Source organism: Microbacterium sp. 22195, assembly GCF_052056515.1.
Classification (GTDB): domain Bacteria; phylum Actinomycetota; class Actinomycetes; order Actinomycetales; family Microbacteriaceae; genus Microbacterium.
This window is the reverse complement of record NZ_JBQEPE010000001.1, coordinates 593,357-640,350: the sequence shown is the minus strand read 5'-3', so window position 1 is coordinate 640,350 and position 46,994 is coordinate 593,357. Positions and strand designations below refer to the sequence as shown.

General features: G+C 66.9%; 55 protein-coding genes (1 of these 55 cut by a window edge). 30 read left to right on the top strand and 25 right to left on the bottom strand.

The window, feature by feature from the left end; translation table 11 throughout:
* Positions 1-42: 42 nt before the first annotated feature.
* Together glpK and ACTJJ4_RS03180 are read right to left on the bottom strand one after the other, a co-directional pair.
* Positions 43-1,557, bottom strand: a complete 1,515-nt coding sequence (glpK, locus tag ACTJJ4_RS03185) for a glycerol kinase GlpK (RefSeq protein WP_440941981.1) — start codon at positions 1,555-1,557, stop codon at positions 43-45.
* Between the two features lie 50 nt (positions 1,558-1,607).
* A complete protein-coding gene (locus ACTJJ4_RS03180; protein WP_440941980.1) occupies positions 1,608-3,320 on the bottom strand; it encodes an FAD-dependent oxidoreductase in 1,713 nt (570 codons plus the stop codon).
* Between the two features lie 96 nt (positions 3,321-3,416).
* Here ACTJJ4_RS03180 and ACTJJ4_RS03175 point away from each other — a divergent pair, with 96 nt between their 5' ends.
* A complete protein-coding gene (locus ACTJJ4_RS03175) occupies positions 3,417-4,388 on the top strand; it encodes a sugar-binding transcriptional regulator (protein WP_440941979.1) in 972 nt (323 codons plus the stop codon).
* 20 nt (positions 4,389-4,408) lie between these two features.
* Here ACTJJ4_RS03175 and ACTJJ4_RS03170 read toward each other — a convergent pair whose 3' ends face one another.
* Positions 4,409-5,557, bottom strand: a complete 1,149-nt coding sequence (locus ACTJJ4_RS03170) for a glutamate--cysteine ligase (RefSeq protein ID WP_440941978.1) — start codon at positions 5,555-5,557, stop codon at positions 4,409-4,411.
* A gap of 207 nt (positions 5,558-5,764) precedes the next feature.
* On the opposite strand from ACTJJ4_RS03170, the gene rpsP reads away from it, so the two are divergent.
* The 5 genes from rpsP to ACTJJ4_RS03145 are packed head-to-tail and all read left to right on the top strand — an operon-like array spanning position 5,765 to position 8,468.
* Entirely contained in the window at positions 5,765-6,190 is a 426-nt protein-coding gene (gene rpsP / locus ACTJJ4_RS03165; RefSeq protein WP_440941977.1) for a 30S ribosomal protein S16, read from the top strand.
* Positions 6,191-6,196: 6 nt separating this feature from the next.
* Positions 6,197-6,427, top strand: a complete 231-nt coding sequence (locus tag ACTJJ4_RS03160; protein WP_071644715.1) for an RNA-binding protein — start codon at positions 6,197-6,199, stop codon at positions 6,425-6,427.
* Between the two features lies 1 nt (position 6,428).
* Positions 6,429-7,013, top strand: coding sequence for a ribosome maturation factor RimM (gene rimM, locus ACTJJ4_RS03155; RefSeq protein WP_292703430.1), 585 nt, complete (start codon positions 6,429-6,431; stop codon positions 7,011-7,013).
* Between the two features lie 7 nt (positions 7,014-7,020).
* Entirely contained in the window at positions 7,021-7,707 is a 687-nt protein-coding gene (trmD, locus tag ACTJJ4_RS03150) for a tRNA (guanosine(37)-N1)-methyltransferase TrmD (RefSeq protein WP_440941976.1), read from the top strand.
* A 23-nt stretch (positions 7,708-7,730) separates the two neighbouring features.
* Positions 7,731-8,468, top strand: a complete 738-nt coding sequence (locus tag ACTJJ4_RS03145) for a class I SAM-dependent methyltransferase (protein ID WP_440941975.1) — start codon at positions 7,731-7,733, stop codon at positions 8,466-8,468.
* A gap of 3 nt (positions 8,469-8,471) precedes the next feature.
* On the opposite strand, the gene map is transcribed toward ACTJJ4_RS03145, so the two are convergent.
* Entirely contained in the window at positions 8,472-9,254 is a 783-nt protein-coding gene (gene map / locus ACTJJ4_RS03140) for a type I methionyl aminopeptidase (protein WP_440941974.1), read from the bottom strand.
* Between the two features lie 104 nt (positions 9,255-9,358).
* Between map and ACTJJ4_RS03135 the strand changes: the two genes are divergently transcribed.
* The 8 genes from ACTJJ4_RS03135 (at position 9,359) to ACTJJ4_RS03100 (ending at position 14,967) form a co-directional block, all read left to right on the top strand.
* Entirely contained in the window at positions 9,359-9,847 is a 489-nt protein-coding gene (locus ACTJJ4_RS03135) for an MFS transporter permease (protein WP_440941973.1), read from the top strand.
* 170 nt (positions 9,848-10,017) lie between these two features.
* A complete protein-coding gene (gene rplS, locus ACTJJ4_RS03130) occupies positions 10,018-10,365 on the top strand; it encodes a 50S ribosomal protein L19 (protein ID WP_285632587.1) in 348 nt (115 codons plus the stop codon).
* 120 nt (positions 10,366-10,485) lie between these two features.
* The gene (lepB, locus tag ACTJJ4_RS03125) at positions 10,486-11,220 is read left to right on the top strand and encodes a signal peptidase I (protein WP_440941972.1); all 735 of its coding nucleotides are present in this window, start codon (positions 10,486-10,488) and stop codon (positions 11,218-11,220) included.
* Positions 11,217-11,882: a ribonuclease HII gene (locus tag ACTJJ4_RS03120; RefSeq protein ID WP_440941971.1), complete on the top strand. Its 666-nt coding sequence runs from the start codon at positions 11,217-11,219 to the stop codon at positions 11,880-11,882. Before lepB ends, ACTJJ4_RS03120 begins: the two co-directional genes overlap by 4 nt.
* 29 nt (positions 11,883-11,911) lie before the next feature.
* Entirely contained in the window at positions 11,912-12,238 is a 327-nt protein-coding gene (locus ACTJJ4_RS03115; RefSeq protein ID WP_285632578.1) for a DUF2469 family protein, read from the top strand.
* Between the two features lie 97 nt (positions 12,239-12,335).
* Complete coding sequence (locus ACTJJ4_RS03110) at positions 12,336-12,698, top strand: YraN family protein (RefSeq protein WP_440941970.1); 363 nt, start codon at positions 12,336-12,338, stop codon at positions 12,696-12,698.
* Positions 12,695-14,224: a YifB family Mg chelatase-like AAA ATPase gene (locus ACTJJ4_RS03105; RefSeq protein ID WP_440941969.1), complete on the top strand. Its 1,530-nt coding sequence runs from the start codon at positions 12,695-12,697 to the stop codon at positions 14,222-14,224. Before ACTJJ4_RS03110 ends, ACTJJ4_RS03105 begins: the two co-directional genes overlap by 4 nt.
* Complete coding sequence (locus ACTJJ4_RS03100) at positions 14,221-14,967, top strand: DNA-processing protein DprA (RefSeq protein ID WP_440941968.1); 747 nt, start codon at positions 14,221-14,223, stop codon at positions 14,965-14,967. The genes ACTJJ4_RS03105 and ACTJJ4_RS03100 overlap by 4 nt, the downstream gene beginning before the upstream one ends.
* Before the next feature lie 15 nt (positions 14,968-14,982).
* Here ACTJJ4_RS03100 and ACTJJ4_RS03095 read toward each other — a convergent pair whose 3' ends face one another.
* From ACTJJ4_RS03095 to ACTJJ4_RS03020, 16 genes are all read right to left on the bottom strand, one after another.
* Positions 14,983-15,243: a hypothetical protein gene (locus ACTJJ4_RS03095; protein WP_440941967.1), complete on the bottom strand. Its 261-nt coding sequence runs from the start codon at positions 15,241-15,243 to the stop codon at positions 14,983-14,985.
* Positions 15,240-16,007, bottom strand: coding sequence for a fibronectin type III domain-containing protein (locus tag ACTJJ4_RS03090; RefSeq protein ID WP_440941966.1), 768 nt, complete (start codon positions 16,005-16,007; stop codon positions 15,240-15,242). Before ACTJJ4_RS03090 ends, ACTJJ4_RS03095 begins: the two co-directional genes overlap by 4 nt.
* Positions 16,004-16,192, bottom strand: a complete 189-nt coding sequence (locus ACTJJ4_RS03085) for a hypothetical protein (RefSeq protein ID WP_440941965.1) — start codon at positions 16,190-16,192, stop codon at positions 16,004-16,006. The genes ACTJJ4_RS03090 and ACTJJ4_RS03085 overlap by 4 nt, the downstream gene beginning before the upstream one ends.
* 12 nt (positions 16,193-16,204) lie before the next feature.
* Positions 16,205-18,589, bottom strand: a complete 2,385-nt coding sequence (locus ACTJJ4_RS03080) for a hypothetical protein (protein WP_440941964.1) — start codon at positions 18,587-18,589, stop codon at positions 16,205-16,207.
* Positions 18,586-18,951 (bottom strand): hypothetical protein, encoded by a 366-nt coding sequence (locus ACTJJ4_RS03075; protein ID WP_440941963.1) that lies wholly within the window; start codon positions 18,949-18,951, stop codon positions 18,586-18,588. The genes ACTJJ4_RS03080 and ACTJJ4_RS03075 overlap by 4 nt, the downstream gene beginning before the upstream one ends.
* Positions 18,951-20,129 carry a hypothetical protein gene (locus ACTJJ4_RS03070; protein ID WP_440941962.1) on the bottom strand — a complete coding sequence of 393 codons (1,179 nt, stop codon included), beginning with the start codon at positions 20,127-20,129 and terminating at the stop codon, positions 18,951-18,953. Before ACTJJ4_RS03070 ends, ACTJJ4_RS03075 begins: the two co-directional genes overlap by 1 nt.
* On the bottom strand, positions 20,129-20,635 hold the full coding sequence (locus tag ACTJJ4_RS03065) for a hypothetical protein (protein WP_440941961.1): 507 nt from the start codon (positions 20,633-20,635) through the stop codon (positions 20,129-20,131). The genes ACTJJ4_RS03070 and ACTJJ4_RS03065 overlap by 1 nt, the downstream gene beginning before the upstream one ends.
* A 9-nt stretch (positions 20,636-20,644) precedes the next feature.
* Positions 20,645-21,058 carry a hypothetical protein gene (locus ACTJJ4_RS03060; RefSeq protein WP_440941960.1) on the bottom strand — a complete coding sequence of 138 codons (414 nt, stop codon included), beginning with the start codon at positions 21,056-21,058 and terminating at the stop codon, positions 20,645-20,647.
* Between the two features lie 2 nt (positions 21,059-21,060).
* Entirely contained in the window at positions 21,061-21,453 is a 393-nt protein-coding gene (locus ACTJJ4_RS03055) for a hypothetical protein (RefSeq protein ID WP_440941959.1), read from the bottom strand.
* Positions 21,450-22,061 (bottom strand): hypothetical protein, encoded by a 612-nt coding sequence (locus tag ACTJJ4_RS03050; protein WP_440941958.1) that lies wholly within the window; start codon positions 22,059-22,061, stop codon positions 21,450-21,452. Before ACTJJ4_RS03050 ends, ACTJJ4_RS03055 begins: the two co-directional genes overlap by 4 nt.
* An 18-nt stretch (positions 22,062-22,079) precedes the next feature.
* A complete protein-coding gene (locus ACTJJ4_RS03045) occupies positions 22,080-23,624 on the bottom strand; it encodes a phage major capsid protein (protein ID WP_440941957.1) in 1,545 nt (514 codons plus the stop codon).
* A gap of 3 nt (positions 23,625-23,627) precedes the next feature.
* On the bottom strand, positions 23,628-24,743 hold the full coding sequence (locus ACTJJ4_RS03040) for a hypothetical protein (protein WP_440941956.1): 1,116 nt from the start codon (positions 24,741-24,743) through the stop codon (positions 23,628-23,630).
* Positions 24,744-24,807: 64 nt separating this feature from the next.
* Positions 24,808-26,409: a terminase large subunit domain-containing protein gene (locus ACTJJ4_RS03035; protein ID WP_440941955.1), complete on the bottom strand. Its 1,602-nt coding sequence runs from the start codon at positions 26,407-26,409 to the stop codon at positions 24,808-24,810.
* 148 nt (positions 26,410-26,557) lie between these two features.
* Positions 26,558-26,887 (bottom strand): hypothetical protein, encoded by a 330-nt coding sequence (locus tag ACTJJ4_RS03030; RefSeq protein ID WP_440941954.1) that lies wholly within the window; start codon positions 26,885-26,887, stop codon positions 26,558-26,560.
* A 270-nt stretch (positions 26,888-27,157) separates the two neighbouring features.
* Entirely contained in the window at positions 27,158-27,346 is a 189-nt protein-coding gene (locus ACTJJ4_RS03025) for a hypothetical protein (protein ID WP_440941953.1), read from the bottom strand.
* A complete protein-coding gene (locus tag ACTJJ4_RS03020; RefSeq protein ID WP_440941952.1) occupies positions 27,343-27,516 on the bottom strand; it encodes a hypothetical protein in 174 nt (57 codons plus the stop codon). Before ACTJJ4_RS03020 ends, ACTJJ4_RS03025 begins: the two co-directional genes overlap by 4 nt.
* A 598-nt stretch (positions 27,517-28,114) precedes the next feature.
* On the opposite strand from ACTJJ4_RS03020, the gene ACTJJ4_RS03015 reads away from it, so the two are divergent.
* The 3 genes from ACTJJ4_RS03015 to ACTJJ4_RS03005 all read left to right on the top strand — a co-directional run bounded on the left by ACTJJ4_RS03015 (position 28,115) and on the right by ACTJJ4_RS03005 (position 29,775).
* Complete coding sequence (locus tag ACTJJ4_RS03015; RefSeq protein WP_440941951.1) at positions 28,115-28,297, top strand: hypothetical protein; 183 nt, start codon at positions 28,115-28,117, stop codon at positions 28,295-28,297.
* Positions 28,294-29,439: an AAA family ATPase gene (locus ACTJJ4_RS03010; RefSeq protein ID WP_440941950.1), complete on the top strand. Its 1,146-nt coding sequence runs from the start codon at positions 28,294-28,296 to the stop codon at positions 29,437-29,439. The genes ACTJJ4_RS03015 and ACTJJ4_RS03010 overlap by 4 nt, the downstream gene beginning before the upstream one ends.
* A 108-nt stretch (positions 29,440-29,547) precedes the next feature.
* Positions 29,548-29,775 carry a hypothetical protein gene (locus ACTJJ4_RS03005; protein ID WP_440941949.1) on the top strand — a complete coding sequence of 76 codons (228 nt, stop codon included), beginning with the start codon at positions 29,548-29,550 and terminating at the stop codon, positions 29,773-29,775.
* A gap of 50 nt (positions 29,776-29,825) precedes the next feature.
* On the opposite strand, the gene ACTJJ4_RS03000 is transcribed toward ACTJJ4_RS03005, so the two are convergent.
* Positions 29,826-31,184: a recombinase family protein gene (locus tag ACTJJ4_RS03000; protein WP_440941948.1), complete on the bottom strand. Its 1,359-nt coding sequence runs from the start codon at positions 31,182-31,184 to the stop codon at positions 29,826-29,828.
* Positions 31,185-31,202: 18 nt separating this feature from the next.
* Here ACTJJ4_RS03000 and ACTJJ4_RS02995 point away from each other — a divergent pair, with 18 nt between their 5' ends.
* Positions 31,203-31,643, top strand: a complete 441-nt coding sequence (locus ACTJJ4_RS02995) for a DNA-processing protein DprA (protein WP_440941947.1) — start codon at positions 31,203-31,205, stop codon at positions 31,641-31,643.
* Positions 31,644-31,701: 58 nt separating this feature from the next.
* Positions 31,702-32,604: a tyrosine recombinase XerC gene (locus ACTJJ4_RS02990; RefSeq protein WP_440941946.1), complete on the top strand. Its 903-nt coding sequence runs from the start codon at positions 31,702-31,704 to the stop codon at positions 32,602-32,604.
* A gap of 28 nt (positions 32,605-32,632) precedes the next feature.
* Here the strand turns inward: ACTJJ4_RS02990 and ACTJJ4_RS02985 are convergent, their stop codons facing one another.
* Positions 32,633-33,301, bottom strand: a complete 669-nt coding sequence (locus ACTJJ4_RS02985; RefSeq protein WP_440941945.1) for a murein hydrolase activator EnvC family protein — start codon at positions 33,299-33,301, stop codon at positions 32,633-32,635.
* A 316-nt stretch (positions 33,302-33,617) separates the two neighbouring features.
* Between ACTJJ4_RS02985 and rpsB the strand changes: the two genes are divergently transcribed.
* From rpsB to ACTJJ4_RS02940, 9 genes are all read left to right on the top strand, one after another.
* Complete coding sequence (gene rpsB / locus ACTJJ4_RS02980) at positions 33,618-34,466, top strand: 30S ribosomal protein S2 (protein ID WP_285632475.1); 849 nt, start codon at positions 33,618-33,620, stop codon at positions 34,464-34,466.
* 46 nt (positions 34,467-34,512) lie between these two features.
* Positions 34,513-35,340 (top strand): translation elongation factor Ts, encoded by an 828-nt coding sequence (gene tsf / locus ACTJJ4_RS02975; protein WP_285632471.1) that lies wholly within the window; start codon positions 34,513-34,515, stop codon positions 35,338-35,340.
* Between the two features lie 91 nt (positions 35,341-35,431).
* The gene (gene pyrH / locus ACTJJ4_RS02970; protein ID WP_285632468.1) at positions 35,432-36,148 is read left to right on the top strand and encodes a UMP kinase; all 717 of its coding nucleotides are present in this window, start codon (positions 35,432-35,434) and stop codon (positions 36,146-36,148) included.
* A gap of 72 nt (positions 36,149-36,220) precedes the next feature.
* Entirely contained in the window at positions 36,221-36,775 is a 555-nt protein-coding gene (gene frr, locus ACTJJ4_RS02965; RefSeq protein WP_292703391.1) for a ribosome recycling factor, read from the top strand.
* A 5-nt stretch (positions 36,776-36,780) separates the two neighbouring features.
* Complete coding sequence (locus ACTJJ4_RS02960; RefSeq protein WP_440941944.1) at positions 36,781-38,034, top strand: phosphatidate cytidylyltransferase; 1,254 nt, start codon at positions 36,781-36,783, stop codon at positions 38,032-38,034.
* A complete protein-coding gene (locus ACTJJ4_RS02955; RefSeq protein WP_440941943.1) occupies positions 38,034-38,621 on the top strand; it encodes a DivIVA domain-containing protein in 588 nt (195 codons plus the stop codon). Before ACTJJ4_RS02960 ends, ACTJJ4_RS02955 begins: the two co-directional genes overlap by 1 nt.
* A gap of 64 nt (positions 38,622-38,685) precedes the next feature.
* Positions 38,686-39,348, top strand: coding sequence for a transglycosylase SLT domain-containing protein (locus ACTJJ4_RS02950; protein WP_440941942.1), 663 nt, complete (start codon positions 38,686-38,688; stop codon positions 39,346-39,348).
* 9 nt (positions 39,349-39,357) lie between these two features.
* On the top strand, positions 39,358-39,645 hold the full coding sequence (locus tag ACTJJ4_RS02945) for a hypothetical protein (protein ID WP_440941941.1): 288 nt from the start codon (positions 39,358-39,360) through the stop codon (positions 39,643-39,645).
* Positions 39,642-40,358 carry an alpha/beta hydrolase gene (locus tag ACTJJ4_RS02940; RefSeq protein ID WP_440941940.1) on the top strand — a complete coding sequence of 239 codons (717 nt, stop codon included), beginning with the start codon at positions 39,642-39,644 and terminating at the stop codon, positions 40,356-40,358. Before ACTJJ4_RS02945 ends, ACTJJ4_RS02940 begins: the two co-directional genes overlap by 4 nt.
* A gap of 3 nt (positions 40,359-40,361) precedes the next feature.
* Here ACTJJ4_RS02940 and ACTJJ4_RS02935 read toward each other — a convergent pair whose 3' ends face one another.
* Positions 40,362-41,441, bottom strand: a complete 1,080-nt coding sequence (locus ACTJJ4_RS02935) for an AI-2E family transporter (protein WP_285632447.1) — start codon at positions 41,439-41,441, stop codon at positions 40,362-40,364.
* Between the two features lie 161 nt (positions 41,442-41,602).
* Here ACTJJ4_RS02935 and ACTJJ4_RS02930 point away from each other — a divergent pair, with 161 nt between their 5' ends.
* Positions 41,603-43,405, top strand: a complete 1,803-nt coding sequence (locus tag ACTJJ4_RS02930; RefSeq protein ID WP_440941939.1) for a glycosyl transferase — start codon at positions 41,603-41,605, stop codon at positions 43,403-43,405.
* The gene (locus ACTJJ4_RS02925; RefSeq protein WP_440941938.1) at positions 43,402-44,331 is read left to right on the top strand and encodes a tetratricopeptide repeat protein; all 930 of its coding nucleotides are present in this window, start codon (positions 43,402-43,404) and stop codon (positions 44,329-44,331) included. The genes ACTJJ4_RS02930 and ACTJJ4_RS02925 overlap by 4 nt, the downstream gene beginning before the upstream one ends.
* A 21-nt stretch (positions 44,332-44,352) precedes the next feature.
* Here ACTJJ4_RS02925 and glgB read toward each other — a convergent pair whose 3' ends face one another.
* Together glgB and ACTJJ4_RS02915 are read right to left on the bottom strand one after the other, a co-directional pair.
* Positions 44,353-46,560: a 1,4-alpha-glucan branching protein GlgB gene (glgB, locus tag ACTJJ4_RS02920; RefSeq protein ID WP_440941937.1), complete on the bottom strand. Its 2,208-nt coding sequence runs from the start codon at positions 46,558-46,560 to the stop codon at positions 44,353-44,355.
* Positions 46,557-46,994, bottom strand: partial view of a maltotransferase domain-containing protein gene (locus ACTJJ4_RS02915; RefSeq protein WP_440941936.1) — the final stretch only. It continues 1,635 nt past the right edge of the window; 438 of the gene's 2,073 nt are visible here — the last part of the coding sequence; its start codon lies off the right edge, out of view — the gene reads right to left on this strand; it ends in the stop codon at positions 46,557-46,559. Before ACTJJ4_RS02915 ends, glgB begins: the two co-directional genes overlap by 4 nt.

Genomic DNA, 46,994 nt, shown 5'->3' with positions numbered 1-46,994 from the left:
TTCTTCTTGGTCGTTTCCCGGGGAGCACCTCCCCCCCGACGCTCAGCGCACGTCGTCGTCCACCCAGTCCATGGACTTGGTCACGGCCTTGCGCCACAGCCGCAGCTGACGGTCCCGCTCCGCGGCATCCATCGCAGGCTCCCAGCGCCGGTCCTTCTGCCAGTTCGCGGCCAGCTCGTCGAGGTCCTTCCAGAACCCGACGGCGAGGCCCGCCGCGTACGCGGCGCCGAGCGCCGTGGTCTCGGCCACGACGGGTCGGACCACCGGCACGCCCAGCACGTCGGCCTGGAACTGCATCAGGGCGTTGTTGGCCACCATGCCGCCGTCCACCTTCAGCTCGCTCAGCGCGACACCGGCGTCGGCGTTGACGGCGTCGAGCACGTCACGCGTCTGGAATGCGACGGCCTCGAGCGCCGCCCGCGCGATGTGACTCCGGTTCGCGAAGCGGGTGAGACCCACGATGGCGCCGCGGGCATCCGGGCGCCAGTACGGCGTGAAGAGGCCGGAGAACGCCGGCACGATGTACACGCCCCCGTTGTCCTTCACCTGCGCGGCGAGCTTCTCCACCTCGGGCGCGGACGAGATCAGCCCCAGCTGATCCCGCAGCCATTGGATCAGCGAGCCGGCGACCGCGATCGACCCTTCCAGCGCGTAGTGCGCCGGCGCGTCGCCGAGCTTGTAGCCGACGGTGGTCAGCAGGCCGTTCTTCGAGTGCACGATCTTCTCGCCCGTGTTGAAGATCAGGAAGCAGCCGGTCCCGTAGGTGTTCTTGCTCTCGCCGGCCTGGAACGCGGCCTGACCGAACGTGGCGGCCTGCTGGTCGCCGAGGATGCCGGCGATGGGCGCCTCGCGCAGCAGCGATCGGCTCTCCGCGCGTCCGTACACCTCGGACGAGGACCGGATCTCCGGCATCATCGATCGGGGAACGCCGAACGCCTCCAGGATGTCGTCGCGCCACTCCAGGGTGGTCAGATCCATGAAGAGCGTCCGTGAGGCGTTCGTGACGTCCGTGGCGTGGACGCCGCCGTCCGTCCCTCCGGTGAGGTTCCACAGCACCCAGCAGTCGGTGGTGCCGAACAGCAGGTCGCCGGCCTCCGCCCGCTCGCGGGCGCCGTCGACGTTCTCCAGGATCCAGGCGATCTTGGTGCCGGAGAAGTATGTCGCCAGGGGCAGCCCCACGACGGGTTTGAACCTGTCGATGCCCTCGTCGGCCGCGAGCCGGTCGACGATCTCCTGCGTGCGGGTGTCCTGCCACACGATCGCGTTGTACACGGGCTCACCCGTGTGCCGGTCCCACACGACGGCGGTCTCGCGCTGATTCGTGATGCCGACCGCGGCGATGTCGTGCCTGGTGAGGTGCGCCCGGGTGAGGGCGAGGCCGATGACCTCCTGCACGTTCCGCCAGATCTCGGCAGGATCGTGCTCGACCCAGCCCGCGCGAGGCAGGATCTGCTCGTGCTCCTTCTGGCCGGATGCCACGACCCGGCCGGCGCGGTCGAAGACGATCGCCCTGCTCGAGGTGGTGCCCTGATCGATCGACAGAACGTACTCGGCCATGCGGCCCTCCTTCAGCGGATCTCCGGCGATCCGCGTCCTCACCAGTGTGGTCAGTTGCGCGCCGGGACGGCGATCGACAGTCCGTGCGCGTCGTTCAGCAGCTGCACGGTCGCCTCGACCTCGGCATCCCTGCGGCCCTGGTCCCAGCCCATCAGCGGCGCCAGCGCGTCGGCCAGTTCGACGAGCAGGTCACCCGTGACGTCGCCGACGAAGGCGATGTTCGAGCGGCGCAGCACGACGTCGGCGAGCCGGACGACCAGCTCGTGCTCGACCATCCACTCCAGCTCGCGTACGGACAGCGCGCCACCGGCCAGGGGGCGGTCGTCCTCCTGCTCGATGTGCGACCAGACCTCGGCCGCGCGGGTGCCGTAGCGCGTCAGCAGCGCATCGCCGCGTGCGGCGTCGGCTCCGGGCAGATTCGCCTGCTTCCACGCCGCACGAGCCCTCGTGGTGCGAGGGAAGCCGTGCCCGCCGCCGATCGGCAGGCCGGCGGTCGACACCGAGCGGGGCCGTCCCAGCAGTTCGAGCACGCGGTTCGAGAGGTGCTCGCCGAGCGCGCGGAACGTCGTCCACTTGCCGCCGACCAGGCTGAGCATCGGCGTCGGGCCGCTCTCGTCGAGCTCGATCCGGTAGTCGCGTGAGACGAAGCCGGGAGCGGTGTCCTCGTGACGGGGGAGCGGGCGGATGCCGGCGAACCGGTAGACGATCTGCTCGCGATCCACCTCGATCGCGGGGAAGACATGGTGGATGAGGTCGAAGAAGTAGTCGATCTCCTCCTCGGTGCAGCGCGCAGGCTCCCTCGGATCGGCGTCGATGTCGGTGGTGCCGACCATCACGCGATCCTTGAGCGGGTAGATCAGCACGATGCGGCCGTCGGAGTGCTCGAAGAAGATCTCACGACCCTGCGTGGCGGCGAGCAGCTCGGGGTGATCCAGCACGATGTGCGAGCCCTTGGTGCCGCCCATGAACCGGGTCGCGTCGCCGAGGGCGTCGTTGGTCAGGTCGGTCCACGGGCCGGATGCGTTCACGATCACGTCCGCCCGGACGGTGAACTCCTCGGCGCTCTCACGATCCCGCAGCACCACGCCGTCGCCGTCACGGCCGACGGCCTCGACGTAGTTCAGGGCGTGCGAGCGCGGGTTCGCCGACCGGCCGTCCTGGAGCACGTCGAGCGCCAGGCGCTCGGGATCGTGCATGGAGGCGTCGTAATAGGTGGCGGTGTACTTGATCCGCGGATCCAGGTGGGGGAGTTCCGCCAGTGACGACGTGCGGCCGAGGAAGCGGTGCCGCGGCACGGAACCGCCGTCGCGGGAGAACGTGTCGTAGATGGTCAGGCCGAGCTTGATCAGCACGGCGCCGCGCTCCTGGGGCTTGCCGCTGCGGTGAGTGAGGAAGCGGAGCGGCGCCGACAGGATGCCGGAGAAGGTGGAGTAGATCGGGATCGTGGTCTCCAGCGGCTTCACGTAGTGCGGTGCGATGCGCAGCAGGCCGTTGCGCTCCTGCACGGATTCGCGGACCAGCCGGAACTCGCCGTTCTCCAGATAGCGGATGCCGCCATGGATCATGTGGCTGGATGCCGACGATGCGCCGCCGGCGAAGTCGCCCCGATCCACGATGACTGCGTCGACGCCCTGCAGCGCGAGATCGCGGAACAGCGAGATGCCGTTGATGCCGGCGCCGATGATCAGGACGGTGGTCCGTCCGGCCTCGCGCACGGATGCCAGCTCCGCCGCCCGTCGTGTGCTTCGCGTCTTGTCGACCATGGTGTCCCCTTCGTCCAGCCTCCAGCATCCGACCTCTGGCAGGATCATGCAAACGTTCTGCACGAATGTGCAAAGCTGACTGCGGAGGTGGTTCGGATGGCTGCGGATCAGGGGCGACAGGATGCCAAGGTGACCGCCGCGCTCACCGCGGCGAAGCTCTACTACCTGCAGGACATGACGATGGACGCGATCGCGTCGGAGCTGGGCACCTCGCGCTCCTCCGTGTCGAGGCTCCTGGCGCATGCACGGGACACCGGACTCGTCGACATCCGCATCAACTCGCCCTTCGAGCGCGTCGGACAGCTCGAGGAGCAGCTGCGCCGGCGGTTCCGGATCGCGGCGCACATCGTCCCGATGTCGGGGATCGTCAACGAGGTGGAGCGACTGGAGCGCGTGGCGCTGACGGCCGGGCGCCTGCTCTCGCAGTTCATCGACTCGAACATGGTGGTGGGCATCGCCTGGGGGTCGACGATCTCCATGGTCAGCCGCGCGCTCGTGCAGAAGGAGACCCACGGCACGACCATCGTGCAGCTGAACGGCGCGGGCAACATCCAGACCAGCGGGCTGGAGTACTCCAGCGACATCCTGCAGCGATTCGGCCACGCCTTCGGCGCGCAGGTCGAGCAGTTCCCCGTGCCGGCGTTCTTCGACGACCCCGACACCAGGGCCGCGATGTGGCGGGAGCGCAGCACGCGCCGCGTGCTGGCGTTCCAGGCCAAGACCGACATCGCCGTGTTCGGGCTCGGCTCGCCGCAGTCCGAGGTGCCCAGCAGGGTGTACGTCGGCGGCTACCTCAACCGCGACGACTACCGCAGTCTGCGGGAGGACGAGGCGATCGGCGACGTGGCGACGGTGTTCTTCCGGGCGGACGGCAGCTGGAAGGACATCCGCCTGAACGCCCGGTCCACAGGATTGGGGCTGGACCGGCTGCGACGCGTGCCCCGCCGGGTGTGCGTGGTCTCGGGAGCGGCGAAGGTCGGCACGCTCCGCGCGGCGATCGCCGCAGGGATCGTCACCGACGTGGTGCTGGACGAGACCCTGGCGCGGCTGCTGGTCGAGGACGACTGACGTCGGGCCCGGCGGCCTGCTCAGTCCGCCGCGGAGTGCTCGGGACCCGCACGGAACTCCCGGATGAGGTGGTGCACGACCTCGTGCAGATCACCTCCCGCGGCATCCGCCGCCTCGAGCTGGCGAGCGTAGCTGGCACCGTTCTGCAGGATCGTCCGCACGCCATCGAGCTCGCGGGCGCAGGACAGATCGTCCGCGATCGGTCGAAGATCGTCGAGCACCGCCGAGAGGTGCTCGCGGACGGGCACCTGGGAGCCCGCGGAGTCCACGATGACCCGCGCGTCCAGGCCGTAGCGCGCGGTGCGCCACTTGTTCTCGCGGTGGAACCACGGCTGCAGGGTCGGCAGCTCCCTGCCCTCGTCGAGCTCCCGCGAGAAGAACTCGACCAGGGTCTGGGTGAGCGCGGCGACCGAGGCGAGCTCGGTGAGGGTCGACATCCCGTCGCAGGCGCGCACCTCGATCGTCCCCCAGCGGGGCGCCGGGCGGATGTCCCAGCGCACCTCGGACACATCGCGCATCACTCCGGTGCGGATCATGTCGTCGAGGTAGCCCTCGAAATCCTGCCAGGTCCGGACCGGCCACGGCAGGCCCGCCGTCGGGAGCTGCTGGAACACCAGCGAGCGGTTCGAGGCGTAGCCGGTGCGCTCGCCCGCCCAGAAGGGGCTCGACGCCGACAGCGCCTGCAGGTGGGGGAGGAACGCGGAGAGCGCGCCGACGATGGGCAGCACCTTGCTGCGGTCCTCCACGCCGACGTGCACGTGGATGCCCCAGATCATCATGTTCCGGCCCCACCACTGCGTGCGCTCGATGAGCTGGTGGTAGCGGGTCTTCTCGGTGACGCGCTGATTGAACCACTGCGCGAACGGGTGACTGCCCGCCGAGAGCAGCTCGATGCCCGCCGGATCGGTCGCGCCCCGCACCGCACTGATCGCGGCGGCGATGTCGGCCACGGCATCCCTGACGGTCGCCCCGACGCCGCTGGTGACCTCGATGGTGTTGGTGAGGAGCTCGCCGGTGACGGTATGCCGCTCCGTCGCGCTCTGCGCCTCAAGCTGGGCCAGCAGTTCCGGCGCGCGCCCGACCAGGTCCCCGGTGGCGGGATCGGCGAGCATGATCTCCCATTCCAGACCGACCGTGGAGCGGGCTGAGGGCGCGAATTCGATCGGCACGCGCACAGTCTGACACGCGGCCCGGTCCCACCGCACACGCCGTGTCGCCCGGTTTCGCGGTCCGCGGGAGGATCTGGCAGAATAGAGGGTCGGACGGCTGCTCGACCCTCTATCCAGCATCCGTTCCCCCATCAGAGCCTCCGCCGGGTTGTGCACCCCACTCTCCAGGCGTCGTTCATCTTCCTTTCCACACCATTCAGGAGAATCGTGGCTGTCAAGATCCGTCTCAAGCGCTTCGGTAAGATCCGCGCCCCCTACTACCGCATCGTCGTCGCCGACTCGCGCACCAAGCGCGACGGTCGCGTGATCGAGGAGATCGGCAAGTACCACCCCACCGAGCAGCCCTCGTTCATCGAGGTCGACTCCGAGCGTGCGCAGTACTGGCTGTCCGTCGGCGCGCAGCCGACCGAGCAGGTCACCGCGCTGCTGAAGCTCACCGGCGACTGGGGCAAGTTCAAGGGCGACAAGAACGCCAAGTCCACCGTCCAGGTCGCCGAGGCCAAGGGCGCCTTCGAGGCCGACTCGTCGAAGAAGTCGGTCATCAAGCCCAAGGCCGAGAAGAAGGCCGAGCCCGCCGAGGCTCCCGCCGCTGACGCGGAGGCCGCTGAGGCTCCCGCCGCCGACGCAGAGTAATCCGCTGTGCTCGCCGCCGCGCTCGAACACGTCGTCAAGGGGATCGTCGATCACCCGGACGATGTCCGCATCACCGCATCCGCGTCGCCCCGGGGCGACCTCCTCGAGGTGCACGTGCACCCGGATGACCGTGGTCGCGTGATCGGGCGCGGCGGCCGCACCGCCAAGGCGCTGCGCACGCTCATCTCCGCCCTCGCCGACGGACGTCGCGTCCGCGTCGACGTCGCGGACGACTGACGTGGCGGGCGACAAGAACCAGCTCCGCGTCGGCCGCCTGCTCAAGGCACACGGTCTCAAGGGCGCGTTGAAGCTCGAGCTCTACACCGACAACCCGGAGCGCCGCTTCGTCCCGGGCGCCGAGTTCACGCTGCAGGTGCCGGAGGCATCCGCGTGGCACGGCAAGACGGTCACGATCCGCGACTACCGCGTCATGAACGGCAGTTCCGTGGTCTTCCTCGAGGGCGTCGAGGACCGCACTGCTGCGGAATCCCTCGTCAAGGCCATCCTCTGGATGGATGAGGACGACGAGGTCGAGGACGACGCCTGGTACGCGCATCAGCTCGCCGGTCTCGACGTGGTCCGCGACGATCAGGTCATCGGCCGCGTGCTGCGGGTCGAGCACCTGCCCGCGCAGGACCTGCTGATCGTGAAGACCGACTCCGCCGAGGTCATGGTCCCGTTCGTCTCTGCGATCGTGCCGACCGTCGACATCGCGGCCGGTCGAGTGATCGTCACCCCGCCTGCCGGGCTCTTCGAGGAGCTGCCGTCGGCCGCGGACGCCGCCGATGAAGCGGATGCTGCGGACCAGACCGCATCGGAGTGACGGCGCCATGCGCATCGACGTCGTCTCGATCTTCCCGTCGTACTTCGACGGACTGACGCTGTCCCTGCTCGGGAAGGCGCAGGACTCGGGCATCCTCGACCTGAACGTGCACGATCTGCGCGAGTGGACGCACGACCGGCACCGCACGGTCGACGACACCCCCTACGGCGGCGGCGCCGGCATGGTCATGAAGCCCGAGCCGTGGGGCGAGGCGCTGGATGCCTTGGCACCCGACGCGGGCAGGCCGACCATCATCTTCCCCTCGCCCGCCGGCGAGGTCTTCACGCAGGCGACGGCGCGGGAGCTCGCGAGCCGTGAGCACCTGATCTTCGGCTGCGGCCGCTACGAGGGCATCGACGAGCGCGTCTTCGAGTACGCCGCCGAGCTGGGCGAAGTGCGCCTGATCAGCCTGGGCGACTACGTGCTCAACGGGGGAGAGGTCGCCGTGATGGCGATGGTCGAGGCCATCGGCCGGCTCATCCCCGGCGTGGTCGGCAACCCGGAGAGCCTCGTCGAGGAGTCGCACGAGGACGGTCTGCTCGAGTACGCCTCGTACACGAAGCCGTCGGTGTGGCGCGACAGGGAGGTGCCGCCGATCCTGCTCAGCGGCAACCACGGCGCCATCGCGGCCTGGCGCCGCGAGCAGCAGGTCGAGCGCACCCGGGCTCGCCGCCCCGACCTTCTCGGGGACTGAGCGCCGGCCGCTAGCGTTGAGGCATGGCCGATCAGACGCTGGCGAAGTCCTTCCTGAACGCGGGGGAGGACTACGACCGTTTCCGCCCCGGTTTCCCCGAGGCGGCGGCGGACGCCGTCCTTCCTGCGCGCGTGAGAACAGCGCTGGACCTGGGAGCGGGCACCGGCAAGTTCACGATGCTGCTCGTGCCGCGGGCCGACCGCGTCATCGCCGTGGAGCCGTCCGAGCAGATGCTGGCGGTGCTGCGCGCCAAGCTGCCTGATGTCGAAGCGCACATCGGAGCCGCGGAATCGATCCCCGCATCCGATTCGTCGGTCGACGTCGTCACCGTCGCGCAGGCGTTCCACTGGTTCGATCGGGAGCCGGCGTGCGCCGAGATCCGTCGCGTGCTCGTCCCGGGCGGCACCCTGGGACTGCTGTGGAACCACTCGGACCCGGCGTGCGCCTGGGACCGCGCCTGCACGCGCGTGGCGCATCCCGGCCTGTCCGAGGGACTGAAGGCCGACGACTCGGTCACCGCGACGCTGCCCGGCTTCGAGGAGCCGCGGTTCGTGCAGGTGCCGTGGCAGGAGCGGATCACCCGGGCCGACTACATCTCCCGGTGGCTGACCGTCAGCTCGTTCCTGGCGGCGTCCGATGACGACCGCGCGAGCATGGTCGCCGCGATCGAGCGCATCCTCGACGAGGATCCTGAGACCGCCGGGCGCGATGCGTTCGACCTGCCGCAGATCACCGACGTGTACGTCTACCGCGCGAGCTGAGCGTCAGTCGACGCCCAGGAACGACCGGTCGGTGAGGACGATCGGGCCGTCCTTGGTCACCGCGACGGTGTGCTCGGAATGCGAGCCGCGCGAGCCGTCTGCGCTGCGCAGGGTCCAGCCGTCGGCATCCGTCCGCAGTTCATCGGTGGTGGCGAGAAGCCACGGCTCCAGCGCGAAGACCAGGCCCTCGCGGAGCGGGAAGCCACGGCCCGCGCGCCCGTCGTTCGGAACGTGCGGATCGCCGTGCATGATGCGGCCGACGCCGTGGCCGCCGAACTCCGTGCTGATCGAATAGCCCTCGCCGCGCGAGACCTCGGCGATCGCGGCCGAGATGTCGCCGATCCGGTTGCCGACCACGGCCGCGGCGATCGCCGCATCCAGTGCGCGCTCGGTGGTGTCGATCAGGCGCAGATCCTCGTCGCGCGGCGTCCCCACCACGAACGACACGGCGGAGTCCGCCACCCAGCCGTCGACGGACACGGCGAAGTCCAGGGACACGAGGTCCCCGTCGCGCAGCGTGTAGTCGTGGGGGAGACCGTGCAGCACGGCGTCGTTGATGGACGTGCAGATGACCTTGCCGAACGGGCCGTTGCCGAACGAGGGGGCGTAGTCGATGTAGCAGGACTCGGCTCCGGCCTTGCGGATCAGATCGTGGGCGTGACGGTCGATGGCCAGCAGGTTGGTGCCCACCTTCGTCTCCGCGCGCAGCGTCGCCAGGGTCTCCGCGACGAAGCGGCCGGCGGCGCGCATCTCGTCGATCTCGGCAGGTGTGCGCAGTTCGATCATGGGAAGGATCCTCTCGTCAGCTTCCATTCTCCCCGATCCGCGGACGCAGCAAGCTCACAGCGAACACCCGCCGCGGGATGCGGGCGGGTGCGTACGATCGGAGCATGTGGTTGCGTGAGGCGTTCTTCCGCTGGCTCGTGCCGGCGGCCTTCCTCCTGCCGCTGTGGCTGTTCGTGGGCTGGGCGATCTTCGGCCAGAACGCGTGGAGCCTGCTGTGGGTGCTGCTGATGGCGATGCCGACGGTCTTCGTCGGGCAGCTGATCCTCACCCTGCTCACCCGTTCGCGTCCCTCGGTGCGAGCCGAGCGGGCGGTGTCATGGTGGGACGTCGCCGGCTTCACGGTCTGGCACGGACTCACCATCGCCGTCGGGCTCTTCGTTGACGGCGGCTTCGGGTGGCTCCTGACCGGGGCGATCCTCGCCGCGATCGCGCTCTTCTGGCTGCAGCTCTGGCAGCTGTGGAATGAGGCGAGAGGCACGGGCATCCGCATCCGCGAGACCGTCAGCTGGAGCACGGCGCCGCGCGTCGACGACTCGGCATCGCAGGCCGCCCACGACGTGATCGTGATCGAGGAGAGCCGCACGAAGGACTGAGTCGGCCGGTTTTGAGCGGGCTCGGGTTCATGGCAGAATAGATGTTTGTGCCGTGAACCGGTTCTGCCTCAGGGGAACCCGCGGACGCCTCGCGCGCCGCTCGGCACACACCCGTTCTTATTCCTTTGAATCATGCATCCGACCTGTGGCGAGTGCAGAGAGAGACGATCATGCAGATCCTCGACGCCGTCGACGCGGCTTCGCTCCGTTCCGACATCCCTGTCTTCCACCCCGGTGACACCGTCAAGGTGCACGTGAACATCACCGAGGGTTCGCGTTCGCGTATCCAGGTCTTCCAGGGCGTCGTCATCGGCCGCCAGGGCGATGGTGTGCGCGAGACGTTCACCGTTCGCAAGATCAGCTTCCAGGTGGGCGTGGAGCGCACCTTCCCGGTGCACTCGCCGGTGATCGACCACATCGAGGTCGTCACCCGCGGTGACGTGCGCCGCGCCAAGCTGTACTACCTGCGCAACCTGCGCGGCAAGAAGGCGAAGATCAAGGAGAAGCGCGACAACTGACGCGCAGCTCTTCCGCAGAACCCCGAGACACTCCCGTCTCGGGGTTCTGTCGTCTGCACGTCCGTGTGCGAACCTTGTAGATGCCGCCGTCGCGCGGCGAATCAGACGAAGAGAGTCCATATGACATCCGACGCCGCCGAATCCGCGGAGAAGCCGACGCGGCGGCGAGGACCCTGGGTCTTCCTTCGCGACGTGCTCGTGATCATCATCATCGCGGCGCTGGTGTCGTTCGTCGTCAAGACCTTCGTGGTGCGCTCGTTCTACATCCCCTCCGGGTCGATGGAGCGCACCCTGCTGATCAACGACCGGATCCTCGTCGACGAGCTGACCCCGCGCTGGAGCGGATACGACCACGGCGACGTGGTGGTGTTCAAGGACCCGGGCGGATGGCTCCCGCCGGCCCCGCAGACACCGGCGCGCCCCTTCCTCGTCGAGGCGGCGGACTGGGTGCTCACCTTCGTGGGCCTGTCGACCACCGATGCGCAGGACCACCTCGTCAAGCGCGTCATCGGCCTCCCCGGCGACCACGTGGTGTGCTGCAACGCCCTCGGCCAGATCACCATCAACGGCTCGCCGATCGATGAGCTCTCCTACCTGAACCTCCCCGGTGGTGACACCGCAGCATCCGACGTCGACTTCGACGTGACCGTGCCGGCGAACTCGCTGTGGGTGATGGGCGACAACCGCGACCGCTCGCAGGACTCGCGCGCGCACCAGGACCTTCCCGGTGGCGGGTTCGTGCCGCTCGGCGACGTCGTGGGCCGTGCGTTCCTGACGACGTGGCCGCTGGACCGCTTCGGCCTCATCGACACCCACGATGAGGTGTTCCGCTCGATCCCGGGGCCGAAGAAGTGACCGTCGTCGCGCCCACGCTCCGTCTGGAGCGCCGGCTGCTGCGCGATGAGGAGTTCGACCTGATCATCGCGCTCGACGAGGTCGGGCGCGGAGCGCTGGCGGGTCCCGTCGCGGTCGGAGCGGCGGTGATGGATGCCGCCGGATCCCGCCGGCGCGTTCCCGAGGGCCTGCGCGACTCCAAGCTGATCACCGAGAGGCGGCGACCCGGTATGGCATCGCGCGCCGCCGAGTGGGTGCAGGCCTCCGCCGTCGGGTGGGCGAGCGCCTCCGAGATCGACGAGGTCGGGATCATGCGCGCCCTGGGGCTGGCCGCATCGCGCGCGGTGCAGGGCGTCGTCGATCAGGGCGCTGCGCTGGAGCGGGCCCTGGTGATCCTGGACGGGAACCACGACTACGTCTCCCGGGTGCACCCGGCGCGGCTGACCGTGCGCACCATCGTGAAGGGCGATCGCGACTGCGCGTCCGTCTCGGCGGCATCCGTGATCGCGAAGGTCGCCCGGGACGCGCTGATGACGGATCTGCACCCGGAGCATCCCGCCTACCAGTGGGACCGCAACAAGGGCTACGCGAGCCCCGAGCACCGCGCGGCGATCCGGGATCAGGGTCTGTCACCGCTGCACAGGTCGTCGTGGGCGATCGCCGACGCCCCGACGCTCTTCTAGCGCGCACTCTCTCCTAGGATGGAAGCATCATGGATGAGGATGCCTTCGACGACTACGACCGCGAGCTCGAGCTCGCGCTGTTCCGCGAGTACCGTGACGTCGTCGCGCAGTTCCAGTACGTCGTCGAGACCGAGCGGCGCTTCTACCTCGCCAACGAGGTGAACGTCGTGCGTCGGGACACCGAGAACGACTTCTACTTCGAGATCTCGATGACCGACGTGTGGGTGTGGGACATCTACCGCGCCGACCGCTTCGTGAAGGCCGTGCGGGTGCTGACGTTCAAGGACGTCAACGTCGAGGAGCTGCAGCGCCGCGAGTTCGAGCTGCCCGACGAGCTCTCGCTCGACGGCAAGTGAGCCCACTGGTTTCCACATTCCGCTGAAGCGGACGGGCTCTTCACAGACGCCGTGATCCGGCGGGTTCGTCGTCGGCGCGCCCCGTCAGGCTGTCGTCATGGGAGCGAAAGACGAACTCGGGCGCGCGGGCGAAGAGCGCGCGACGCAGCATCTCCGTTCGCGCGGATACGCCATCCTCGACCGCAACTGGCGGTGCGAGCAGGGTGAGATCGACATCGTCGCGTTCCGCGACGATCGGCTGTGCATCGTCGAGGTGAAGACTCGCCGATCCGAGCTCTACGGGCATCCGTTCGACGCGATCGACGAGCGCAAGCGGCGACGGCTGTGGCGGCTGGCGTTCGCCTGGGCCGCAGCGCATCCGGATGCCGCACGACGTCGTGAGATCCGCCTGGAGGCCATCGGCCTGGTCGGAGCGGATGCCTCGACCGCCCGGCTCGAGCACCTCGTGGACATCCTGTGAGCACGGCGCGAACCTGGGCGGTCGCCCTGACGGGCGTGGACGGGCACATGGTCGAGGTCGAGGCCGACTTCACCGCGCAGACGCCCGAGTTCCGGATCATCGGGCTGCCGGACAAGGCGCTCGGTGAGGCGGTGCAGCGGGTTCGCAATGCCTCGAGCAATGCCGGACTCGACGTGCCGCGACGCCGGCTCACCGTGAACCTGTCACCCGCCAGCCTGCCGAAGCACGGTTCGGGCTTCGACCTCAGCATCGCGGTCGCCACCGCGGCCGCCGGCGGTGCGCTTCCCGCCGAGGCGATCCGCTCCACCGTGCACATCGGCGAGCTGGGCCTGGACGGCAGGCTGCGCCCGGTGCCCGGAGTGCTGCCCTCGGTGTACGCCGCGGCGCGCGCGGGCTTCGGTCGCGTCGTCGTGCCGCATGCGAACGCCGCCGAGGCGGCACTCGTCCCGGACATCGAGGTGCGGGCGGCGGCATCCCTGGCCGAGGTGGCGGCGATGCACGGAGCCGAGGTCGAGGTGCCGGAGGTCGACGCGGTCGAGATGCCGGTGTCCGCGCCGGCCCATGCGGATCGTCTGGACCTCGCCGACGTGATCGGGCAGGACGAGGCGGTCGACGCGCTCGTCACCGCCGCCGCCGGCGGGCATCACCTCATGCTCAGCGGGCCTCCGGGCGCGGGAAAGACCATGCTCGCCCGGCGGCTGCCCGGCATCCTGCCTCTGCTGCGGGAGGAGGAGGCGCTGGAGGTCGCGGCGATCCGTTCGCTGGCGGGGGAGCCGATCACGCACCTCGATCCCGTCGTCCCGTTCGTGGCGCCGCACCACAGCGCGTCCCCAGCGGCGCTCGTGGGCGGGGGCACGCGCGTCGCACGGCCCGGCGCCATCGTCCGCGCTCACCGCGGCGTGCTGTTCCTGGACGAGACGCCCGAGTTCCAGCGGGTCGCCCTGGACGCGCTGCGACAGCCGCTGGAGTCCGGCCGCATCGAGGTGCACCGCGCCGGCTTCACCGCGAGCTATCCCGCGCGGTTCCAGCTGGTGCTGGCGATGAACCCCTGCCCGTGCGGCAACTACGGGGTCCGCGGCGCGGAGTGCACCTGCCCGCCCATGGCGATCCGGCGCTATGCGGGGAGGCTCTCCGGGCCGCTCCGCGATCGCATCGACATTGATCTTCAGGTGGCGCGCGTCGCCGCCTCGCGGGCGACTTCCGGAGAGGCGTCGGAGCTCACCTCGGCTCTGGCGCGCGCCAGGGTGGTGGCCGCGAGGGACGCTGCCGTCGAACGGCTTCGCGGCACTCCCTGGCGCGTGAACGGCGAGGTGCCGGGGGAGCGGCTGCGGGTCGGGGCGCTGCGCCTGCCCGCGAAGGTGCGCGCACCACTGGATCGTGCACTGGAGCGCGGAACGGTCACGCTCCGCGCGTACGACCGGGTGCTCCGCGTCGCGTGGACCATCGCGGACCTCGCCGGTGCGACGACGCCGGGCATCGACGAACTGGGACGGGCTCTGTTCCTGAAGAAGGGTTTGCTGGCATGAGGACGATGACGAATCGGATGCTGGACGATGCGAGGCTGCTGCCCGCCGCCGAGCGGCTGCGGCCGGATGCGGATCCTCACGAGGTCCTCGCGCGCGCGGCGTGGTCGGTTCTCGTCGAGCCGGGCGACGGAGCGGCCGGTGCACTGGTGGCGGCGCATGGGGCATCGGATGCGCTCGATCGCGCGTTGAGTCAGGACCGGATGCTGACACCGGGCGTGCTGGAATCGCGGGAGTTCGCGGAGGCGCAGGCGCGGTGGCGCCCGCGAGCTCGTTCTCAGGCGGTCCTGGACGCGCTCACCTCCTGCGCCGAGGTCGGCGGTCGCCTCCTCCTTCCCGGAGATGCCGAATGGCCCAGCGGACTCGACGATCTGGGACCGCACGCGCCGCTGCTGCTGTGGGTGCGCGGAGACATCGGCGCGCTGACGGCGCAGCCCGCCGTGGCGATGGTGGGGGCCCGGGCGGCGACGCCCTACGGAGAGGCGGTGGCCGGTGAGCTGGCGGGGGATCTGGCGGGTTCCGGCGTCGAGGTCGTCTCGGGTGGGGCGTACGGCATCGACGGCGCGTCGCATCGCGCGGCACTGGGCGTCGGCGGCACCACGATCGCGTTCCTCGCCGGAGGAGTCGACCGGGCCTATCCCATCGGCCATCAGCAGCTCTTCGATCGCATCCGGCGCGGCGGAGCGGTCGTCAGCGAGGTTCCCTGCGGCGGCGCACCCACCAAGTGGAGGTTCCTGCACAACTAGCGCAAGTCGGATTGGTTAGGGTGCGACCGCGGCAACCTTCGCGAGAAGTTGGAGCATGAGGAAGCCGTTTAGGCCGATGACCAGGATGCCGCCGATGCCTGCGACGATCGTGTACCAGGGTGCCCGCGGGCGTTGCTGTGCCTTCAGTTCGGTTATATCCGTCTCTACCTTGCGTAGCCTCTCATCCATGCTCCGGATGCTCTTCACTTCTACCTCAATGCGGCCCAGGGCCACGGCGATACTTGTCAGGTCGATACTCTGTGACTCAGGGTTCATCCGCACGCCGTCCACTTCTCGCCGTCGTGGGCGTACAACTCGCACAGCGTCCACTTCTCGCCGTCCCAAGCTCGGAGCTCCGAGTTGACCCACGCGGTGCCGTTCCAGATGCGGAATCCGGATAGCGTCGTGGCGCTCTGCACAGATGACCACGCACCCCACCCGATACCGTTCGAGCCGCGCGAGCGGAAGTAGTAGGTCGCACCCGGGCGAAGGCCGGTGAAGGTTGTCGTGCCGTTCGAGGCGACGGTTTGTACGTCGGTCGTAAATGCCGTGTTCGTTGCGCACTGCGCCTGCCACCCGGTGATAGCGGACCCGTTGTCCGTGGTTCCCGAGAATCGGTAGCGCGCCGACGTGGGGCCGATCTGATCCACACCGAGACCGATAGGCGCACCCGGTGTCCACGCGATCGAGAAGGCCGCGGTGCCGTCCGAGTTGACGTTTCCGTACCGGAGTGCCTGACGCAGGGTCACCGTACGGAGCGCACCGCCCATGGGGATATCGATGTAAAACGGACCGTCATTCCATCCGGTCGAGCCGGACGGCAGGAACGGGGATGCGGAGTGTGAGCCGAAGGTGCCGACTCCATCGACTGATCCTGTCTGCGAACCGGACCCGCTGTAGTACGAACCGGTCCCCTTCGAGGCACGCAGACGGCACACGAGACGGGTCGTGCCTGCGTTCAGGTCGCGCGAGTAAACGTCAGCTTCAAGGTAGAAGGTGACGTAAGGCGAGACCTGACTAGAAGATATGCGGTCGGTCATGGGATCGGTCTCGCCCACAGCGTCACGCCGGGGATGAGGTTGTCCGTCGGCTGGGTGTCTGACACGCGGATCAGCAACGCGAGGAGGTCGCGCGTGATGTTGATCTCGGTGTCAATGGTGTTCGCGGCTTCGGACCCCGTAACGATCGGGAAGCCCTTTGCGATTGCGTCGTCGCCTGCGGCCATGTTGGGTACTCCTTACAGTGCGTTGATGGTGCCCGGAAGGGCGTCGATGGTGGACGGAAGTAGGTTGATCGCGCCTTCCGGCACGTCGGCGGTACGCGAGGACACGCGCATGCGGTCGGTGTTGAGGTCGAACTCCACACGGTCGGTCGTACCTAGCTGTGTGGGGGTGCCGTCGAGTCGCACAAGCAAGTCCTGATCCGTGCTCGCGGTCCAGTCGGAGACGGTCTCCACGGTCAGCGTGCGGCCCTTGTTCAGCGCACGCTTCACGGCGTACTCCGCACGGCCCGGGCCGGGATACGGACGGTCGATTTCGCGGCGGATCATCTTCGTGTAACCCGCGGGTGCATACACGTCGTCTTGGCTTCGAGTCGTGCCGTCTGCGGTCGTCCAGCGGTATGTATATACGGCGGCGTCGAACCAGTCCTCCGACTCGCGAGACACCTCTTCGTCCGCCCCGATGATGTTCACCCCGTACGCGAGCGTGAGCATTCCGGGGGTGCGGTACTCATCGCGGCGCAGGGTCCACTTGCGCTCACCGTCACAGACCAGACGGAAACCCTTGCTCTGAAGAATCGGAGACAGGAAGTCCACACCGCCCATACCGGCCCGCCACGTGAACACGTCAGGCAAGCGCTCGATGCCGTCTACCGGCTTGCGCTCGCTCACGCTGTTGTCCGCGACAGGCCCGTTCTGACCGGTCCAGTTCGTCACGTATCCCGCAGGTGTCGATGATCCTGAGAAGTAGTCCAGCAAAAGCGGACCCTCGGTGAGCATCAGCGAATCAAGCCCAACCTTGCGGTTGGCGGCGTCCGTGTCATACCTGAAGTAGGTCCAAATCTTCGTGGCGTTCGGGTTCTCGATGGTGAAGGTCAGCGAGAAGCGCTCGAAGTTATACCCGACTCCCGGCACGACAGTTCCGGCCTCGGGGATTGTCTTTGGTGCGGACTCGATCTGTCGGATAATCGCACCGCCCGCGTCTATCTCGTAGACGCGGAGTCGTCCATTGAGGGCTGGCTCACCGTTCCTCCGGTGCGCGTAACCGGACAGCGTGAACATCTGTCCCTTGCGGACGCTCACGGACTGAGGAATCTGAATAAAGCACGTGTTAGCGGAGGTCGATGTACCGTTGACGAAACCGGTCGTGCCGCCGACACCTTGCCCGGCGGTGGTGTTCCAATCGATGGTGGTACTTCCGGCACCCGTATAGGCGGCTCCGGCAGACCACGCCTCAGGGTTGAGCAACATATTCTGAGCGCTCCACCGGGCCGTTACGTCGGCGTCGTCGGTGCCGGGTTCGAGGGTCGCGCCGATCTTGTCGAGCACGTACGCAGTGACGGCACGCACGGAGTCCTCATGATCGCGTGCGCCGTCGTCGTCCACGTCGGGGCCGAAGTCCTGAAGTACCGCCTCATCGGAAGAAAGGCGAAGCTCGATGTCACCGGTTGCACGGTTCGGGCGAGCAGCACGAAGAGACAAGTCGAAGGATCGGCTACTGAGCGGGTTCGGGGTGTAGCCGGTGATCGCGCGCGTCTCGCTGACCGACGCCGACGCGTTCGCCGTGCCCGTCCAGCGCGTGCGGGACAGAGTGCCGTTAGGGTCGGTCAGTCCGTCGAAGTAGTCTCCGGGTGCTCCGATATAAACCGCTGTCTGATCAACCACGTCATTAGCGGCCCAAGCGATTGAACCGAGTGTGATACGTGCCACAAGGTGAGTTGCACCAGTTGCGGGCGTGATCGTGTGCGTAAAGAACGTCCAGACGCCTCCGGGCATCGTACGTGCCGCGCTGAAAGACTGAGCGCCAATCCACGCGCCCGCACCGTTGTGTGTGCGGATCATCATGCTTGTCCCCGCAACCGTGCGGTTAGAGCGCGCCCAACCAGAGACGGTGACCTTGACACCCGGCGTGACCGGGTAGTTGAGCCAAGCGCCGGTTGTTCCGGGGGTGGCGATATCCGCGTTGCCTCCAATATCGAAGCCGCGCCCTGCACCGGTCTGTGCGCTCGGGCAGGTAAGGCGAAGGCCTGTCGTCGGACCGCCTGTGAAGGGCGCGGTCGTGCCGGACATGGTTGTGCGCGGCCAGCTATAACGGGTCTGGTACTCCTCGTAATAGCCGGATGCCGTACCGCGGGGGTTGCGTGCGCGGTTACGGCGAGCCTCAGTCCACGCTGAATACACCGGAGTCTCACCGGAGGTCGCCACGGCATCGATGCGGATGCGGGCAGGTTCGCGCGGATCGAGGTCCGCGAGGATCGCGGCATCCGTCACCGGGACTGTCAGCGAGGCCTCAACGTGAGGGAAGCGCGCAACGTCCAGGGAGACGCGACCGCCCTTGATGCTCAGCGGCTTGTCAGGGGGTCCGAGAAGGGTTGCGGTGTAGGTGTGCGTTGAGATGGTCATAGTGCGCTGACCTCCGCGTACGGCACGTCCAGGTGCCACCCGTCGCGGGCCTCATCGTTCAGGCGGTAGCTGATGCGCTCGCCCTCAGGCACGACGAAGCTCATGCTCACGTCTCGCTCATCCGAGTTGAACCGGAAGACTGCGCCCGTGCTGAGAATGTCGAGTGCGGTCTTCGCCTCGGCCTCTCCGATGAACAGGAGACGCAGGGTGCCCGTACGCAGAGTGGCAGGACGCAAGGTCACGTCGGGGTTGACGCGCCCAAGGATCGGGTGCACGATCGTGCCGCCGATGCGCTCGGCTTCGTAGCCGTCGATCAGTGTCGGGGTGATCGTGTAAATACCGGTTGTGATGGTGTTCGCCATTAGTCCCACGACCCTCCTGAATCGACCTTCACGCGACCGCGCAGAGTGAAGGACTTGCCGTTGCTGGACGTGATGAACTGATTCACCTTGCGAAGGGCTTCGGTCAGTGAGGCGTCAACGTCGAGCGTGATGTTTCGCCCGTTCAGGTGGTTAATTACGCCGTCAGCGTCGCCCTTGAATTTCGACAGGTCCGCGGTAGCCTTCCCGGTCTCGGCGTCGATCATGATGCGCTGACCGTCCGGGAGTTCGTAGACGGTGTTTCCTAGTTCGTCTACTTCCTTCGCCGCGGAGGATGCACCGCGCACGACACCTAGCAGGGTGTCGGAGTACTGCTGAGCACGGGCGGCACCCTCGGCCATTTCGCCGGTTAGTTCGTTGTAGGCCGTGCGTCCGTCACGGGCGGCGGCACTGGCACCAACCAACTGATCCGCGAGCGCTTCTCCACCGTCAGCGAATTTCACGGCACCCTTTGCCGCTTCTTCTTCAGACTTGGTGAGGTTGTCGTTTACGACGATGAGCGCGGTCTTGTCACCGGCCATGGCGGCGACAGCGGTTTCTATCGTCGTGCCCCAGTTCTTCGCGTTCGTCTCCGCCTTCTTGTACTTCTCGGGGTCGGTGTAGATCGCCTCAATAGATGCGAACGATGCGAGCGCGTCACGCTGTTGCGAGAGTCCGTCGATGTATGCGGAGGTCCAATCCGCAATGCGCTGTTGGTGTTCCTCTTCCTTCTTCTGCAGTTCGGTAAAGGCGTTGATGAGCAGACCGACACCAGCCGCACCACCAGCCAGAGCGAACGCACCACCGAGCCCGGACACCGAACCGGCGAGACCACCAAGCACATCCTGTGCAATCTGCGGAATGTCTTCGAGGTCACCGCGGAAGGATGAGAACGTCTCTCCAAGGTTCTGCTTCAGCTCGCCCGAGACCTCTTCGCCGGTCTCACCAAGGGCATGCAGACTGCGACCGCCCGAGTCGCGAACGTCGGATACCGAATCGTCCAGCTTCTCCGCGGCCCTCTGCATCTCGCGGAAGGATCGTTCGACCTTCTCGCCCGCCTGATCGGCGTCACGCGCCATGTCATCGAGGCTGTCGGCGTACTTGTCGAGTTCCTTCGACAGGTCTTTCACCTGGCTCTGCGCCTGTCGGGTGTTCGCGTTGATGTCTACGCTGAGTGCCATTACTCCTGCACTCCCTTCAAGGCTTCGGCGATGGTCTTCACGGTGGTTTGGATGTAGAGCGATGCGGCTCTCGGGATGAACTTCCGGACGGCGGGATAGAACACGTACCCGTTACGGTTCGGCCTCTTGATCTGCGTCGGGGTTCGGGTGACCTTGTGCGTGCCGCCCTTCTTCGGGTTGCGCCGGTCGTAGGTGATCGGCTTCCGCTCACGACCGAACTCAACTGCCGCGTAATCCGTCTTCGGGTTCAGACCGCCTGACAGAGCGCGACCCTTAGCCGCGCTCTGTAGGCGCATGTTCTGATTCGAGACGGAGACGGTCGCAGTGTTCACGATCACCGCGTGCTCTAGTCGGGTGTTCGCCCGCTCGGATAGTTCCTTCTTGAACTCCGGTGTTGCGAGTTCCTTCGAGTGCACGCGGATTTGCTTCTGCAAGGTCTTGTCGAGTGAACGGATCGCGAGAATGGTCGCCATCATCTCCGGCGACTTGAATACATCGATCCGCACGGCGAGCCCTTACGCGCCCGGTGTTGACCAGGTAGGACCGCTGACGATCGGAAGCGTGACGGTAGCCTCGGCTACGTTGTCCAGGGCTCCACCGATGTTGCCGGGGATCAGAAGGACAGTGAACGTTGCTGTGCGACCGCCGGCCTTTGGTGCGAAGGTCAGCGTCTCGGTTGTTCCCGCGTTGTCCTCAAGGTGGTTCGAGAGGCTGTTAGCGGTCTCGTAGTCCTGCGCGAACTTCAGGACAAGCTCATCCTCAGAAGCACCCGCGAAGGCGTGCTTAGAGGTTGGAGTCATCCCGCGCCACTTGACGATTGGACGGTTACGGGTGACCTCAACCTGATTCACCGAAGCTTCGTAGTTGTCGCTTCCGATGGTCAGGGTGACGTCGTTTAGCTGGAATGGCGTTACGGGTACGTTTGCCATGGTTAGTTCTCCTCGGGTGTGGGTGCCGCGGGTGCGGCGATGACGTATAGGGGAATGTCAACGGCGAGTCGGTCGCCGTAGCCGACGACTTCGGCGGGGTCGTGCTTGAACCGCGGACCGAGATAATCGATCGCGGCGGCGGCGAACTCTTCGAGGTCTTCGGCGGCTAGGTCGAGGTCGAGGTGTTCGCTGACGATGGTCAGCAGAAGAGACACGCGGCGTACCTTCTGCGGGGCGCTCGGCTCTCGCTCGATGCGCCTCAGGCGGATGATCGCGGTCGGCTCAGCCAGGGCGTCAAGTAGGCGCTCGGTCGCGATCACACGAAGCTCTGCAAGCTCGGGGATCGTCTTCCAGTCCTCGCGGATCAGGTCTGCGATATCGAGACGGACGCTCACGCAATCGCCCCCAACCCAAGCTCGGGGCGGAGCAACTGCTTAACGGTCCAGTCGAGCGGGAACGTTGTCACGCCGTAACCGGAGCCGTCGAAGTCGCCGCCACCTACCGGGGACACCCCGGCGTTGTGGAGGTTGCGCGCCTGCGTGACGATCGCCGCGAAGTAGTTCGCGGGAATCTCTACGGGGCCGGTGCCCTCAACGTCAGGACCGAGATAGCGATACGAATACGTGCCCGGGTCGTGGGGTACGTCCATGCTGATAAATGCCTCAGTGCTGCTGTAGTACGAGAGGTAAAAGCCGTCTAGATACACATCCACCAGATCCACCCAACGAAGGGCTTCCGGGATGGCATCCCGGTATACCTCTCCGTACGTGCCGTTACTCACCATCTCTACGGTGACGATTTCCCCGACTCGCGAGAATGTGAAGGTCACCCCACCGTTCGTGGTCGTGAACGGCGTATAGGTCGGCGCAGGCTCGGCGGGCAGAGGGGCGTACGCCAAGCACTGACCCTTTGCAACTTCCAGGTACAGCGAGGCCTCAGCCTCATTCCCTGGCATGTCGCGCCAGAACGGACGGGCCGTTGATGGTGTTGGGTAGGTGAACATGACGTACGCCCCGTCCGCTTACGGAGTGACGACAGCGGTGTCAACCACGCGAAGGGCGGCACCGTTGTTCAGGATGGATGCGTAGTACGCGAACACGGCAACGTCCACACCGCCGTGATGTACGTCCAGACCCTCAACACGGATCGGAGCGCCACCACCCAGGGTGTAGAACGTCAGAGCCTCACGTGCACCGACGATGACCTTTCCAGCGCCAACGGCACCGGGGACGATCTTGAAGCCGGTCACGTCTCCCTCTTCGAGGCCGAAGCCTGCATCGAGGAAGGCGAGCTTGTCTCGGTCCTTCATCAGAACGATGTCGCGCCACAGCGAAGGGTCAACGATCGCGAAGCTTGGGCGGTTCTCGGAGGCGATAACGTCCTGAGCACCATCGACGATTGCGGCGAGACCCTTAGCAACGTCAGCGGGAACAGTGCCCGCGGTCGTAGCAGTCGCACCGGCAACGATCGCGGCGAGTGCCTTCGCGTCCATCTGACGTGCGACAGACTCAGTCTGAAGACGCAGGAAGGACTGCACGACGCCGGAATCGTTAAAATCGTAGAACTTGCGATCCAGCTTGTTTCCGCCTGCGAGGATCGAGGCCTGAGCAGTGACAGGCTCGGTGTCAACTGCGGTCGAGGGAACCTCGGCCAGGTTTCCGGCGTAGTCGGCAACCGTAGGCTCGGTGATCCAGCGCCAACCGGTGACGGTCGGAGAGGTCAGCGTGCCCGAGTTCACCAGGGGCAGGAAGCGCTGAGAGTAGGCCTGACGCTTCCAAAGCTCACGCACGGCCTGCGGGACCGTTACGTCAGCCTCGATGGTCTTACCAGTCGGGCCGGATGCCTGCACGTTCTGAATGGCGAAGGCGGCACCAGCACCGGCAAACGGGACCAGAGCGTCAGGGTTAGAGTTGCGGTTTGCGATAGCCGCGAACAGGGCGGCCTCAGTGTCGTTAGCCGGTGATACTGCGCCCGGCATGTCGGGGACGATAGAAGACACGGTGTCTTCCTCACTTTCATCTGTTGGGGTCTCCTGTGCCGGGTCGGCCTCAGGGGTCATGTCCTCGGCCTCTTCGGCCTCGGGGGTCTCGGGGTCTTCGTCTTCCTCAGGTGCGAGGGCGAAGAGGGCGGCGGATGCGAACGCGCCTTCGGTAACCAGGGCCGCGCCGGTCAGACGTGCGCGGGTCTTGGTGGAGTCGAGCCACACAACCTCAGGCGAGAGCTTGCGAAGGGTCGCCTTCTGACCCGTCAGCCAGTCGTCGGCCTGATCGGTGTCGGCTAGCTGGAATGCGGCTTCAACGCCGTGATCCGTGACCGTGAGCGAGGTCGCACGGCCCACCGCGTCATACGGGTTGTGGTCGCGGTTCAGGCCCACAATCGAGTGATCGCGGGGAAGGTCGAGGGTGTCGGCGCTGAACTCGGCAACATCGCCGGTCACGCTCTTACGCGAGCGCTCACCGAACGGCACCAACAGGCCGCGCAGGATACGGGCCTCAGCGTCATAGGAGAAGTTGCCGAATGCTAGATTGCTAGCATCGTAGGCAGACGGGTTCAGTTCATCAGTCATGGATTACTCCTGTACGGCCTCGGGGTCGGGGTCAACGGCGGGGCCGTGCGCGTCGTTGGGAACGGAGATGAGGTTGCGGCGGTCGAAGCGGACGACGGAGCCAAGGGGCGTCACGTCGGGCATGGACAGGCGGGCCTCAATCGGAGCAAGCCAATACTCAAGCCAGTCGATCAGGCTTGTACGCTGTCCCTCCGTCGTGACGTAGGTCAGCGAGGCGGTAGCGGTCGAGCCGTCCAGCAACGATGCGGGAAGGTTCAGAAGGTTTCCCGCGTCCAGACGTAGAGCGTTGAATGCGGTATCGAACATTTCAGGCTTGGTGTCACCGTGCGTGGTCATGCTCAGCTTTTTGGGCAAGAAGCCGACCATGCCGTTTTCCTGCGAGCGCTTGTCCGACCACGCGGCAATGTACGCCTCGGCCTCGGCCTGCGTAACGCGGTTCTCTTCGGTCTCCTGAAGTACCGTCATCGGGATCGGATTGCGGGCCTTCGCGAGACGGGTACGGCTGAGCGCCAACCACGCGCGGATCGTGTCAGCGCCGGTAGCAAGTACGCCCTCATCGGGGCCGTTGAACAGGATCACCGAGTCCGGGTCGATCACGTGAACGTTGTCAACGCTGACGCCGGTCGGGGATGCGTCATCGAACGCCCAACGATGAGGGGCAACGCGAACCGCATCGAGGATCGGGGCGTGCGCGGCACCCTCGGTCTTCGCGCCACGGCGTACCGCCCACAGGGACCACCCGTTGAAGATCAGGTCGTCAAGTGTTGTCGCCATGCGATGCCAGGGCGTCTGTACGGTGCCGGTGTTGGCGAACCAGTTCGGCTGACGCTTCGCGGGAATCCAGTCCGTACCGTCGAACTTGCCAAGAGTCAGGGGAAGGTCAGCGCAGGAACCGACGATGATCGCGCGTCCACGCTTGATGGGGGAGACCTTCATTGCCGCCGCGCGATCTGCGGCGTCTACGTTCGAGCCGTAGATATCCCGGTACACGAGGGCCGCGACGTTCGATTCACCGGCCCAAGGGGATGTTGGTCGAATTGGTGGTTCTTGCACCCCAGCGGCGGAGGAAGAAACCACCCCGCCGCCGGGACCGAAGAATAGATCATAAAACCATGCCATGTTACATACAATTGTAAAAGTACATACAATGTTCTATAATTCGGCATTTGTATAATGGCTCGTACTAAGCGGCCATTACCGGACCAAAGGATTCAACCTGCGGCGTCGCATCGTAGTAATGCAATCCGAGCGCGAATGCTTCAAGGGTGCTCAGGTCAAGGTCATTCTGACGGCCACGACCGAAGGCCCAAGAGTTCACACCGGCAGAGCGGCGCACAGCGGACTTCGCCGCGGTGTCCATGGGTGATTGATTCCAGTGCACTGCATTGCCTGCGTTGATTTCCTTCGTGAGTAGGGCGTGCGCAATGGGAACCTCAGCGAAGCCACGCTCTACGAAGTACGGTCGCGGAACAAACCTGTTCATCACTTCGACCTCAGCGCGGGTGCTCTTGTTGCCCGAGTCGAACACGATCGGGTGCCCGTGCTCGCGTGACTTCTTCGCGGCGGCATCCGCAAGCCACGTCACGCCCTTACGGTGATCGATGACGTACCCGCACGCGCGGCCCTCGGTATCGCGCCACACGGCCACCAAGCATCCGGCGTCACCGAAGAAGCTAGTCGCCATGACAAGTGCGAAGTGGCTCGGAACCGCGGGCGTATCGTTGCGGCCCGAGTCGATCCACGACTGTACGTTGATCGGTCCTGCGCCCTCACCGAGCGTGCCGAAGATGCCGCCGTACTCTCGTGCGAACCGTCCCGGCGCACTGAGATACGCGGTGAAGCGCTTGCGCACCTTCTCGATGGTCGTGAGGCCCGAGTGCACGCCGGGGTGCATCGCCTCGGTGAGTTCACGGCCTCGGGCGAACGGGTGCTCATCGTCAGGTTCCCAAGCCGCCATTGCGTCGGGTTCCGTGTCCTCAGGGATCGCGTAGCGGACTACGCCGTACTCTTCGTTCTCCAATCCCTCATAGAGCATCTGCCGCTTGCGGAAGTCACCGGCTGTACCCGTGAGGATCATCTGTCCGTCTCGGGTGTCGAAGGTCGAGAGGATCGCGCCTTTCAGGTCGTCGGCCTGTTCCGGGCTTGCTTCTCCCGCCTCATCGATCCACACCGCATCGTACGAACTACCTCGAAAGGCCGCGCCCTTCGCGGTCTTCGCTGTGAAGCGTGAGCCGTTCGGGAACTTGACGTACATCGCGCCCTTGCCTCGGTAGTTGCGGAAGGGGCGCGAGTCGGTGTCCTCACCGTGCACGACTTCGAGCACGTCTTGAATCGTCTGCTCGAAGACCTCACCCGTCTTACCGGCGAGCGTGGTTAGCGTCATCGCCGCGTTATACCGGGGACGCAGGGCGCACCGGCCTACCAGGATGATCGCGAGCGTCGTCGTCTTGCCCGCCTGCCTCGGGATGAGGATCGCGGATTCCTCGCGGCCCGCCGTCAGCATGTCCGAGATGAGAAGCTGATGCGGCTTCGGCGCGGTCACGCCCAATAGCTCGCATCCTCGGATGAACTCATCCCGGCTCTGCTGAGTAGTCTTGAGTTCGGTGCAATGCAACGGCTTCAGCGCGCGCTCACGGTACGCAATCCAGCTCGCCTCATCCCTGAGGGATTCGAGGGTAACTTGAGAGGTTTCTTCGCTGGCAGCGTCAAGCGGGTTGTCGCTCGCTGTCAAAAGAAAGTCCTGATCAGACGCAATTTCACTCATAATCGGCACCACCGAGCGCATGCCAAGCTCTGAGGTACTGCACCATCCGTGCGCGTCGATCCTCAACGTCCGGTGCGTCGGGATCGTCAGCGATCAGCTTCGCCTCAGCCACGAACGCGGCGGCGAGAAGGGCAGGGGTCACCTCACCGGGGTACGGGGTAGCCATGCTTCACCATCCCGATCCGGCAGGAGGTAGACGCTTGTCGTCCCCACCCCGTGCCTTCTGCTGTGCACGCTTGCGCCCGCCCTCGGCGGCACCGGCCCTACGGTTGCACCGCTGATGCGCGGCACCGACCATGCTCATATCGAGTGGTTGGAACGGGTCCACGTTGTGGCTGATGATGTGCGCCACGTCGAACGCCTCACCGGGCATGACTACGCCTCGGCATCCTTCCCACCTATAGGCGTTGACGCAGGGCAGAGGCAGGGCGGCGGCGAGGATCGGACGCGCCTTCTTCGAGAACGACGCCCACTCTTTTGTGCGATGGAAGCGGGTCATGCGTCAGCCTCAACAGTGATCTTTAGTTCTCGGTGCAGTCGGTGACGCTCTCGGATTGCGGCGGTGCAAACCTCGCATCGGCATCCGTGGTTGTTGTACCCGGAGAGGCCGTGCTGATCGGGGCGCATCGTGTGGTTGACTGCGGCGCGTCTCTGCCTGCGTATGCGCTCGGCGTCGGCGTGATCGGCTCGGCAGGTGTCACACTTGCACCTGCCGCTTTTGTACTTCGTTGCTCCGTGTGTTTCCGCCCTCGGGCGGCTGGGTAGTCGCTCAGGCATTGTCTCGCACCACCCGAATTCGGCGGTAGGCGAGTACGTCGGGGCGTCTGGCTCCGGGCGCTTGGGTCTTATTGCTCGAAACGCGAATCTCGTGCGCTACCTTCTTCAGCGCCTCGATAATCGCTTCTTGCTCTTCAACAGTGACGCTCGATGCGAACTCGAATGAAACCTTGACGCTCACAGTGCGCCCTCTATCATTTCTATGCGGTCTGCGAGCCAGACGACCAGTGCAGTAAGGTCTGCCGCACTCAGTGCGGGTGGTGATGCGGGTGCAACTGCGGCGGCTTCTTCGTATTCGGCCTGCGCGATCTTAGTTGCCTCGATCAGGCTTTCTGGGTAATTGGTTTCCATGTCAATATTTTATCGTCTATTGACACAGGTGATGTTTTAGGTGGTCGCTCTTTGCACCACCCTTTGCACCACTGCGCATTACCCCGTTCCCCACCACACGTGTAAACGTGTGTGGGTGGGTTAATACGGCGGTGCAATGCAATGCGCGGATGGGGAGAAGTAATCTAACCCTCTTGCGCAAGACCCTTCTTGTGGGTAGGCAAGAATGCCACCCCCATATATAGGGGTGTCAATAGTTTGGTATAGTAGTTACATCGGGAAATGCGGCTGAGGTTCCACGGTTAAAGCTCCAAAGCCATCCACCCGATCCGGTCACACCGGGCGAGTACCTAACTACAAACCCGGGGTGACCAACCCACGACGCCAAATGACAACAACGACAACGGCATCAAACCATTTTGTCCCTTTTGTTATTTGGAGTAGTAATGAGCATTGCAATGTTCCTAGACGGTCGAACCGTCAACCTGTCCCACACGGACGGCACAACCTCGGATGAGGTACGTGTTATCGGTGCTGACGCCCTCGGGGTGTACGGCGTCTCAGAAGGCGTACGCGCCTTCTACCCGTGGTCCACCCTCATCTCTGCGGAGGTGACCAAGTGACTGTCCCCGGGTACACCGAGTACGGCCTAGCCGAACGCCTGATGATCGGCGGCGTCTTCTTCGTCTATGACCCGTGGCTTAAGGTCTGGCAGGGACCGGACCAACTCGAATACCTGCCGTCTCAGATTCACAGCATGCTCCTGTCGGGCTCCTGGAAGGTCAGGAAGGCGGCATCATGAGCGCGGATTGGTCAGAGCTAGCACGACAGCTAAGCGAGTACGCAGAAACGCCTAAGGGCTTCGAGGAACTAGCGGGTAAGGTCACGACCGCATATGAGAAGGAACTTGCCGTACGCATCGTGCGTCAGATGTTCCAGCCTCATGAGCCGCTTGTGCTGTCCACGGAGGCCGATATCCTTCGACGCCCTTCGCCTGAGTGGCTGATACACGGGCTCATTCAAGAGAACACGATTGCCCTTCTCGCCGGTCCCGGTGGTCTGGGTAAGTCGTTCCTCGCGCTCGGTATGGCGCGCTCCATCGCCGCGGGCCGGATGTTCTTCAACCGCTCGGTGAAGAAGGGGCGTGTTCTGTACGTGGCGGCTGAGGGTGTCTCGGCGTTCGGTGACCGGGTGCGCGCGTGGAATGAAGCCAACCCGGGCATCACGGTTCCGGCTGACGGCATCACCTATGTTGAGTCGGGTGTGAACCTTCAGGATGAGGGCAGTGTGCAGAGGCTCGCGGAGATTGTTGCTGAAGGTGAGTATGCACTTGTCATTCTCGACACCCTGTCCCAGCTCGGGCACATGGAGAACGAGAACAACAATGCTGAGGTCGCGCAAGTCTTCCGTCAGGTGAAGAAGCTTCGTGACGTGCGCCAGGGGACAAGCATTCTCGTTATCGACCACACCCCGGCGCAGGGTGGGAAGGTGCGAGGCGCGACGGCGAAGCGTGACAACGCGGACACCGTCATCATCGCGATCCCGCATGAGCCTGACGCACCCTTCACCCTCTCTACCCGTCTCGAAGACGGCGGCAAGCAGAAGGACGGGGTGATGGAGGAATGGCACGGCTTCACCCTTCAGCCGGTCGGTAAGTCGGCGGTCATCATGAATGACGGCAACAACCGACGCCCGGAGTCGCCCCTTCGTAAGCAAGCGCTAGAGGTCATGTCCGATGGTGCGGAGTGGTCGGGAACTGACCTGAGGGCGGCTCTCGGTATCAAGGGTGATTCGCGTTCACCTGAGGGTAAGCGGCTTCTTCTTCAGCTTGGTCATGCGGAGCGTGACGGCTTCTTGACGAAGAAGGGCAGTACCCGGAATGTGCGCTACCAGGTGACCGAGACGTACACGGCTCTTCAGAAGCTTCAGGGGGAGTGCAAGTGACAGATATCGAATGCCTGCATCTGTACATCGAGGCATTGCACGTTAAGATCGCGACACAACAGAGGCTCTTGGAGCATGCCGAATACGTCGCGGGATTGGATCTGCCAAATGACTAAGAAGCTCGCTATCGTGCTCGCGTCGGTGCTCGGCGGTCTGATCATCGTGTCCACGATCGTCATCGCCGTTGTCGTGTCCAACCAGCGGGCCGCGACTCAGGAAGCGGATTACCATGCGTGCATCATCGCCGCCGCTGAACATGTAGACCCGAGCGACTACGGGGCCGATACGGCTCATGAGGTCGCCGCCAAATGCCGGACGATCGTCTACGGCAACTAATCGAGGGAACCGAGAACGCCCCGAGCCGAAAGGCCGGGGCGTTCTCACGTTCAGCGGGGCGTCACCGTCACCCGGTCAAGACCTCGGCCCGGGGCAACCTCGATATCCAGCCTTCCCAACACTTCGCGCTGATCCGCGAGGCTGAGGCCCGCCCACAGGTCAAGCCACACCGCGTACAACTCTTCATCCGCCTCAATCGAAGGGTCACCCGCAAGCCGGGTTATCTCGGCGCGAATCTTCGCGACGATATCCCCGGCAACCACGGTGAGCCGTTCAGCGTCAACCCGAGCTTGCACCTTCTCCACCTCGCGCCCGATCCGGGCAACCTCTGTGCGAATGTACGCGAGGTCCGCACCCTCCCAGGTCGCCTGTTCTTGGAGTGCCTGACGACGCTTGTGCAGGGCGGCGAGGTCGGCAAGAAGTGCGGTCACCGCTTCGGGCTCGGCTTGCTCCGGCTGTGACATGAGGAACGTGAACGCTTCTCCGATCAGGTGCTCATCGAGCATCGCGGCTTTGATCGTCGGGTGCGAGAGGTTGCCTTTGCAGAGGTAGTTGGGCCCCATCTTCACCATCCGTGCCTTGCACACACCACACCGGGCGATCCCGGATGCCAGATGCCGAATCTGGTTGCCCGGTGAGGTCTTCCGCGAGGGGTCGGCAAGTAGTACTTGCACCGCTTCCCACACCTCGCGATCTACGATTCGATCAACGTAGTCTGCGGCCTCGAATCGCTCACCCTTCCGGGTGACCCAACCGGCGTACGCCGGGTTAGACAGAATCTCGCGGATGCGGACGGGTGCCTTGTTCCACTCCTGCGCGAGGCCGAAGATCGTTTCGCCGTTCAGCACCCGGGCGAAGAGGTCAACCACCTTCGGGGCTTCCTCGGGGTGTGCCTTGATGTTGCCCGAGAGGAAGCCATACCTCCGCTTACCCGGGACCGGGCGACCAAGCGCGACGTTCTGCGCGTTCTTGTTCTTCTGGCGAAGACTCTTCCGCTCCATTTCGCCCCGGGCGATAGCGGCCTTGACGCGGGCGAACATGCGACCGTTGTCGTTGGTCAGGTCGGCCTCACCGTTCGCGGTCACCAGGAGAAGGCCCGAGTCCTCGGCGGCATCGATCCAGTCTTCGAGTTGCCTCGGCTGACGGGTGAGGCGGTCCAAGTCCCAGCACACGATCGCTCGGAACTTGCCCGCCTTGAAGTCGGCGCTCATGCGGTCGTACGCGGGACGGGCGACGTTCTTCTTGAACGCGGAAATGCTTTCGTCGGCGTACTCTTCGTACAGGGTCCAGCCGCGCTCACCAAGGATGCGCATACAGTCCGACCTCTGCCGGTCCACGGCGAGGCCGTCGCCGTCCTTGTCTAGCGAGATACGCAGGTACACAGCCGCTTTGACGGTTGAAGTGTTCACCCTTACAGTCTGCGCTAGTTGCAGCGGAATCGCCTGATCGCCGCCGCAGGACTCGCAACCGTCGTCGTGGAGGCCGGCTGGCGCAGCGGCACGCTGAACACCGCCGGGCACGCTGCAGCGCTCGGACGCCCCATCGGCGCGGTGCCCGGCCCGATCTCCTCCGCCGCCTCGGCGGGCTGTCATCGTCTGCTCCGCGAGTTCGACGCGATCTGCGTGACGAGCGCGCAGGAGGTGCGTGAGCTCTGGGACGACCGCGTGCCCATCGCACCGGAGGCGGCACGAGCCGATCCGGACCGGATCCGCCTGACCGATGCGATGAGCAGCCGGACCGCCCGCGATGCCGATGACCTCGCGCGGCGCAGCGGACTGTCGGCGGAGCGCGTGAGGAGCCTGCTGGGACTCCTCGCTCTCGAGGGGAGCGCGGAGCAGACGCCGGATGGGTGGAAGCGGACCGCCTGAGGCTCGCGCATCGGCGGGGGAGCACGCCGGTGAGGCTGCGGCGCGGCATGCTGGATCCATGAGGTACACGCAGGCGGTGGAGGCGTTCATCGCGCACCTCGCGCAGGTGCGGAGGCTCTCGCCGGCGACCGTGCGGGCGTACCGTTCGGATCTCGCCGACCTGGGCAGAGCGGTCGGAGACGCCGACGTCACCGAGATGGACCTGGAGGCTCTCCGGGACTGGCTGTGGCAGGCGACCCAGCGGGGCGACGCCCGTTCAACGCTCGCGCGTCGCGCGGCCGCCGTGCGGTCGTTCTTCGGATGGGCCCATGACGCCCAGCTCGTGACCGTGGACCCGAGCCTGCGCCTGGTCACGCCCCGGCGGGCCAAGACCCTCCCCGTCGTCGCATCCGCCGACGGCATGCGCGAGCTGCTGGATGCGCAGCGCATCGCCGCATCCACGGGGGATCCGATCGCACTGCGGGACCACGCCATCCTCGAGCTGCTCTACGCCGCTGGCATCCGCGTCTCCGAGCTCTGCGGCGTCGACGTCGACGACCTGGACCTGCAGAGGCGGGTCGTGCGGGTGCTCGGCAAGGGGTCCAAGGAGCGGGTCGTGCCGTTCGGCGCACCTGCTGCGACCGCGCTCGGCGCGTTCCTCACCCGCGGACGCTCCGCGCTGCTCGCCCGCACCGAGTCACCCGGCCCCGCTCTCTTCCTCGGCGCACGCGGTGCGCGCATCGGGCCGCGCACGGTGTACGCGCTCGTCGCCCGCGTGCTCGGGCCCATCGTCGGCGCAGACCATGTCGGTCCGCATGCCCTCCGGCACTCGGCGGCGACGCACCTGCTCGACGGCGGGGCCGACCTGCGCGCCGTGCAGGAGATCCTCGGCCATGCGAGCCTCGGCACGACTCAGATCTACACGCACGTCTCGGCCGAGCGGCTCACCGCCACCTACCGCCTCGCGCATCCTCGGGCCTGACGCCGGAATCGCACGGCGCGCGAAGGGTTCAGCCCTCGCAGCAGGGGAGCAGCACGGCACGAGGCGGCAGGCCGAAGAGCCCTCGCGGATTCACGTACCGCTTGTCGATGCGGACGCCGACGTGCAGCGTCCTCGGGGCGGCGTGCCCTCCCGAGCCCAGGATGCCCACCACGTCGCCCGCCAGCACGGCGTCACCCACTGCGAGATCCGACGACACGGGCTCCAGCGTGCTGATGTACCCGTCGCCGTGATCGATCGTGATCAGCGGCCGGTCGGCCACCGTCCCGCGGAATGCCACGACGCCCCCTGCCGGGGCGAGCACCTCGGCGCCCGGCGCCGCCATGACATCCATGCCGCGGTGGCCCGCGCCGTAGTCGTGCGCGGGTGCGCGGAACGGCTCGACCACCGTGCGCGGACCCGCGACCGGCCACCGCCACGGGTACCCGGGAGCCTCCTCCGCCGGCGCGCCGACCGCACTGCGGGACGCGCCCACCAGTGCCGCTGAACCGCTCGGTCGCGCCGTGCCACTCGCGTCGACCGAACCGGCCGCCGACGCGAGCATCGGCGGCCCGAGAGCCGCCGTCGCGAATGCCGACGGACCGCCGCACAGGCTCATGAGGACGGCGAGCACCACCGCGCAGCGCGTCGCGATGACGCGACGACGGCGCCGCTCCGCGTCCGGATTCCCGCTGATCATCCGCCCACTCTGGCATGCGAGCCCGACGACGTCGCGCCCGATTTCCGGCAACCGTGCACAACCCGCGGAATCGGTGCTGCTGTGCAGGGAGAGCGCCGTTCGTCTTGCGCGGCATCCTGTATGCTGGAGGGGCATCCTGCAATCGGGATGACTACGCGTGCCCAGAGCGACGTCGTCGAAAGACGGAGGTCGCGGCATCCACACCCACAGGTCCCTCCTCATCGAGGGCGGGTGTGCGCCGGGCGCCAGGACAGTCGATCGCCTGATCGGCGCAACAACCTCAACGACGCGAGAGCGTCAGAACAAGGAGACGACCATGGCTGTGGTCACCATCCGCCAGCTGCTCGACAGCGGCGTGCACTTCGGACACCAGACCCGTCGGTGGAACCCGAAGGTGAAGCGCTTCATCCTCACCGAGCGCTCCGGCATCCACATCATCGACCTGCAGCAGTCGCTGTCGTACATCGACAAGGCCTACGACTTCGTCAAGGAGACCGTCGCCCGTGGCGGCACGATCCTCTTCGTCGGCACCAAGAAGCAGGCGCAGGAGGTCCTCGCGGAGCAGGCTGCCCGCGTCGGCCAGCCCTTCGTCAACCAGCGCTGGCTGGGTGGTCTGCTGACCAACTTCTCGACCATCGCGAAGCGCCTCGCCCGCATGAAGGAGCTCGAGGAGCTCGACTACGAGAACCCGGCCGCATCGGGCTTCACCAAGAAGGAGCTGCTGCTCAAGAAGCGCGAGCTCGACAAGCTGCACAAGTCGCTGGGCGGCATCCGCAACCTGTCGAAGACCCCGTCGGCCCTGTGGGTCGTCGACGCCAAGCGCGAGCACCTCGCCATCGACGAGGCCAAGAAGCTCGGCATCCCGGTGATCGGCATCCTCGACACCAACGCCGACCCGGACGACTTCCAGTACCCGATCCCCGGCAACGACGACGCCATCCGCTCGGTCTCGCTGCTGACGCGCATCATCGCCGACGCCGCCGCCGAGGGCCTGCAGCAGAAGCACAACCCCGAGGGCGACGCCGAGCCGCTCGCCGAGTGGGAGCAGGAGCTCCTGCAGGGTGACGCCGAGGCTCCCGCCGCCGAGGCCGCTGAGGTCGTCGAGGCTCCGGCCGCTGACGAGGCTCCGGCCGCCGAGGCCGCTGCCGACGCAGACGCCAAGTAAGCAACCAGCACACCACGCACAGACACGAAGCAAGGAGCCACCACACATGGCCAACTTCACCATCGCCGACATCAAGGCGCTGCGCGAGCAGCTCGGAACGGGAATGGTCGACACCAAGAAGGCGCTCGAGGAGGCTGACGGCGACGTCGAGAAGGCCACCGAGATCCTGCGTCTGAAGGGTGCCAAGGGCAACGCCAAGCGCGCCGACCGCTCGACCAGCGAGGGCCTGATCGCCGCTCGTGAGTCCGCCGGTGCCGTGACGCTGATCGAGCTCGCCTGCGAGACCGACTTCGTCGCCAAGAACGAGCGCTTCATCGCTCTGGCCGACAAGGTCGCCGACGCCGTCGCGGCTGTCGGTGCCGACTCGGTCGAGGCCGCTCTGGCCGCCCCCGCGGGCGCTCAGACCGTCGAGCAGCTCATCTCGGACGAGGCCGCGATCATCGGCGAGAAGGTCGAGCTGCGCAAGGTCCGCACCGTCAAGGGCGAGAACCTTTCGGTGTACATGCACCGCACCAGCAAGGACCTGCCCCCGCAGATCGGCGTCGCCGTCGCGTACTCCGGTACCGACGCGGAGACCGCTCGCTCGATCGCGCAGCACATCTCGTTCGCGAACCCCTCCTACCTGACGCGCGAGGATGTCCCCGCTGCCGACGTGGAGAAGGAGCGCGAGATCGTCACCGAGATCTCCCGCAACGAGGGCAAGCCCGAGGCCGCCCTGCCGAAGATCGTCGAGGGCCGCGTGACCGCGTACTTCAAGCAGGTCGCCCTGCTCGAGCAGGACTACGCGAAGGACAACAAGCTGTCCGTGAGCCAGGTCGCGAAGGATGCCGGTATCACCGTCACCGACTTCGCCCGGTTCAAGGTCGGCGCGTAACACCTCGGAAGGGGTTCGGATCCACACGATCCGAACCCCTTCTTCATGCCCTGAAGGCACTATCTTGAATCCGGACGAGAGGACCCACCCCATGACTGAACGCACCGGACGCCGTCGCGTCCTTCTCAAGCTCTCCGGCGAGGCCTTCGGCGGCGGATCGCTGGGTGTGAACCCCGACGTCGTCAGCGCCATCGCGCGCGACATCGCCGCGGCGGTCGACCGGGTCGAGATCGCCGTCGTCGTCGGCGGCGGCAACTTCTTCCGCGGTGCGGAGCTGAGCCAGCGCGGCATGGACCGCGGGCGCGCCGACTACATGGGCATGCTGGGCACCGTGATGAACGCCCTCGCCCTGCAGGACTTCCTCGAGCAGGCCGGCGCGCCGACGCGCGTGCAGTCCGCGATCCAGATGACCCAGGTCGCGGAGCCGTACATCCCGCTGCGCGCGGAGCGCCACATGGAGAAGGGCCGCGTCGTGATCTTCGGCGCCGGCGCGGGTCTCCCGTACTTCTCCACCGATACGGTCGCCGCGCAGCGCGCCCTCGAGATCGGCGCGCAGGAGGTCCTGGTCGCGAAGAACGGTGTGGATGCCATCTACACCGCCGACCCGAACAAGGACCCCGACGCTGAGCGGATCGACCGCGTGACCTACCGCGACGCCCTGCAGCGCGGCCTGAAGGTCGTCGACTCCACCGCGTTCAGCCTCTGCATGGACAACGCCATGGACATGCGCGTGTTCGGCATGGAGCCGGCCGGCAACGTCACCCGCGCCCTGCTGGGCGAGCCGATCGGCACGCTCGTCACGGCCTGAGGCCGTTCCTCCACGGACCGCCGAGGCGTGCCGGATAGAATCTTCTGAAACCCCCGAACCTAAGGAGCCCCCGTGATCGCGGATGTCCTCGCTGAAACCACCGGACGCATGACCCGCGCGGTCGATGCCGCCAAGGAGGACTTCGCCACGGTCCGCACCGGGCGTGCCAACCCGCAGATGTTCCAGAAGGTGCTGGTCGACTACTACGGCACGCCGACGCCGCTGGCGCAGCTCGCGTCGCTCGCGAACCCCGAGGCTCGCTCGCTGATCGTCACCCCGTACGACAAGTCCGCGCTCAAGGCCATCGAGCAGGCCATCCGCGACATGCCGAACCTGGGTGCGAACCCCAGCAACGACGGCAACATCGTCCGCGTCACCATGCCCGAGCTCACGCAGGAGCGCCGCAAAGAGTACGTGAAGCTCGTGCGCACCAAGGGCGAGGACGCCAAGGTCCGCATCCGAGGCATCCGTCGCAAGGCGAAGGACGAGATGGACGCGCTCAAGGCCGAGGTCGGCGAGGACGAGATCGCACGCGGCGAGAAGGAGCTGGACGCTCTGACGCGCCAGTACGTCGACGCCATCGACGAGGCCCTCAAGCGCAAAGAGGCCGAGCTCCTCGAGGTCTGATCGGCATGTCCGGCGAGAATCACTCCGAGGAACCGCGGCCCGGGACTGCCGGGTCGCAGGAACCGGATGCGGCGTCGTCCGCGGGGCTGCCGGCGGCATCCGGGAACGAGGATGCCGCCACCCCCGCGCGCGGCACGCGCCGGGTGGACGGCGATGTTCCGGTGACGGCCGTGCCGCTGTCGGATGCGGCGTTCCCGGAGTTCGACGCGGCCCGCGTGCCGCCGCGCCCCCCGCTGCCTGCGGCGGAGCCCGATCCGCACGCGGGCCCGCTGTCGACCGCCGATCACAGCGCGATCCGCGAGCAGTGGCGGGCCAGGCGCGACGAGATCGAGTCGCACGTGTCGCAGGCGCGCGACCAGCTGGAGACGCACGTCTCGCAGGCGCGTGACCACTTCGACCAGGCCAACGAGCGCATCAAGCAGCGCACCGGGCGCGACCTGATCCTCGCGATCGTGATCGGCGTGGCCTTCGGCGCCGCACTGGTGGCATCGCTGCTGTTCATCAAGTGGCTCTTCGTGCCGATCGCGCTGGCCGCCGGCCTGCTGGGCACCTACGAGCTCTCCCGCGCGCTGCGCGCCGGCGGCCGGCGGGTCGACGTCGTTCCGCAGCTGATCGCGGCGACGGGCGTGCTGCTGGCCGGAGCGTCCGGGGAGTTCTGGATCAGCTGGGTGGTGCTCATCGTCGCCGTGTCGTTCATCGCCGTGTGGCGGATGATCGCGCAGATGGTCGTCAAGGACGGCCGCACCTACGGAGACGTCCTGTCCGATGTGGTGGTCGGCGCGTTCGTGCAGGTCTATGTGCCGTTCCTCACCTCGATCGCGATCATGCTGCTCTTCCGGGAGAACGGGCAGTGGTGGGTGCTCTCCTTCGTGGCGATCGCCGTCGCCGCCGACACCTGCGCCTACGCGGCCGGTCTCGCCTTCGGGAAGCATCCGATGGCGCCGAGGATCAGCCCCAAGAAGACCTGGGAGGGCTTCGGCGGGGCGGTGCTCGGATCTCTGATCGCCGGTGTGCTACTGGCGACCTATCTTCTGCACCTGCAGTGGTGGTGCGGTCTCGTCCTGGGCGCCGTGATCCTGCTCTCCGCCACGCTCGGCGACCTCGGGGAGTCGATGCTCAAGCGCGATCTCGGCATCAAGGACATGAGCTCCTGGCTGCCCGGCCACGGCGGTCTGCTCGACCGGCTCGACAGCATCCTGCCGTCGACGATCCCCGCTCTCGCCCTCTCATTCCTGCTCGCTCCGTGGATGGTCTCGTGATGTCTGATTCTGATCTGGATGTGTTCGACGGCGATGACGAGGCCGCCCCTCCGGCGTTCCCGCTCACGTCGGGGCGCACGCGCGGTTATCACCGGGCGGCCGTGGACACGTTCCTCGACGCCGCCCGCGGCGCGTTCGAGGACGACCGGAAGGACTTCGGAGCCGAGGACGTGCGCGCCGCCTCCTTCCCGCTGGTCCGGCACGGCTACGACATCGCAGCGGTGGATGCCGCGCTGGGACGCGTCGAGGATGCGTTCGCCGCGCGCACCCGGGAGCGCGCCGTGCGCTCGCTGGGGGTCACCGAGTGGGTCGCGAGGGCCCGTGAGGACGCGCAGCGCATCCTCGACCATCTCGCGCGCCCTGCGCACCACCGGTTCGCCCGTACGGGGCGGCTCACCTTCGGGTACCGCGTCGACGAGGTGGACCATGTCGCCGACCGCATCAGCGGATTCCTGCGCGACGGCGACCCCCTCACGGTGGAGCAGGTTCGCGGCGCGGCGTTCCGGATGCAGCGCGGGGGATACCGCGAGGAGCAGGTGGACGCACTGCTCGACGCCACGGTGGAAGTGATGCTTGCGGTCCGCTGATCTGCCGCCACGCGGCGAACTCTCATGGACGTCTCAGGGAGTTCTGCGTAGACTGACCACCATCGTGACTCCCGATAACGAATCGATATCGAACCCGACGCGCCCGAACGTGTCCGGTTCGACGCAGAAGACTCCCTGGCGACGACGGCTCAGTGCCGTTGGCGCGGGCCTCGCGGTGGTCGGCGTCTCCGCCGCACTGCTGGCACCCACAGGGACGGCCATCGCCGATCCGAGCACCGCGGCCGACGCGGCGGTGACGACGTTCTCCCTCGCCTCCGAGGACACGCAGAACATCACCGTCACGGTCGAGGGCGCGACCATCCAGCCAGTCGATCGCGGCGCGTTCGAGGTGTACGTCAAGCCGAAGCCGACCCCCAAGCCCACGGTCGCCTCGGCGCCCGCGAAGAGCGGCGGCGGCGGTGGTGCAGCACGCCCGAAGTACACCGGCGGCGGCACCAAGGAGGAGTGGATGGCCGCGGCGGGGATCGCGCCGAGCGACTACCCCTACGTCGACTACATCGTCTCGCGGGAGAGCGGCTGGAACCCGAACGCGACCAACAAGTCCTCGGGGGCCTGTGGTCTCGTGCAGGCGCTGCCCTGCAGCAAGGTCCCCGGGAACGGCTACAACCCGGTGGACAACCTGCGCTGGGGCACCGGCTACGCGACGGGCCGTTACGGCAGCTGGGCGGGCGCCTACGCGTTCTGGACCCGCAACCACTGGTGGTAGACCGGAGGAATGGCACGATCCCACCGGCGGCGTCCTGACCGCTCCCGCGCAGACGAGTCCTTCGACCGACTCCTGGCGGGCTGGAAGCGCACCGAGAGCCGTCGCGGTCAGGAATGGATCGTGCAGCCCGTGTCGGGCGCATCGGCCGTCAAGGAGTACGTCTGCCCGGGCTGCGGACGCAGCATCCCGCCGGGCACCGCGCATCTGGTCGCCTGGCGCGCAGACGGCGTGATGGGCGACTCGGCCGATCTCGCCGCACGTCGCCACTGGCACACGCACTGCTGGAGGATCGGATGACCTTCGAGATCCGCGGGCCCGTCCTGCTGCCTGCTGAGCGCACCGACGTCGAGCTGTCCACGGCGGACGATCTGACACTGGTCGGTGAGCTCTCGATGCCGTTGGACCGTCCACCTGTGGCGACGCTGGTGACGCTGCATCCGCTCCCCACGGCCGGCGGATGCATGGACACCCACATCCTGCGCAAGGCGGCGGCCCGTCTGCCCGCGCAGGCGGGGATGGCCGTGCTGCGCTTCAACACCCGCGGAACCTCGTCGCCCCGGGGCAGAAGCGAGGGCGCATTCGACGGGGGAGAGGCCGAGCAGTTCGATGTGGCCGCGGCGATGGACTTCGTCCGTGAGCGCGCGCTGCCCCGGCCCTGGCTGGTCGGCTGGTCGTTCGGCACCGAGCTCGCGCTCAAGTACGGCCGCGACCACGATGTCGAGGGCGCCATCCTGCTCTCCCCGCCGCTGCACCGCGCGACCGATGCCGACCTGTCGGCGTGGCGGGGCGACCGGCGCGAGCTGGTCGTGCTGGTTCCCGAGCTGGACGACTACCTGCGTCCCGACGAGGCCCGCGTGCGCTTCGGGCTGGTACCGCACGCCCGGCTCATCGCGGTCGACGGCGGGCGGCACCTGTGGGTCGGCGAGAGCCAGACCAGGCGGGTGCTGACCGAGATCGTCGCAGCCGTGAACCCCGACGCGCTTCCGCTGGCGACGGTCTGGGATGCCTGAGGGTCAGCGCTCGTTCATGCGCGGGATCAGAACCTGCCGGTAGATGATCAGGATGCTGGCCGCGACGGGGATCGCGATGAGCGCCCCGAGCAGGCCCAGCAGCGCACCACCGGACAGTGCCGCGATGACGACGACGGCGCCGGGCACGGCCACCGCGCGGCTCATGATGCGCGGGGCGATGAAGTACGCCTCGATCTGCATGTAGATCAGGTAGTAGATCGCCGCCGCGAGTGCGGTGGCGGGGGAGCCGACCCCCGGGATCAGGCAGGCGAGCACGATCAGGGTCGAGCCCGTGAGCGTGCCCACCAGCGGGATCAGCGAGAAGAAGAACGCCACCACGGCGAGCACCGCCGTGAAGGGCGCGTTGATGATGGAGAGGTAGATCGAGCTCAGGATGCCGTTGATCACACCGAGCGTGACCTGACCCATCACGTAGTGCCCGACGGAGTCGGTGATCTGGTCGGCGATGTCGATGAACCGCTCCCGGCGCGACGCCGGGACGAGCTGGTACACCGCTCGCTTGAGCGACGGGGTGGACGCGGTCAGGTAGATCGTGAGCACGAGCACGATGAACGCGCCGAACAGGCCGGTCAGCACGGCGCCGCCGACGATCAGCACGCCCTGTCCGATCGAGCCGCCCCACTCCGTGACGTTCTTGGCCCAGTCCTCCTTGGACAGCCAGTCCTCCACATAGGCGAAGACGTCGTTCACGCGCAGGTTCGGGAACGTGTCCGTCATCCAGTCCTTGAGGTTCTGGATCGTCTGGTCGCCGTTCACGATGAGGTCGGTGATCTTCGTGACCAGCTGGGAGATCTGCTCGATGACGACGGGCAGGATGATCAGCACGATCGCGGTGAACACGCCGAGCACGGCGACGATCGTGGTGAGGACGGATGCCCAGCGGGGCATGCCCCTGCGCTCCAGGAACGACACCAGCGGGTCCAGGCCGAGGCTGAGGAACAGCGCCGTGCCGATGTACAGCAGCACCGTCGACAGCATCTGCACGCTGGTGAGCAGCATGATTCCCAGGCCCACGCCGAGCGTGGCCACCAGAGCGGTGCGGAAAGGGCTGTGGATCTTCATCGTTCTCCCGGTCGGATGCGAGCAAGCCTAATCGCCTGCGATCCTCAAGCCGTCCACGACGGGCCGATGTGCTCGTGGGCAATGCTCAGGTGCTTTCGATAGTCTGGAACGTCGAGCGGGGACCCCTGGAACGCGTCCGGGGTCACGTAAGGAGTTGATTCGTGCGATTCGTATGGGCCGTCGTGGCCTTCGTGCTGGCCACGGTTCTCATCGGAGCGGGAATCGCTCAGCGGACCATCTTCATGGGACCGACCGAGCAGCGGATGGAGCTGACGGTCGATCAGCCCACCCCGTACGTGCTCGTCGATGCCGACGTGCTGCGTGCCCACACCGGTCTGCAGACGCTGCTGGTGCGCGGCAAGGGCGACGTCTTCGTGGCCTACGCCCGCACCGACGACATGAAGTCGTGGCTGTCCGACACCGCCTACGACCACGTATCCCTGACCAAGTCGGGGAAGCCCAAGACGGCGCGCGTCGAGGCGGAGCAGCCGCCCGCAGACGGCGGTGAGACGTCCGGCCGCTCGCCGGTCGGCTCGGACCTCTGGCTCGACTCGTTCGCCGACAAGGACTCGCTGGTCGCGAACCTGCAGCTGACCAAGGGCAACAGCGTGCTGATCGCCCGCGACGGCGTCAAGCCGGCACCGACCGACATCCTCGTCTCCTGGGCGCTGGACACGCGCACGCCGTGGGCGGGTCCGCTGATGGCCGCCGGCGGGCTGCTGCTGGCGGTCGGCATCGTGCTGTACATCCTCGGCATCCGCCACCAGCGCCGCGGACGCGGTCCGCGCCGCAAGGGCCCGGGGCCGCTGCCCGAGACGCAGCCGATCACGATGCCCGAGCGCGCCGAGATCGATCAGCCCGGAGACGCGGGCACCGCTCAGCGGACCATGACGCCGGTGCGTCGCCGCCTGGCGATCGCACTGCCGGCTCTCGCGCTGACCGGGCTGCTCGCCACCGGATGCACGGCCGACTCCTGGCCGCAGTTCGGCGGTGACGCCCCCTCGCCGACGCCGTCGCCCAGCGTCGTCGCGCCGGAGAACCAGAAGCAGCCCGTCGTCACCGACAAGCAGGGCCAGCGGATCGTCGCCGATGTCGCCTCGACGCTGACCAAGGCCGACACCGACCTGGACGAGAAGCTCGCGGAGACGCGCCTCACCGGAGCCGCGCTCGACGCCCGCCGGCTGGAGTACCAGCTGCGCGGGAAGATCGAGGGCCGCGAAGGCGCTCTGGTGACGCCGCTGGGCAAGGTGAAGATCCTGCTCCCCGAGGCGACGGAGGGGTGGCCGCGCACCGTGCTCGCGCTGACCGTGGACGAGAAGGACGCCAAGAAGCCCCCGGTGCTCCTGACCATGGTGCAGAGCGACCCGTGGGCCAACTACCGGGTCACCTCGATGGCCGACATGCTCGCCAAGAGCACCTTCCCGAATGTGGCGCCCGCCTGGCTGGGCACCACCCGCGTCCCCGCCGAGTCTGCGTTCCTGTCGCTGCCCCCGTCGGAGCTCGCGGGCGCGTTCTCCGACTTCGTGGACGCGGATGACAAGAGCCAGTACGCCGGCGACTTCGACGAGGCCTCCAAGGAGTTCGCGAAGTCGGTCCGGGACAGCCGTGCCGCGCTGGTGAAGAAGGCGGCGGATGCCGGCGCCGGTGCGACCTCGAGCGCCGCCTTCAAGATGGCGGCATCCGACAACGAGCCGTTGTCGCTGGCGACTCTGGACAGCGGTGCGGTGGTCAGCGTGAGCGTCACCGACACGCAGACGATCACCCCGACGAACCCCGACGCGGTGATCCGCTTCGGCTCCGACGCGACGGCGGTGGCTCTGACCGGCGTGTCCGAGTCCGCCAAGGGCTACACGACGACGTACGGCATCCAGCTGTTCTTCGCCGTGCCCGCGCAGGGCTCCAACGAGCAGATCCGTCTGCTCGCCTACAAGCAGGACCTTCTCAGTGTGCAGGTGATCAAGTGACCGAAATCTCCGCTGCCGCACTCCGCGGCGCCGTCGATCTCTCCTCGCTGCGCGGCCGCGCAGCCCAGCCGGCGACCGCTCCGGAAGGGGCGACGCCGGCGGCATCCGGCGGTGTCGTCGTCGATGTGACCGACGCGAGCTTCGGCGAGATCCTCGAGCTCTCCCGGTCGGTGCCCGTGGTCGTCGATCTGTGGGCCGAGTGGTGCGGGCCGTGCAAGCAGCTCAGCCCCATCATCGAGAAGGTGACCAGGGAGCAGGGCGGCCGGGTCGTGCTGGCCAAGGTCGACGTCGACGCCAACCCGCAGATCGCGCAGGCGTTCCGCGCGCAGTCCATCCCGCTGGTCGTGGCCCTCATCGGCGGTCAGCCGGTGCCGATGTTCACGGGCGCAGTGCCCGAGGAGCAGGTGCGCGAGGTGTTCGCGAAGCTGCTCGAGGTCGCCGCGCAGAACGGCGTGACCGGAAGCGTCCCGACGGACGGCGAGGAGCCGGCCGCCGAGCCCGAGGAGGCGCCGCTGCCCCCGCTGCACGCCGAGGCGTTCGCCGCGATCGAGGCCGGCGACTACGCGCGCGCCATCCAGGCGTATCAGCATGCGCTGGCTGAGAACCCCCGCGACGAGGACGCCAAGGCCGGGCTCGGCCAGGTGCGTCTGCTGGATCGTGTGCAGGGTCTCGACCTGCAGCAGGTGCGCGAGGCCGCCGCGGCCGCTCCGCTCGACATCGAGGCGCAGTTCCGCGTCGCCGACCTGGACCTCGCCGGAGGGCACGTCGAGGATGCGTTCTCCCGCCTGCTGGACCTGTTCAGCGCGGTGGACGCCGACCAGCGCACGCCGGTGCGCGAGCGTCTCGTCGAGCTGTTCGATCTGATCGGCGCCGCGGATCCGCGGGTCGCCGCCGCGCGGACCCGCCTGGCGTCGCTGCTGTTCTGAGGCTAGGCGGGCCGCGAGCGGTCAGTCGTGGCTGACCGTCGGGACGTGCGGGTCGGCCTGGTAGCGGAACCAGATCGTCGACAGCGCCGGCAGCGTGACGGTCGCGATCGCCGGTGCGTCGTCGGTCTCGCAGTGCGCATGGATCATCCCGAGGTTGCCGGCATCCGAGCCGCCGTACTCGGCGGCATCCGTGTTGAGCACCTCGACCCAGGTTCCCTCGCAGGAGAGCTGCAGCCGGTACCCCGTGCGGGTCACCCCTGCGAAGTTCGTCACCACCACCAGTCGTCCGCCGTGCGCGTCGTGCCGCTCGAAGGCGACCACGCTGGGATCCCAGCTCGGTGCGCCGAGACGGTGGAACGCCCTGCTGTCGTTGTCGCGCTCCCACAGCGGGGCCTGACGACGGTACACCGCGTTCATGGCGCTGACGAAGTGCTGCAGCTGGGCGTGCGCGGGCTGGTCGAGCAGCCACCAGTCGAGCTCGCGGTCGACCGACCATTCGCCGATCTGACCGAACTCCTGGCCCATGAACAGCAGCTTCTTGCCGGGATGACCCCACATGTAGGCGAGGTACGCGCGCACGTTCGCCAGCTTGTGGTGGTGGTCGCCCGGCATCCGTGACACCAGCGTGCCCTTGCCGTGCACCACCTCGTCATGGCTGATGGGCAGCACGTAGTTCTCGCCGAAGCTGTACACGAACGAGAACGTGATCTCGCCCTCGTGGTGGGAGCGGTACATCGGATCGCGCTTCATGTACTGCAGCGAGTCGTTCATCCAGCCCATGTTCCACTTGAAGCCGAAACCGAGGCCGGCGGCGGAGGTGGGCGCGGTCACGCCGGGGAAGGCGGTAGACTCCTCGGCGATCATGACGATGCCCGGGTGCAGCCGGTATGCGGTGGCGTTGACCTCCTGCAGGAACCGGATGGCCTCGAGGTTCTCCCGGCCGCCGTGCACGTTGGGCTCCCACTCGCCGTCCTTGCGTGAGTAGTCGAGGTACAGCATCGAGGCGACGGCGTCCACGCGCAGGCCGTCGACGTGGAACTCGCTGAGCCAGTACAGCGCGTTCGCGACCAGGAAGTTGCGCACCTCGTTGCGGCCGTAGTCGAAGATCAGCGTTCCCCAGTCCTGGTGCTCGCCGCGCCGCGGGTCCGGGTGCTCGTACAGCGGCCGACCATCGAACCGCGCGAGCGCGAAGTCGTCCTTGGGGAAGTGGCCGGGCACCCAGTCCAGGATCACGCCGATGCCGGCCTGGTGCAGCCGGTCGATCAGGTACCGAAGGTCGTCGGGGGAGCCGTACCGGCTGGTCGGGGCGTAGTAGCCGCTGACCTGATATCCCCACGAGCCGCCGAACGGGTGCTCCGCGACGGGCATCAGCTCCACGTGCGTGAAGCCTGTCGCGATGACGTGCTCGATGAGCTCATCGGCGATCTCACGGTACCCGAGGCCCTCGCGCCAGGAGCCCAGATGCAGCTCGTACACCGACATCGGCTGCGCCACCGCGTGCGTCGCCGCCCGGCGCGTCATCCACGCGCCGTCCGCCCAGGTGTACGCGCTCTGCGTCACGACGGATGCCGTGGCGGGCGGCATCTCGGCGGCCTGCGCCATCGGATCGGCCTTGAGGATCCAGCGGTCGTCCGGGGTGAGGATCTCGTACTTGTAGCGGCTGCCCACGGACACGTCCGGGACGAACAGCTCCCAGACGCCGCTGGCGCCCATCGACCGCATCGCGTGGCCCGTGCCGTTCCAGGAGTTCCAGTCGCCGCATACCCGCACAGCCTTGGCATCCGGCGCCCATACGGCGAAGTCCACGCCGGTCTCGCCGTCGAGCACGCGCGGATGCGCGCCCAGTACCTGCCAGAGCCGCTCGTGCCTCCCCTCGGCGATCAGGTGCAGGTCCATCTCACCCAGGGCGGACAGATGCCGGTACGGGTCTCCGGCGATGATCTCGTTCTGCCCCGCGTACACCGTGGCGATGCGGTACGCGGACGGAGGACCGGCATGACGGCCCTCCCAGATTCCGCGCGCGACATGCTCGAGCGGGAGCCGGTCGCCGTCGAGGAAGACGGCGGTGACGGACTCCGCGAGCGGTCTGCGCGTGCGGATGATCGTAACGGTGCGCCCGGCCGCATCCGTGCTCGGATGCGCGCCGAGGAGCATGTGGGGGTTGTGGTGCGCGCCGTCGGCGGCCTTCTCCCACTGCTCGGATATGGAGACGTCCTCGATGTAGCTCATGATCGCTCCTTCACCCTCAGGATGTGCACCGGCTCGGCGAAGGCGTCGAGCCGCACGTAGTTGTGATCGTTCCAGCTCCACACAGCTCCTGTGAGGAGATCCTCCACCTCGAACCCGTCACCCGGCTGAACGCCCCAGATGCGCGTGTCGAGGTGCACGGTCGTCTCACGGACGGAGTGCGGGTCCAGGTTGGCGACGACGATCAGCGTGTCGTCGTGGCCGGTGCCGGTGAACGAGGCGTCCAGATGCTTGGAGTACACCAGCACCGCGTCGTCATCGCTCCAGTGGAAGGAGATGTTGCGAAGCTGCCCGAGAGCGGGATGCTCGGCACGGATCGCGTTCAGCCGGCGCAGCAGCGGCGCCAGCGACTCGCCGCGCTGCTCGGCGCCGTCCCAGTCGCGGAACTTGAACTCGTACTTCTCGTTGTCGATGTT

Excerpts from the sequence above, each read along its gene's own strand:
- glpK (WP_440941981.1), bottom strand. The coding sequence starts at position 1,557 with ATGGCCGAGTACGTTCTGTCGATCGATCAGGGCACCACCTCGAGCAGG.
- ACTJJ4_RS03180 (WP_440941980.1), bottom strand. The coding sequence starts at position 3,320 with ATGGTCGACAAGACGCGAAGCACACGACGGGCGGCGGAGCTGGCATCC.
- ACTJJ4_RS03175 (WP_440941979.1), top strand. The coding sequence starts at position 3,417 with ATGGCTGCGGATCAGGGGCGACAGGATGCCAAGGTGACCGCCGCGCTC.
- trmD (WP_440941976.1), top strand. The coding sequence starts at position 7,021 with ATGCGCATCGACGTCGTCTCGATCTTCCCGTCGTACTTCGACGGACTG.
- ACTJJ4_RS03145 (WP_440941975.1), top strand. The coding sequence starts at position 7,731 with ATGGCCGATCAGACGCTGGCGAAGTCCTTCCTGAACGCGGGGGAGGAC.
- map (WP_440941974.1), bottom strand. The coding sequence starts at position 9,254 with ATGATCGAACTGCGCACACCTGCCGAGATCGACGAGATGCGCGCCGCC.
- ACTJJ4_RS03135 (WP_440941973.1), top strand. The coding sequence starts at position 9,359 with ATGTGGTTGCGTGAGGCGTTCTTCCGCTGGCTCGTGCCGGCGGCCTTC.
- rplS (WP_285632587.1), top strand. The coding sequence starts at position 10,018 with ATGCAGATCCTCGACGCCGTCGACGCGGCTTCGCTCCGTTCCGACATC.
- lepB (WP_440941972.1), top strand. The coding sequence starts at position 10,486 with ATGACATCCGACGCCGCCGAATCCGCGGAGAAGCCGACGCGGCGGCGA.
- ACTJJ4_RS03115 (WP_285632578.1), top strand. The coding sequence starts at position 11,912 with ATGGATGAGGATGCCTTCGACGACTACGACCGCGAGCTCGAGCTCGCG.
- ACTJJ4_RS03110 (WP_440941970.1), top strand. The coding sequence starts at position 12,336 with ATGGGAGCGAAAGACGAACTCGGGCGCGCGGGCGAAGAGCGCGCGACG.
- ACTJJ4_RS03100 (WP_440941968.1), top strand. The coding sequence starts at position 14,221 with ATGAGGACGATGACGAATCGGATGCTGGACGATGCGAGGCTGCTGCCC.
- ACTJJ4_RS03095 (WP_440941967.1), bottom strand. The coding sequence starts at position 15,243 with ATGAACCCTGAGTCACAGAGTATCGACCTGACAAGTATCGCCGTGGCC.
- ACTJJ4_RS03090 (WP_440941966.1), bottom strand. The coding sequence starts at position 16,007 with ATGACCGACCGCATATCTTCTAGTCAGGTCTCGCCTTACGTCACCTTC.
- ACTJJ4_RS03085 (WP_440941965.1), bottom strand. The coding sequence starts at position 16,192 with ATGGCCGCAGGCGACGACGCAATCGCAAAGGGCTTCCCGATCGTTACG.
- ACTJJ4_RS03080 (WP_440941964.1), bottom strand. The coding sequence starts at position 18,589 with ATGACCATCTCAACGCACACCTACACCGCAACCCTTCTCGGACCCCCT.
- ACTJJ4_RS03075 (WP_440941963.1), bottom strand. The coding sequence starts at position 18,951 with ATGGCGAACACCATCACAACCGGTATTTACACGATCACCCCGACACTG.
- ACTJJ4_RS03070 (WP_440941962.1), bottom strand. The coding sequence starts at position 20,129 with ATGGCACTCAGCGTAGACATCAACGCGAACACCCGACAGGCGCAGAGC.
- ACTJJ4_RS03060 (WP_440941960.1), bottom strand. The coding sequence starts at position 21,058 with ATGGCAAACGTACCCGTAACGCCATTCCAGCTAAACGACGTCACCCTG.
- ACTJJ4_RS03050 (WP_440941958.1), bottom strand. The coding sequence starts at position 22,061 with ATGTTCACCTACCCAACACCATCAACGGCCCGTCCGTTCTGGCGCGAC.
- ACTJJ4_RS03045 (WP_440941957.1), bottom strand. The coding sequence starts at position 23,624 with ATGACTGATGAACTGAACCCGTCTGCCTACGATGCTAGCAATCTAGCA.
- ACTJJ4_RS03040 (WP_440941956.1), bottom strand. The coding sequence starts at position 24,743 with ATGGCATGGTTTTATGATCTATTCTTCGGTCCCGGCGGCGGGGTGGTT.
- ACTJJ4_RS03035 (WP_440941955.1), bottom strand. The coding sequence starts at position 26,409 with ATGCGCTCGGTGGTGCCGATTATGAGTGAAATTGCGTCTGATCAGGAC.
- ACTJJ4_RS03030 (WP_440941954.1), bottom strand. The coding sequence starts at position 26,887 with ATGACCCGCTTCCATCGCACAAAAGAGTGGGCGTCGTTCTCGAAGAAG.
- ACTJJ4_RS03020 (WP_440941952.1), bottom strand. The coding sequence starts at position 27,516 with ATGGAAACCAATTACCCAGAAAGCCTGATCGAGGCAACTAAGATCGCG.
- ACTJJ4_RS03010 (WP_440941950.1), top strand. The coding sequence starts at position 28,294 with ATGAGCGCGGATTGGTCAGAGCTAGCACGACAGCTAAGCGAGTACGCA.
- ACTJJ4_RS03005 (WP_440941949.1), top strand. The coding sequence starts at position 29,548 with ATGACTAAGAAGCTCGCTATCGTGCTCGCGTCGGTGCTCGGCGGTCTG.
- ACTJJ4_RS02990 (WP_440941946.1), top strand. The coding sequence starts at position 31,702 with ATGAGGTACACGCAGGCGGTGGAGGCGTTCATCGCGCACCTCGCGCAG.
- ACTJJ4_RS02985 (WP_440941945.1), bottom strand. The coding sequence starts at position 33,301 with ATGATCAGCGGGAATCCGGACGCGGAGCGGCGCCGTCGTCGCGTCATC.
- rpsB (WP_285632475.1), top strand. The coding sequence starts at position 33,618 with ATGGCTGTGGTCACCATCCGCCAGCTGCTCGACAGCGGCGTGCACTTC.
- tsf (WP_285632471.1), top strand. The coding sequence starts at position 34,513 with ATGGCCAACTTCACCATCGCCGACATCAAGGCGCTGCGCGAGCAGCTC.
- pyrH (WP_285632468.1), top strand. The coding sequence starts at position 35,432 with ATGACTGAACGCACCGGACGCCGTCGCGTCCTTCTCAAGCTCTCCGGC.
- ACTJJ4_RS02960 (WP_440941944.1), top strand. The coding sequence starts at position 36,781 with ATGTCCGGCGAGAATCACTCCGAGGAACCGCGGCCCGGGACTGCCGGG.
- ACTJJ4_RS02955 (WP_440941943.1), top strand. The coding sequence starts at position 38,034 with ATGTCTGATTCTGATCTGGATGTGTTCGACGGCGATGACGAGGCCGCC.
- ACTJJ4_RS02945 (WP_440941941.1), top strand. The coding sequence starts at position 39,358 with ATGGCACGATCCCACCGGCGGCGTCCTGACCGCTCCCGCGCAGACGAG.
- ACTJJ4_RS02940 (WP_440941940.1), top strand. The coding sequence starts at position 39,642 with ATGACCTTCGAGATCCGCGGGCCCGTCCTGCTGCCTGCTGAGCGCACC.
- ACTJJ4_RS02935 (WP_285632447.1), bottom strand. The coding sequence starts at position 41,441 with ATGAAGATCCACAGCCCTTTCCGCACCGCTCTGGTGGCCACGCTCGGC.
- glgB (WP_440941937.1), bottom strand. The coding sequence starts at position 46,560 with ATGAGCTACATCGAGGACGTCTCCATATCCGAGCAGTGGGAGAAGGCC.